General features: G+C 67.6%; 57 protein-coding genes and 3 pseudogenes (2 of these 60 cut by a window edge). 24 read left to right on the top strand and 36 right to left on the bottom strand.

The genetic code is table 11. The annotated features are described in order from the left end of the window. Both MMF98_RS10045 and MMF98_RS10040 read right to left on the bottom strand, forming a co-directional pair. Positions 1 to 492: the 5' portion of a VOC family protein gene (locus tag MMF98_RS10045; protein WP_243306137.1), read on the bottom strand. It extends 9 nt beyond the left edge of the window; only the first 492 of its 501 coding nucleotides appear in the window; it begins with the start codon at positions 490 to 492; the stop codon falls past the left edge of the window. 36 nt (positions 493 to 528) lie between these two features. Continuing rightward, on the bottom strand, positions 529 to 1,398 hold the full coding sequence (locus MMF98_RS10040) for a helix-turn-helix domain-containing protein (protein WP_243306136.1): 870 nt from the start codon (positions 1,396 to 1,398) through the stop codon (positions 529 to 531). 45 nt (positions 1,399 to 1,443) lie between these two features. Here MMF98_RS10040 and MMF98_RS10035 point away from each other — a divergent pair, with 45 nt between their 5' ends. Together MMF98_RS10035 and MMF98_RS10030 are read left to right on the top strand one after the other, a co-directional pair. Further along, on the top strand, positions 1,444 to 2,634 hold the full coding sequence (locus MMF98_RS10035; RefSeq protein ID WP_243306135.1) for a PLP-dependent transferase: 1,191 nt from the start codon (positions 1,444 to 1,446) through the stop codon (positions 2,632 to 2,634). 85 nt (positions 2,635 to 2,719) lie between these two features. Beyond that, positions 2,720 to 2,914 (top strand): hypothetical protein, encoded by a 195-nt coding sequence (locus tag MMF98_RS10030; protein WP_243306134.1) that lies wholly within the window; start codon positions 2,720 to 2,722, stop codon positions 2,912 to 2,914. Between the two features lie 15 nt (positions 2,915 to 2,929). Here MMF98_RS10030 and MMF98_RS10025 read toward each other — a convergent pair whose 3' ends face one another. The 3 genes from MMF98_RS10025 to MMF98_RS10015 are packed head-to-tail and all read right to left on the bottom strand — an operon-like array spanning position 2,930 to position 5,747. Further along, positions 2,930 to 4,030 (bottom strand): SMP-30/gluconolactonase/LRE family protein, encoded by a 1,101-nt coding sequence (locus MMF98_RS10025; protein WP_243306133.1) that lies wholly within the window; start codon positions 4,028 to 4,030, stop codon positions 2,930 to 2,932. Continuing rightward, entirely contained in the window at positions 4,027 to 5,100 is a 1,074-nt protein-coding gene (gene mnmH / locus MMF98_RS10020) for a tRNA 2-selenouridine(34) synthase MnmH (protein WP_243306132.1), read from the bottom strand. The genes MMF98_RS10025 and mnmH overlap by 4 nt, the downstream gene beginning before the upstream one ends. Further along, positions 5,097 to 5,747: an arylesterase gene (locus MMF98_RS10015; RefSeq protein ID WP_423837587.1), complete on the bottom strand. Its 651-nt coding sequence runs from the start codon at positions 5,745 to 5,747 to the stop codon at positions 5,097 to 5,099. The genes mnmH and MMF98_RS10015 overlap by 4 nt, the downstream gene beginning before the upstream one ends. Between MMF98_RS10015 and MMF98_RS10010 the strand changes: the two genes are divergently transcribed. Further along, entirely contained in the window at positions 5,746 to 6,492 is a 747-nt protein-coding gene (locus tag MMF98_RS10010; protein WP_243306130.1) for an ABC transporter ATP-binding protein, read from the top strand. The genes MMF98_RS10015 and MMF98_RS10010 overlap by 2 nt on opposite strands. Before the next feature lie 60 nt (positions 6,493 to 6,552). On the opposite strand, the gene MMF98_RS10005 is transcribed toward MMF98_RS10010, so the two are convergent. Next, on the bottom strand, positions 6,553 to 7,398 hold the full coding sequence (locus tag MMF98_RS10005; protein WP_243306129.1) for a DUF8082 domain-containing protein: 846 nt from the start codon (positions 7,396 to 7,398) through the stop codon (positions 6,553 to 6,555). A gap of 256 nt (positions 7,399 to 7,654) precedes the next feature. Here MMF98_RS10005 and rlmB point away from each other — a divergent pair, with 256 nt between their 5' ends. After that, positions 7,655 to 8,389 carry a 23S rRNA (guanosine(2251)-2'-O)-methyltransferase RlmB gene (gene rlmB, locus MMF98_RS10000; RefSeq protein WP_243306128.1) on the top strand — a complete coding sequence of 245 codons (735 nt, stop codon included), beginning with the start codon at positions 7,655 to 7,657 and terminating at the stop codon, positions 8,387 to 8,389. Between the two features lie 196 nt (positions 8,390 to 8,585). Here the strand turns inward: rlmB and MMF98_RS09995 are convergent, their stop codons facing one another. Next, a complete protein-coding gene (locus tag MMF98_RS09995; protein ID WP_243306127.1) occupies positions 8,586 to 8,747 on the bottom strand; it encodes a hypothetical protein in 162 nt (53 codons plus the stop codon). Between the two features lie 155 nt (positions 8,748 to 8,902). On the opposite strand from MMF98_RS09995, the gene MMF98_RS09990 reads away from it, so the two are divergent. The 5 genes from MMF98_RS09990 to MMF98_RS09970 all read left to right on the top strand — a co-directional run bounded on the left by MMF98_RS09990 (position 8,903) and on the right by MMF98_RS09970 (position 11,003). After that, a complete protein-coding gene (locus MMF98_RS09990; protein WP_243306126.1) occupies positions 8,903 to 9,235 on the top strand; it encodes a hypothetical protein in 333 nt (110 codons plus the stop codon). A gap of 6 nt (positions 9,236 to 9,241) precedes the next feature. Then, complete coding sequence (locus MMF98_RS09985) at positions 9,242 to 9,478, top strand: hypothetical protein (RefSeq protein WP_243306125.1); 237 nt, start codon at positions 9,242 to 9,244, stop codon at positions 9,476 to 9,478. Between the two features lie 241 nt (positions 9,479 to 9,719). Continuing rightward, positions 9,720 to 9,920: a hypothetical protein gene (locus tag MMF98_RS09980; protein ID WP_243306124.1), complete on the top strand. Its 201-nt coding sequence runs from the start codon at positions 9,720 to 9,722 to the stop codon at positions 9,918 to 9,920. Between the two features lie 31 nt (positions 9,921 to 9,951). Further along, complete coding sequence (locus MMF98_RS09975) at positions 9,952 to 10,458, top strand: hypothetical protein (RefSeq protein WP_243306123.1); 507 nt, start codon at positions 9,952 to 9,954, stop codon at positions 10,456 to 10,458. Between the two features lie 227 nt (positions 10,459 to 10,685). Then, positions 10,686 to 11,003: a hypothetical protein gene (locus MMF98_RS09970; protein WP_243306122.1), complete on the top strand. Its 318-nt coding sequence runs from the start codon at positions 10,686 to 10,688 to the stop codon at positions 11,001 to 11,003. A 420-nt stretch (positions 11,004 to 11,423) separates the two neighbouring features. Here MMF98_RS09970 and MMF98_RS09965 read toward each other — a convergent pair. Next, positions 11,424 to 11,870: pseudogene (locus tag MMF98_RS09965) on the bottom strand (transposase); the annotation flags it as partial. A gap of 97 nt (positions 11,871 to 11,967) precedes the next feature. Here MMF98_RS09965 and MMF98_RS09960 point away from each other — a divergent pair. After that, positions 11,968 to 12,171 (top strand): annotated as a pseudogene (locus MMF98_RS09960) (NAD-dependent deacylase); the annotation flags it as partial. Positions 12,172 to 12,192: 21 nt separating this feature from the next. Here the strand turns inward: MMF98_RS09960 and MMF98_RS09955 are convergent. From MMF98_RS09955 to MMF98_RS09915, 9 genes are all read right to left on the bottom strand, one after another. Continuing rightward, entirely contained in the window at positions 12,193 to 13,143 is a 951-nt protein-coding gene (locus MMF98_RS09955; protein ID WP_243306121.1) for an aldo/keto reductase, read from the bottom strand. 92 nt (positions 13,144 to 13,235) lie between these two features. Beyond that, entirely contained in the window at positions 13,236 to 13,703 is a 468-nt protein-coding gene (locus MMF98_RS09950) for a DUF3237 domain-containing protein (RefSeq protein WP_243306120.1), read from the bottom strand. Positions 13,704 to 13,752: 49 nt separating this feature from the next. Then, positions 13,753 to 14,325 carry a chromate transporter gene (locus MMF98_RS09945; protein WP_243306119.1) on the bottom strand — a complete coding sequence of 191 codons (573 nt, stop codon included), beginning with the start codon at positions 14,323 to 14,325 and terminating at the stop codon, positions 13,753 to 13,755. A 61-nt stretch (positions 14,326 to 14,386) separates the two neighbouring features. Next, a complete protein-coding gene (locus MMF98_RS09940) occupies positions 14,387 to 14,983 on the bottom strand; it encodes a chromate transporter (RefSeq protein ID WP_243306118.1) in 597 nt (198 codons plus the stop codon). Positions 14,984 to 15,037: 54 nt separating this feature from the next. After that, positions 15,038 to 15,892 (bottom strand): AraC family transcriptional regulator, encoded by an 855-nt coding sequence (locus MMF98_RS09935; RefSeq protein WP_243306117.1) that lies wholly within the window; start codon positions 15,890 to 15,892, stop codon positions 15,038 to 15,040. After that, positions 15,889 to 16,353 carry a GyrI-like domain-containing protein gene (locus tag MMF98_RS09930; RefSeq protein WP_243306116.1) on the bottom strand — a complete coding sequence of 155 codons (465 nt, stop codon included), beginning with the start codon at positions 16,351 to 16,353 and terminating at the stop codon, positions 15,889 to 15,891. The genes MMF98_RS09935 and MMF98_RS09930 overlap by 4 nt, the downstream gene beginning before the upstream one ends. A 35-nt stretch (positions 16,354 to 16,388) precedes the next feature. Continuing rightward, positions 16,389 to 17,312 (bottom strand): DMT family transporter, encoded by a 924-nt coding sequence (locus tag MMF98_RS09925; RefSeq protein WP_243306115.1) that lies wholly within the window; start codon positions 17,310 to 17,312, stop codon positions 16,389 to 16,391. Between the two features lie 25 nt (positions 17,313 to 17,337). Beyond that, complete coding sequence (locus MMF98_RS09920; protein ID WP_423837586.1) at positions 17,338 to 18,270, bottom strand: bifunctional helix-turn-helix transcriptional regulator/GNAT family N-acetyltransferase; 933 nt, start codon at positions 18,268 to 18,270, stop codon at positions 17,338 to 17,340. 76 nt (positions 18,271 to 18,346) lie between these two features. Next, positions 18,347 to 18,901, bottom strand: coding sequence for a GNAT family N-acetyltransferase (locus tag MMF98_RS09915; protein WP_243306113.1), 555 nt, complete (start codon positions 18,899 to 18,901; stop codon positions 18,347 to 18,349). Between the two features lie 52 nt (positions 18,902 to 18,953). Between MMF98_RS09915 and MMF98_RS09910 the strand changes: the two genes are divergently transcribed. Beyond that, positions 18,954 to 19,790, top strand: a complete 837-nt coding sequence (locus tag MMF98_RS09910) for an AraC family transcriptional regulator (protein ID WP_243306112.1) — start codon at positions 18,954 to 18,956, stop codon at positions 19,788 to 19,790. 147 nt (positions 19,791 to 19,937) lie between these two features. Beyond that, on the top strand, positions 19,938 to 20,426 hold the full coding sequence (locus MMF98_RS09905; RefSeq protein WP_243306111.1) for a Spy/CpxP family protein refolding chaperone: 489 nt from the start codon (positions 19,938 to 19,940) through the stop codon (positions 20,424 to 20,426). 40 nt (positions 20,427 to 20,466) lie between these two features. Here MMF98_RS09905 and MMF98_RS09900 read toward each other — a convergent pair whose 3' ends face one another. The 3 genes from MMF98_RS09900 to MMF98_RS09890 all read right to left on the bottom strand — a co-directional run bounded on the left by MMF98_RS09900 (position 20,467) and on the right by MMF98_RS09890 (position 25,218). After that, complete coding sequence (locus MMF98_RS09900) at positions 20,467 to 22,614, bottom strand: 3-hydroxyacyl-CoA dehydrogenase NAD-binding domain-containing protein (RefSeq protein ID WP_243306110.1); 2,148 nt, start codon at positions 22,612 to 22,614, stop codon at positions 20,467 to 20,469. Between the two features lie 70 nt (positions 22,615 to 22,684). Further along, positions 22,685 to 23,890 carry an acetyl-CoA C-acetyltransferase gene (locus MMF98_RS09895; protein WP_243306109.1) on the bottom strand — a complete coding sequence of 402 codons (1,206 nt, stop codon included), beginning with the start codon at positions 23,888 to 23,890 and terminating at the stop codon, positions 22,685 to 22,687. A gap of 92 nt (positions 23,891 to 23,982) precedes the next feature. Then, positions 23,983 to 25,218, bottom strand: a complete 1,236-nt coding sequence (locus MMF98_RS09890; RefSeq protein ID WP_243306108.1) for an aromatic ring-hydroxylating oxygenase subunit alpha — start codon at positions 25,216 to 25,218, stop codon at positions 23,983 to 23,985. A gap of 81 nt (positions 25,219 to 25,299) precedes the next feature. On the opposite strand from MMF98_RS09890, the gene MMF98_RS09885 reads away from it, so the two are divergent. The 3 genes from MMF98_RS09885 to MMF98_RS09875 are packed head-to-tail and all read left to right on the top strand — an operon-like array spanning position 25,300 to position 28,197. Continuing rightward, on the top strand, positions 25,300 to 26,073 hold the full coding sequence (locus tag MMF98_RS09885) for a metallophosphoesterase family protein (protein WP_243306107.1): 774 nt from the start codon (positions 25,300 to 25,302) through the stop codon (positions 26,071 to 26,073). A 23-nt stretch (positions 26,074 to 26,096) separates the two neighbouring features. Beyond that, positions 26,097 to 27,257, top strand: a complete 1,161-nt coding sequence (locus MMF98_RS09880; protein WP_243306106.1) for an acyl-CoA dehydrogenase family protein — start codon at positions 26,097 to 26,099, stop codon at positions 27,255 to 27,257. A 19-nt stretch (positions 27,258 to 27,276) separates the two neighbouring features. Beyond that, positions 27,277 to 28,197 carry an amino acid ABC transporter substrate-binding protein gene (locus MMF98_RS09875; RefSeq protein WP_243306105.1) on the top strand — a complete coding sequence of 307 codons (921 nt, stop codon included), beginning with the start codon at positions 27,277 to 27,279 and terminating at the stop codon, positions 28,195 to 28,197. On the opposite strand, the gene MMF98_RS09870 is transcribed toward MMF98_RS09875, so the two are convergent. Beyond that, the gene (locus MMF98_RS09870; protein WP_243306104.1) at positions 28,163 to 29,539 is read right to left on the bottom strand and encodes a sigma-54-dependent transcriptional regulator; all 1,377 of its coding nucleotides are present in this window, start codon (positions 29,537 to 29,539) and stop codon (positions 28,163 to 28,165) included. The two genes, MMF98_RS09875 and MMF98_RS09870, sit on opposite strands and share 35 nt — an antisense overlap. Next, positions 29,524 to 31,305, bottom strand: a complete 1,782-nt coding sequence (locus MMF98_RS09865) for a sensor histidine kinase (RefSeq protein ID WP_243306103.1) — start codon at positions 31,303 to 31,305, stop codon at positions 29,524 to 29,526. The genes MMF98_RS09870 and MMF98_RS09865 overlap by 16 nt, the downstream gene beginning before the upstream one ends. A gap of 277 nt (positions 31,306 to 31,582) precedes the next feature. On the opposite strand from MMF98_RS09865, the gene ggt reads away from it, so the two are divergent. Then, positions 31,583 to 33,481: a gamma-glutamyltransferase gene (ggt, locus tag MMF98_RS09860; RefSeq protein ID WP_243306102.1), complete on the top strand. Its 1,899-nt coding sequence runs from the start codon at positions 31,583 to 31,585 to the stop codon at positions 33,479 to 33,481. 249 nt (positions 33,482 to 33,730) lie between these two features. Here the strand turns inward: ggt and MMF98_RS09855 are convergent, their stop codons facing one another. From MMF98_RS09855 to MMF98_RS09830, 6 genes are all read right to left on the bottom strand, one after another. Then, positions 33,731 to 34,198 (bottom strand): hypothetical protein, encoded by a 468-nt coding sequence (locus tag MMF98_RS09855; protein WP_243306101.1) that lies wholly within the window; start codon positions 34,196 to 34,198, stop codon positions 33,731 to 33,733. Positions 34,199 to 34,828: 630 nt separating this feature from the next. Beyond that, the gene (locus tag MMF98_RS09850; RefSeq protein WP_243306100.1) at positions 34,829 to 35,158 is read right to left on the bottom strand and encodes a hypothetical protein; all 330 of its coding nucleotides are present in this window, start codon (positions 35,156 to 35,158) and stop codon (positions 34,829 to 34,831) included. 814 nt (positions 35,159 to 35,972) lie between these two features. Further along, the gene (locus MMF98_RS09845) at positions 35,973 to 36,452 is read right to left on the bottom strand and encodes an ASCH domain-containing protein (RefSeq protein ID WP_243306099.1); all 480 of its coding nucleotides are present in this window, start codon (positions 36,450 to 36,452) and stop codon (positions 35,973 to 35,975) included. Positions 36,453 to 36,521: 69 nt separating this feature from the next. Continuing rightward, positions 36,522 to 37,082, bottom strand: coding sequence for a GNAT family N-acetyltransferase (locus tag MMF98_RS09840; RefSeq protein WP_243306098.1), 561 nt, complete (start codon positions 37,080 to 37,082; stop codon positions 36,522 to 36,524). Between the two features lie 111 nt (positions 37,083 to 37,193). Further along, on the bottom strand, positions 37,194 to 37,709 hold the full coding sequence (locus tag MMF98_RS09835; RefSeq protein WP_243306097.1) for an OsmC family protein: 516 nt from the start codon (positions 37,707 to 37,709) through the stop codon (positions 37,194 to 37,196). Between the two features lie 119 nt (positions 37,710 to 37,828). Then, positions 37,829 to 38,158: a hypothetical protein gene (locus MMF98_RS09830; RefSeq protein WP_243306096.1), complete on the bottom strand. Its 330-nt coding sequence runs from the start codon at positions 38,156 to 38,158 to the stop codon at positions 37,829 to 37,831. 156 nt (positions 38,159 to 38,314) lie between these two features. Here MMF98_RS09830 and MMF98_RS09825 point away from each other — a divergent pair, with 156 nt between their 5' ends. After that, positions 38,315 to 38,488 (top strand): phage integrase N-terminal SAM-like domain-containing protein, encoded by a 174-nt coding sequence (locus MMF98_RS09825; RefSeq protein WP_279343555.1) that lies wholly within the window; start codon positions 38,315 to 38,317, stop codon positions 38,486 to 38,488. A gap of 68 nt (positions 38,489 to 38,556) precedes the next feature. Then, a pseudogene (locus tag MMF98_RS09820) lies at positions 38,557 to 38,931 on the top strand (transposase); the annotation flags it as partial. A gap of 165 nt (positions 38,932 to 39,096) precedes the next feature. Here the strand turns inward: MMF98_RS09820 and MMF98_RS09815 are convergent. Continuing rightward, positions 39,097 to 39,675 (bottom strand): YajG family lipoprotein, encoded by a 579-nt coding sequence (locus MMF98_RS09815; protein WP_243307413.1) that lies wholly within the window; start codon positions 39,673 to 39,675, stop codon positions 39,097 to 39,099. A 26-nt stretch (positions 39,676 to 39,701) separates the two neighbouring features. Continuing rightward, positions 39,702 to 40,325, bottom strand: coding sequence for a hypothetical protein (locus tag MMF98_RS09810; protein WP_243306095.1), 624 nt, complete (start codon positions 40,323 to 40,325; stop codon positions 39,702 to 39,704). Between the two features lie 413 nt (positions 40,326 to 40,738). On the opposite strand from MMF98_RS09810, the gene MMF98_RS09805 reads away from it, so the two are divergent. The 3 genes from MMF98_RS09805 (at position 40,739) to MMF98_RS09795 (ending at position 42,304) form a co-directional block, all read left to right on the top strand. Then, entirely contained in the window at positions 40,739 to 41,248 is a 510-nt protein-coding gene (locus MMF98_RS09805) for a GNAT family N-acetyltransferase (protein WP_243306094.1), read from the top strand. A 115-nt stretch (positions 41,249 to 41,363) separates the two neighbouring features. Continuing rightward, positions 41,364 to 41,714, top strand: coding sequence for a DUF2845 domain-containing protein (locus MMF98_RS09800; protein ID WP_243306093.1), 351 nt, complete (start codon positions 41,364 to 41,366; stop codon positions 41,712 to 41,714). A 113-nt stretch (positions 41,715 to 41,827) separates the two neighbouring features. Then, positions 41,828 to 42,304, top strand: coding sequence for an EVE domain-containing protein (locus MMF98_RS09795; protein ID WP_243306092.1), 477 nt, complete (start codon positions 41,828 to 41,830; stop codon positions 42,302 to 42,304). Between the two features lie 100 nt (positions 42,305 to 42,404). Here MMF98_RS09795 and MMF98_RS09790 read toward each other — a convergent pair whose 3' ends face one another. From MMF98_RS09790 to imuA, 4 genes are read right to left on the bottom strand one after another with little or no spacing between them, the layout of a single operon-like run. Then, complete coding sequence (locus MMF98_RS09790; RefSeq protein ID WP_243306091.1) at positions 42,405 to 42,956, bottom strand: 2'-5' RNA ligase family protein; 552 nt, start codon at positions 42,954 to 42,956, stop codon at positions 42,405 to 42,407. Between the two features lie 22 nt (positions 42,957 to 42,978). After that, entirely contained in the window at positions 42,979 to 46,371 is a 3,393-nt protein-coding gene (locus MMF98_RS09785; protein WP_243306090.1) for an error-prone DNA polymerase, read from the bottom strand. Continuing rightward, positions 46,364 to 47,722, bottom strand: a complete 1,359-nt coding sequence (locus MMF98_RS09780) for a DNA polymerase Y subunit UmuC family protein (RefSeq protein WP_243306089.1) — start codon at positions 47,720 to 47,722, stop codon at positions 46,364 to 46,366. The genes MMF98_RS09785 and MMF98_RS09780 overlap by 8 nt, the downstream gene beginning before the upstream one ends. Beyond that, positions 47,691 to 48,449 (bottom strand): translesion DNA synthesis-associated protein ImuA, encoded by a 759-nt coding sequence (gene imuA, locus MMF98_RS09775; RefSeq protein ID WP_243306088.1) that lies wholly within the window; start codon positions 48,447 to 48,449, stop codon positions 47,691 to 47,693. Before imuA ends, MMF98_RS09780 begins: the two co-directional genes overlap by 32 nt. A gap of 192 nt (positions 48,450 to 48,641) precedes the next feature. Here imuA and MMF98_RS09770 point away from each other — a divergent pair, with 192 nt between their 5' ends. After that, positions 48,642 to 49,106 carry a hypothetical protein gene (locus MMF98_RS09770; RefSeq protein WP_243306087.1) on the top strand — a complete coding sequence of 155 codons (465 nt, stop codon included), beginning with the start codon at positions 48,642 to 48,644 and terminating at the stop codon, positions 49,104 to 49,106. 38 nt (positions 49,107 to 49,144) lie between these two features. On the opposite strand, the gene MMF98_RS09765 is transcribed toward MMF98_RS09770, so the two are convergent. Both MMF98_RS09765 and MMF98_RS09760 read right to left on the bottom strand, forming a co-directional pair. Then, complete coding sequence (locus tag MMF98_RS09765; RefSeq protein ID WP_243306086.1) at positions 49,145 to 49,867, bottom strand: general secretion pathway protein GspB; 723 nt, start codon at positions 49,865 to 49,867, stop codon at positions 49,145 to 49,147. Positions 49,868 to 49,880: 13 nt separating this feature from the next. Next, positions 49,881 to 51,545, bottom strand: a complete 1,665-nt coding sequence (locus tag MMF98_RS09760; protein WP_243306085.1) for an ExeA family protein — start codon at positions 51,543 to 51,545, stop codon at positions 49,881 to 49,883. A 275-nt stretch (positions 51,546 to 51,820) separates the two neighbouring features. Here MMF98_RS09760 and MMF98_RS09755 point away from each other — a divergent pair, with 275 nt between their 5' ends. Beyond that, positions 51,821 to 53,029, top strand: a complete 1,209-nt coding sequence (locus MMF98_RS09755; RefSeq protein WP_243306084.1) for an adenylate/guanylate cyclase domain-containing protein — start codon at positions 51,821 to 51,823, stop codon at positions 53,027 to 53,029. Continuing rightward, positions 53,026 to 53,732, top strand: the 5' portion of a protein-coding gene (locus MMF98_RS09750; protein ID WP_243306083.1) for a response regulator. 2,503 nt of this gene lie beyond the right edge of the window; 707 of the gene's 3,210 nt are visible here — the first part of the coding sequence; the start codon lies at positions 53,026 to 53,028; its stop codon lies off the right edge, out of view. Before MMF98_RS09755 ends, MMF98_RS09750 begins: the two co-directional genes overlap by 4 nt.

Raw genomic sequence — 53,732 nt, 5'->3', positions numbered from 1 at the left:
GGACGTGTTCCCGGGAGCCGAAGCCGGGCTGCTCCCAGCGTTGCAGCCATCGCCCTGGAGCAGCAGCTCGGTGTAGCGGCGCTGCATCTCTTCGGGCGCCACCTTCTCGATGCTGTGGCCGATGTTCCAGCGGTGGCCGAACGGGTCGCGGATGCTGCCCGAACGCTCGCCATAGAAGTGGTCCTGCGGCGCGATGTCCAGGCTGGCGCCCGCCGCCACGGCCTGCGCGATCAGCGCGTCCGCGTCGTCCACATGCAGGTGCAGGGTGACCGAGGTGGCGCCGAGGGTGGCAGCGCTGCGGATGCCGTACTCGGGGAATTCGTCGCACAGCATCAGGACGGCGCCGTTGAAGTCCAGCTCCGCATGGCCGATGCGCCCGCTGGGCTCGGTCAGGCGGAACAGCTCCTTCACGCCGAAGGCCCGGGTGTAGAACTCGATCGCCCGGCCGGCGTTGTCGACATGCAGGTAGGGAAACAATTCGTGGATCGCCATGGGGAACTCCTGTGATGGGGGGGATGGCCGCTGCGGTCACTGTAAGCGCGGCCCAGGGCGCCGGTCTTGAACAGAATTGACCTCCACCGGTACATGGTTGGCCTGCTCCGGCGCGGCCCGGCGGTAGGCCTGCGGCACGAGGCCCGTGAATTCGCGGAAGTCGCGGTTGAAATGCGCCTGGTCGCTGTAGCCGGCGGCCAGGGCCAGCCCGGCCCAGCCGGCCGCCGGGTCCTGCGCGAGGCGGTGCAGCACGCCCTGGAACCGCAGCACGCGGCCGTACAGCTTGGGCGGCAGGCCCGTGGCCTCGCGAAACAGCGCGATGAAGCGGCGATGGCTGTAGCCGCTGTGCCGCACGGCCTCCTGGATGCCCAGGCCGCCGCCGAGGCCGTGCAGCGCCTGCGCCACGGCGGGATGCAGGCCGCGCGGGCCGGGAAGGGCGGACAGCCGCGCCGTCAGCAGCGCCTCGAGCAGGGCGAGTTGCCGCTCGGGCGGGCCGGCGTCGTGCAGCCGCTCCAGCGCCAGCGCGGCGGCCGGGCCCCACAGCGCGTCCAGCGGCGTGTGGCAGCCGGCCAGCGCATCGGCCGGCGCCCCCAGCAGCAGCCGGCTGGCGCCCGGGCGCAACTGGGCGCCGACGGAGCTGACCGGCTCCGAGACATCCTTGGCGTAGTAGGTGGCGCGCGCCCCGCCCACCACGGCGTGGCCCAGGGTGGTTTCCCGCAGGCCGCCGCTGCCGTCGAACAGGCGCAGCGGCGGGCCCGAGAGGCGGAACACGAGGTGCATGCTGCCGGTGGGCAGCACATGCTCGCGCGCCGCGGCCGGCCCGGGCGCGGCGGCCCTGGGGCTGGTGGCCCACAGCGTCTGGACGAAGGGGCGCAGTGCCGGCCCCGGGATGCGCGTGTGGAGCATGGGCGCAATGTAACCGGGAACCGCGCGCCCGGCTAATATGGCGTGATGAGCAACCCCTCCACAGGCCTGATCCATCACCCCTATGCCCCGCCCGCGGGCTTCGTCGCGCCCCAGCCGGGCGTGTTCAAGGCGTCCACCGTGATCTTTCCCAATGTCGCGGCGATGCGCTCGCGCGAGTGGAAAGACAAATCGGGCTACACCTACGGCCTGCACGGCACGCCCACCACCTTCATCCTCGAAGAGCGGCTGTGCGCGCTCGAAGGCGGACTGCAATGCCTGCTGGTGCCCAGCGGCCTGGCGGCCATCGCCAATGTGGCGCTGGCCTTGCTCAAGACCGGCGACGAGGTGCTGATTCCCGACAACGCCTACGGCCCCAACAAGGCGCTGGCCGAGGGCGAGCTGCAGGCCTGGGGCATCCGCCACCGGCTCTACGATGCGATGAACCCGGCCGATCTGGCGGCCAAGATCACGCCGCAGACCCGGCTGGTCTGGCTCGAGGCCGCCGGCTCGGTGACGCTGGAGTTTCCCGACCTGCCCGCGCTGGCGCGCCTGTGCCGCGAGCGCGGCGTGACCACCGTGCTCGACAACACCTGGGGCGCCGGCCTGGCTTTCAATCCGTTCGACTTCGGCGACGGCACGGGCGCCGACATCTCGGTCCATGCCCTGACCAAGTACCCGAGCGGCGGCGGCGATGTGCTGATGGGCAGCGTCATCACGCGCGATCCGGCCCTGCACATGCGCCTGAAGCTGACCCACATGCGCCTGGGCCTGGGCGTGGCCGGCAACGATGCCGAGCTGCTGCTGCGCTCGCTGCCGAGCCTGGCGCTGCGCTACCAGGCGCACGACCGCGCGGCGCGCGAGCTGGCGCGCTGGATGCAGGGGCGGCCCGAGATCGCGCAGGTGCTGCACCCGGCGCTCGAAGGCTCGCCGGGCCATGCGCACTGGCGCGCGCTGTGCGGCGCGCGCGACGGCGCGGCCGGGCTGTTCTCGGTGGTGTTCCACGAGCGCTACGGCACGCCGCAGGTGGACCGCTTCTGCGACGGCCTGCGGCTGTTCAAGCTCGGTTACTCGTGGGGCGGGCCGATCAGCCTGGTGGTGCCGTACGACATGGCCGCCATGCGCGACGCCAGCCTCGGCACCTGGCCGCACCGGGGCGTGCTGGTGCGCTTCTCGGTCGGGCTGGAGGTGCCGCAGGACTTGCAGGCCGATCTGGCGCAGGCGCTGGCCTGTATGTAAATTTCGGGGCCCGCGCTGGCGCGGGCATGTTTATCGCTTACATTGGGCGCTTCAATACAGCGGATACAAAGAAACGGATCGAACAGTGGCCACACCCAACTACGGTTACGAAAAACGCCAGAAAGAACTCGCCAAGAAGCGCAAGAAGGAAGAAAAGCTCAAGCGCAAGGCCGAGTTGAAGACTGGCGGAGCCGTCGAGGGTGAGGAAGCGCCGGAAGACGCCGCGCCCGCTGATCCCGCCGCACCGGGCACGCCGCCCGACACCCCCGCGCAATCCTGATCTGCCTTACCCGCCTTATCGAGGCAGCCAGCCCAGCCCATGGGCATGCAGGCTCTGGATATAGAGCCGGTCGGCCGTTTCCGTGACGCCCGTGGTTTCGGGGTAGGCCCCTGACGGGTCCTGCAGATCCGCCACCACCCGGCCCGCTTCCGTGAATGCCATCACGTGGCCATAGGCCGGCGGGATCGGCCACATCGCGCGCGGCAGGCGCAGCGTGAGCCGGCGCATGAAGGGCTGCGAGGCCAGCCGGTCGACCGTGGCGTTGCGCGGCTTGACCAGCCCGACCCAGATCTTTCCGTCCCGCCCGCGCATCAGGTTGTCGGGGTAGCCCGGCAGGTTGTCGAACAGCAGCTGCGCCAGCGGGCTGGCCTGGGTGATGTCCAGGTCGCGCGCCTCGAGCGCGATCTTCCAGATGCGGTAGCGGCCGGTCTCGCTCACGAACAGGGTCTGCTCGTCCTGCCCCAGCGCCACGCCGTTGGCGAAGCTCAGCCCGCGCGCCACCACGCGCACCGCGCGGGTGGCCGGGTCGTATTCGAGGATGCGGCCGGTGGCCGACTGCTCCAGGATGTCGAGCACGCTGGCCTCGAAGGTGCCGCCCCATTCGCGAGCGCCGAAGCGCGTCGAGGCATCGCTGAAATACATCCGGCCGCTTCGCGCCACCACCACGGCGTCGGCATAGCGGATCGGCTCGCCGTTGACGCGGTCGGCCAGCATCGTGATCTTCCGGTCGGGCGCGATGGAGAGCAGGCCGCGGTAGGCGTCGGCGGCGATCAGGTTGCCGGCGGCGTCGAAGTCGAACCCCAGCACGCGCCCGCCGGTGTTCACGAACACCTCCTGCGCGCTGCCGTCGGGCGCCATGCGCAGGATGTTGCCGCTGGCCACCGTGGTGTATAGCCGGCCGTCGCGGCCGATCGCGACATGCTCGGGGCCGCTTTCCTGGCCCAGGGAGATGGTGCGCAGCCCGGCCAGCCGCTGATTGACGGCATACGGCCCCGTGTAGCCCGGCGGCACGGGGGCGTTCCAGCTCACGGGCTCGATCGGCACCGGCCACAGGCACAGGTAGGCGGCCAGCAGCGCGAGCAGGGCGCCCAGCACCAGGAACAGCTTGCGCATCATGGTGTCTCCTCGATGATTTTCTGGGCCAAAGCGGCCAGGGTCCGCGCCGAGCGGTCAACGGCTGCTATGGTTTTTGCAGCATCGTAGTGGCTGAAGTTGTTCTGCATCGAGCGCTCGTAGCCCGGGTCGTAGTGCCGGGCCAGCAGCTCGCGCACCACGGTGTCGATGCGCCCGGCGTGCAGGTGGTCTTTCCAGCCCTGCACCACGGCCTTGCCGCGCAGCTCCACCAGCGCATCGAGCCGCTCGCAGAACAGCGCGGTGTCGCGCGCGAAGAAATCGTAGTCTTCCAGCAGCAGCGCCACGCGCTCGTCGTCGGGCAGCTCCAGGCTCAGGCAGGGGCTGGCGCGCATGGCCGCGATCAGGTCGCCGGGCACGGCGAGGTTGCCGACCTTCTTGCTCTCGCTTTCCACGAACACCGGGCGTGCCGGGTCGAAGTGCCGCAGCGCGTCCCACACCAGCGTGTCGAAGCGCTTCTGGCTAGGCTGCGGCTGGCCCGGAATGCTGCCCAGCACCGAGCTGCGGTGGCTGGCCAGCGCCTCCAGGTCGAGCACCTGGGCGCCGGCCTCGGCCAGCGCGGCCAGCAGCCGGGTCTTGCCCGAGCCGGTGGGGCCGCAGATCACCTGGTAGCGCAGCCGAGCGGCCGCACCGGGCAGGGCTTCGAGCAGGGCGCCGCGAAAGGCCTTGTAGCCGCCTTCGATCAGCGTCACGCGAAAGCCGATCTGGCCCAGCACCAGCGCCAGCGAGCCGCTGCGCTTGCCGCCGCGCCAGCAGTAGACCAGCGGGCGCCAGTGCTTGGGCTTGTCCAGCACCTCGCGCTCGATGTGGCGCGCGATGTTGGCCGCCACCAGCGCGGCGCCGCGCTTTTGCGCCTCGAACGGGCTGACCTGCTTGTACAGGGTGCCAATGAGCTTGCGCTGCTCGTCGTCGAGCGAGGGCCAGTTCAGCGCGCCGGGCAGGTGGTCGAGCGCGAATTCGCCTTCGCTGCGCGCGTCGATCACGGCGCTGAAGCCGTCCGGCCCGTCGCCCAGGCGCCGCAGGGCTTCGGCGGCGGGAATGGTGTGCACGCTCACCGCAGCAGCTTTTTCAGCTCAGGCCACACGTTGTCCAGCATCGCGGGATGCGCCTCTTCGCGCGGGTGGATGCGGTCGGCCTGGAACAGCCGGGTGGGATCGGGGCCGTCGGCGATGCCCTTGAGGAAGAACGGCACCACGGCCGCCTTGCGCGCCTGGGCCACCTTGCCGAACAGCGCTGCGAAGCGGTTGCCGTAGTCGGCGCCGTAGTTGGGCGGCACCTGCATGCCCACCAGCAGCACCTTGGCGCCGGCCTGCTGCGCGGCCTCGGTCATCTGGTTCAGGTTGTCCTCGGTCATGGACAGCGGCAGGCCGCGCAGCGCGTCGTTGCCGCCAAGCTCGATCACCACCACCGCCGGCTTGTGCTGCGCCAGCAGCGCGCCCAGCCGCGAGCGCCCGCCCGAGGTGGTGTCGCCGCTGATGCTGGCGTTGACCACCTGGGCCGGGATTTTCTGCGCCGCCAGGCGCTGCGCCAGCAGGGCCGCCCAACCGCTGCCGCGTTTCAGGCCATACTCGGCGCTGAGCGAGTCGCCCAGGATCAGGATGGTCTTGCCCGTCGGCGGGGCCGGCGCGGCGAATGCCCACAGAGCCGGGCCGCAGGCGGCGGCCGCGATAAAGTGTCGTCGATTCAAAACTGAGCCTTTCATGCCCGAAACCCTGTTCGAAACCGGTGTTCCCTCCGCGTCGCGGCCTTCCCTGGAGGCCGCCGGCGCGGCCGGGCCGATCATCGCCGTGGAGCATGTCCACAAGTCCGTGACCGATTCCACCGGCACGCTCGACATTTTGCGCGATATTGATTTCCGGCTGGCGCCGCGGGAGACCGCCGCCATCGTGGGCGCCTCGGGCTCGGGCAAGAGCACGCTGCTGTCCATCATCGCGGGGCTGGACACGCCCACGCGCGGCACGGTGCGGCTGGCCGGGCAGGACCTGTTCGCCATCGACGAGGACGAGCGCGCCGCGCTGCGCGCGCAGAAGGTCGGCTTCGTGTTCCAGAGCTTCCAGCTCATGGGCAACCTCACGGCGCTGGAGAACGTGATGCTGCCGCTGGAGCTGGCGGACCGTCGCGACTCGCGCCGCGCCGCCACCGAGATGCTGGCGCGCGTGGGCCTGGGCGAGCGCCTGGGCCACTACCCCAAGGTGCTGTCGGGCGGCGAGCAGCAGCGCGTGGCGCTGGCCCGCGCCTTCGTGGTGCAGCCGGCCGTGCTGCTGGCCGACGAGCCCACCGGCAGCCTCGACTTCGCCACCGGCGAGAAGGTGATGGAGCTGATGTTCGACCTCAACCGCGAGCTGGGCACGACGCTGGTGCTGGTCACGCACGACCGCGGCATCGCGGCGCGCTGCGAGCACCGCATCACCATCGAGGCCGGGCGGATTTCCAGAAATCAGGACTGAATCGGGGCGATGTCCTTGTCCCGCGGTTCTCGGCAGCTATGGTTTTGATAGCGTCCGGGCTCAGGCCGGGCGCCCGCCCGCCGCCCGCAGGTTGGCAAAATTGTCGCGCGCGGCGGCGTCCGGGATGGCGCAGGCCAGCAGCTCGCGCAATGCCTGGGTGCTGACGACGCGCGGCAGCGCCTTGTGCACGAGCACGCGCGCCAGCGGGCCGATGAGCCGTTCCAGCTCGCTTTCGATGGCGGCCACCACGTCGGGGGCCGGCACCGCCAGGCCGCGCTGCGGCGAGGTGTGCTCGAGCTGGGACTGGTCCGGCGCGGGTGCGGGCGGCCGGGGCTGCGGCGGCAGCACGGCGTAGATCTCGTGCGCCCGCAGGTGCTTGTCCAGATGCGGCCCCAGCGGGTCGAACTGGTGGCCGGCCTCCTGCTCGCACAGCCGCGCCAGCAGGTCATGGTAGGCGCGCGACACCACGATCTGGTTGGGCTGGGCGAAATCCATGACGCGCTGCGCCACGTTGATGCCGTCGCCCAGCACGTTGGTGCGCTCGGCGGCGCCGCTCACCAGGCGCACCGGCCCCAGGTGCAGCCCGATGCGCGCCGACAGCATGCGGCTGTAGCGCTGCACCAGCAGGTCGCGCAGCAGCCGCGCCGACAACAGCGCCTCTTCCGGGTCGCCGAGGAAGCAGACGGAGGTGCCGTCGGCGCTGTCCATCACGATGCGGGGCGAGTTGTCCAGGCCCAGCAGGGCCTTGCGCACGAGCTCGCCAAAGCGCGCCCGCAGCCCCTCCTGCTGCGCGGCCGTGTAGCGCGAGAGGCCCGCCAGGCTGGCATACAGCAGCGTGACCACCACGTTGCGGCTCAGGGCCCCGGGCCGCTCCGTCGGCGGGGGGGAGGCGGGTTCCGGGTTCATTGAAACGGGGATCCCGCGGATGTCATGGAGCAGGCGAAGGCGGCAAGGCCGGGGCGGCTCAGGCGCCCGGCCCGGGCACGGAGCCGGCCGGCAGCAGGGTGGCCGGCACCCGGTTGAACTGGAAACTCAAGCTCACGCACGATCCTTCGCTCTCATCAAGAGCTGCCCATTCTAGAGAGCCCATTGCCGCCGTGCAGGGCATTTTTAACGCCGGAGCTGTGCGGTTTGACCCTGGGCCAGCGCGGATAATCATGGCATGTCCTCCCCCAAAGTCCTGTTCGGCTTCCATGCCGTGGGCGTGCGCCTGAAGACCGCGCCGCAATCCATCATCGAGATCTACTACGAGCCGACGCGCCGCGACGCGCGCATGCGGCAGTTCATCGAGCGCGCCAAGGAGGCCGGCGCGCGCCTGATCGAGGCCGACGGCCTGCGCCTGTCCAAGCTGGCCGGCAGCCATGGCCACCAGGGCGTGGCCGCGCGGGTGGAGGCGGTGGCGCAGGTGAAGTCGCTGGACGACCTGCTGGACCAGCTCGCCGGGCCGCCGCTGCTGCTGGTGCTCGACGGCGTGACCGACCCCCACAACCTGGGCGCCTGCCTGCGCGTGGCCGACGGCGCCGGCGCGCATGCCGTGATCGCGCCCAAGGACCACGCGGTGGGCATCAACGCCACCGTGGCCAAAGTGGCCAGCGGCGCGGCCGAGACGGTGCCGTACTTCATGGTGACCAACCTCGCGCGCACGCTGGGCGAGCTCAAGGAGCGCAACATCTGGTGCATCGGCACCAGCGACGACGCGCCCAGGACGCTCTACCAGGTGGACCTGAAAGGCCCGGTCGCGCTGGTGCTCGGCGCCGAGGGCGACGGCATGCGCCAGCTCACGCGCAAGACCTGCGACGAACTGGTGAGCATTCCGATGGCCGGCGCGGTGGAGAGCCTCAACGTGTCGGTGGCCAGCGGCGTCTGCCTGTACGAAGCCCTGCGCCAGCGCACATGAGCGGCGAGGTTCGCGGCTGGCTGCAGGCGGGTGCGGAAGCCTACAACGAACTGGTGCGCATTGCAGCCCCTGCGCTCATCGGGCAGTGCGGTGCCGTACGAGTCTTCACCTGCTTCAGATCGGACGCACGCGGCCAGGTGAGCTACGGCGCAGGGGGGCAAGTCGGCTAGCTGCTGCGCACGACTTATCCGGTGGGTTACTTCTTGAGCTCGCCGCTTGGCTCGGAGGCGGGGCGCGCCCTCAGTCGCAGCGAGGTGATGCACACGCTGCAACGCGCCAGCCATTCCGGAAAGATTCCGGCCGAGCTGTCCAAGTGCAGTGAATCGATGGCAGCGGTTTCTTCGGCGTTCATCTTCATGAGCAAGGCAGTGGAGGCAGGAGCGCTAGCCACATGCAGCAGGCGCTCGACCGCATCCGTGAGGCCCGGTGGCGATCCGCAGCCCTAGCACCTGCACCGGATTGCGCAGACCGGTATCAAAGATACTAGCCTGGGCGGCTAACAATTCGAATATTGTGACTGCTAGCCTGTCGGCGCACAGCGAAGCAACCAAAAATCGAGTCCAACGGGCGTTAGACGTCGGCTACGAAGTAACAATCCATGAAGCTCTAATTACACAAGATGAGTGGGCAGGAGCAGGGTTCACGCTCATTGATCCTGCTATTGGGGCGGGCGGCTACCTGATTGAGGGCGGCGCAAACGGGAGGTGGCTCGTATTGAATGGCTTTGTGGTCCTCGCTTTGATTGCTGCGATACTGTTGACCTCGGTCTTAGCAATATCTGGACTGATTGGACTGGCGGCCTATTCAATCGGTGCTGCGATAGTCACTTCCGCTTTCATCGATTGAGATAATGTGAATCTCCCGCAATATTTTGGCCTCTTTTCGACGTTTAGATATCTGGCGGCGCTTTTTTCCTTAAGCGGTGCCGTCCTATTTGCATCTATGTTTATCTTGATAGCGTTCCATGCCTTTGTTGCGGCGGCAGCGGTGCTTGCGCTGACACTGCTTTTCTCGCAACGACTGAGGAACTTTACAGATTCGAAATTTACTAAGGCGTACTCAAATGGTCAATCTGGTGGAGGCGAATGAAATGGAAAAAGCGCTGTTTTTTCGGAGGGCTAATAGTTATTATTTTGATTGATGCTCTTTTTTGGGGGGTAATTTTTAGAAAAAAATGACCACAAGAAAGGAGAAACGAAGAGGATGAGTAGTTTGAAAAATCACCCTTTTGTCCAGGAAGTTCTTCTTTTTCGAGGCACTGAAGTAGTAACAATAGCTCGTCGAAGCTTCAGCGGGATTGGGATGGGCCGGGTTGGGTATTCAAGTGGGGATGATTGCCACCGACGATGGGCTTACTTTTGACCAAAGACTCGGATGGATTTCTATTAATGTTTTGGTAAGCGTGCTAACCACCTACTTGATTGGGCAGATGGTTGCATCTGGCTTAATTGGAGGACTACCTATTTTGCTTATGGCGTTGATCATCGGATTTGCTTTGCCAATTGCAGCCTCCGTCATCTCGCTTATTTAATTTTTCCAGTATCGACAGCAGCGGAGATACTATGCCTGAATTCATTCTTGTCGGCTTCGTTGTGTTGGTATGCGGACCTCTTTCGGTCGTTGCGCTTAGTCCATTCTGGTCATTTGTGGTCTTGATGCTGGGAGAGAGGCAAGAGGTAAATCTTCAGAGTGTTGAGATTTCCGGCCTGACTCACCCTACTAAGTCTCGTGATCTAGAAAGAGTCGGAATTTATCGAGTTCGGACAAGACTCGGCAGCGGAGGCCACGATGCAGGATATGAAGTGGTGCGTGCTCTCTCCGCGTCACAGATCAAGAAATTGCTTGTTCTTCAGGGCAATTTCTTGACTATCCATTGCTTCCCTGTCCTTACGCGACGCTTTGGTTTCAACCGATTTACAGCGCGCATTGATTCCGGTTTGTTGAGGCCAGGTGTTTTGATAGTTCTGCCTTTCTGGCTGCTTGGCGTGCTTCCGTTAGCGTCCGTCTTGTTTTCGACACTAACCGAAAAGAACATTTTTTTTGAGTTTCTTAGGTTTTTGTCGAATTGAATGTATTTGCCAAGGATGCCATGCAAATTCCTTCTGTTTGCTTTGCATGCTAAGAGCTGTATTGTGTCATTCAGGCGAGCAGTGCACCCTCGGAAGATCGCCTACAAGTTCACTTTAAATCAAGGTTCTGTGCTCGTCTCTGGGACACTGAGCAAGAGAAGACATGCGACGCCAATAGGGATGCAGTGATGCATAGGTAACGTCTGCGTTATTAAGTAGGAGTAGTCATGGAATTCTTTTACTTCTGTTCGACCTGTCTGCATGTGCGTCACAATGTTCCACCGGAACTCCCAATGTCGGCACGCTGGAAAGAGTGGTGTGTCAATTTCAATAGGGAATTACCGAAAGAAGTCGGAAAAGAAAGTCTGATTTGCCGCGAGTTCAAGCCCGCTGATCCCCGTGCCACTGAGTGGCAATCCGTCATAGCAAAATTTCCAGAAGGTGAACTCTGGACCTTTGAGCTATACCGCCCATCGAGAAAATTCGCCGTTATTGCCGAGCTGCCGAAGGTTGATCCCAAGACCGGAGAAGTGGTTGAAGTGTAGGGATAAATGGAAACATGGAGTTCTTTTATCTATGCATTACCTGCTCGTACTATCGGCGCAATGAGCCTCCCGGAGCACCTTCTTCACCCGATCAAATTCGGTGGTGTGTTAGACATGAAAGGAGGCTTCCTCCGGAAGTTGGCAAGGAGTGTCTGATTTGTCGCGATTTCAAACCGGAAGACCCTCGTGCGACGGAATGGCAAAACGGTATTCGCATGTTTCCCGAGGGAGAGTTGTGGTCATTTGAAATGTACCGCCCATCGCGAAAATTTGTAGCGATAGCAGACCTACCGAAGATCGATCCCCTGACAGGTGAGCTTGTCAAGCCCTAAAGAGCCACCACCGGAATCACTGAATCCAACACTCGTCACAAGGCTACATCGAGATTACAGAATTCTTGAAAGGTTGGCTCTTTCCGTAGCCGTAGTGCACACGCGTGTTGGTGATCTCCTTGATCCGCATCTTCAGCGCAGACTCGTCCTTCCTGACCGGTTTGTACAAGTAGGTTGAAGCCGGCATCTTCACCAAGCGCAAGGCATTGCGCTGGCTGCATCCGAAACGTCGCATCAATTCGGGCACCAACGCGCGACGCTGTGAAGGCCTCAAGGTTTTTTTGCGACGACCGCCTGCAGCATGGCCTTTATCCAGGCTCAGATCGGCCGCGATCTGCTTGAGCTTGCGGTTCTCCTCTTCGAGCTGGCGCAACCGACGCAGCTCCGAGGGGCTCACGCCACCGTACTTCTTGCGCCACACATAGAAGGTGGCATCGCTGATGCCCATCTTGCGACAAACCTCCTCAACGCTCGTGCCCAGCTTCGCTTGCTTCAACGCAAAGGCGATCTGATCCTCAGTGAACTTACCTCTTCTTCACGACAGGCTCCTGGCCCAAAACGGGCCTTTATCATGCCGGTCGTTCTGTTACCGAACGGTTCGAAATCCTGGGACAGGGTCAGACGTGATGTAGGCGGCCGAGGCCTGCGAGCTGATGCTGGTGGTCGGCACGGCGGGGCAGGTGTACCCGGCGGCGGGGCTGGCGCAGACCGCGCGCGCGGCCGGCGCCCGGGTGGTGGTCCTCAACCCCGAAGCCACCGAACTCGACGAACTGGCACATGCCGTGCTGCGCGGCAAGGCGGCCGAGCTGCTGCCGGCGCTGCTGCGCGAAGGCTGAGGCCGGCCCGGCGGCCGCTGCTCAGTCGCTGGCCAGGTTGAGCTGGTCGATGTCGAGCGGGTCGAGCTGGAGCTGCGCGCCGCGCACCAGTTCGGCCAGCTGGGCCAGCGAGGTGGCGCTGGCGATCGGCGCCGTGATGCCGGGCCGCGCGATCTGCCAGGCCAGCGCCACCTGGCCGGGGCTGACTTCGTAGCGCTCCGCCACCTCGTCCAGCTCCGCCAGGATGCGCAGGCCGCGCTCATTGAGGTACTTGGCCACGGTGCCCTTGCCGCGCGGGCTCTTGGCGGCATCGGCCGCGCTGCGGTACTTGCCGGTGAGGAAGCCGGAGGCCAGCGCGTAGAAGTTGATCACGCCGACCTCGTGCTTGAGGCACAGCGGCGCCAGCTCGCTCTCGAAGCCGGTACGGTCGTACAGGTTGTACAGCGGCTGCAGGCTCTCGTAGCGCGGCAGGCCGAGCTTCTGGCTGGTTTCGAGCGCCAGCGCCAGCCGCGGCGCGGTGAAGTTGGAGGCGCCGATGGCGCGCACCTTGCCGGCCTTGATGAGCCCGGCGTAGGCCTCCAGCGTTTCCTCCATCGGCGTTTCGGCATCGTCGTCATGCGACTGGTAGAGGTCGATGTGGTCGGTCTGCAGGCGGCGCAGCGAAGCCTCCACGGCCTGGCGGATGTAGGCCGGTTTCAGGCCCTGCTGGCCCGGCCCCATGGGCTTGCCGACCTTGGTGGCCAGCACCACGCGGTCGCGCCGGCCGCCGGCCGCGAGCCATTTCCCGATGATGGTTTCGGACTCGCCGCCGGTGTGGCCGGGCACCCAGACCGAGTACACGTCGGCCGTGTCGATGAAGTTGAAGCCGGCGTCCAGCCAGGCATCGAGCAGCGAGAACGAGGTGGCTTCATCGATGGTCCAGCCGAACACATTGCCGCCGAAGGCCAGCGGGGAGACTTGGAGGCCGGAGCGGCCGAGCGGGCGCAGGTTCATGCTGTGTTCCTCAGGGGCCAGGGGTGGCGGGATGGCCCCATTGTTGCCGCGCTGCAAAACATCTGCCGCGATCGGGTTTTCCCGGCGCGGGTTCAGGCCAGCTCGTGAAAGCGCATCACCACCTTGTCGGGATGGCGCGCGCCGGCCCCCACGAACAGGCGCTCGTTGATCCAGCCCAGGGCCGCGGAGGCGGTTTCGAAGCTCGGGCTGCAGCGGAAGTAGATCTGCGCCGGGTCCACCGGCTCGCCGCGCGCCAGTCGGGCCATCAGCTCGGGCGGGCCGCTGCGCACGGCGTGGTTGCGCACGTAGATCAGGTCGCCGGCATCGGTTTCGAGCACGTAGCGCGCATCCAGCTCGGCCAAGCGCTCGGTCACGATGAGCTGGAAATCGGCGCCGCCGGGCAGCACGCGGGCCTGCCAGCCGTGGCCCCGGGCCTCGCCGCCGGTGATCGGGATCAGGCGGCGCAGCCCGTGCGGGGTGCGGCCGACTTCCTGCGGCCGGTCCACCTGCACCGACAGGTCGGCGAAATACTTGAGCTGCGGGTCCAGGGAAGCGTCCATGGGGCGTGTCTCCGTCTTCAACAAGGGAAAGGGCAGTGGCGCGGCCGGCTCAGAGCCAGCCCAGCGCCCCCAGCAGGGCGCCCGCGCCCAGCAGCCACAGCAGGTGGATGCGCGTGCGCCACACCAGCAGGGCGCTTGCGGCGGTGAGCAGCCATAGCGGCCAGTCCTGCAGCCGGGCCTGGTTGCCGGTGGCGAGGATCCAGCTCGTGGCCACCAGCAGCGCGACCACGATCGGCGCCATGCCCTGCTTGAAGGCGCGCACCGCGCGCAGCTCGCGGTTGCGCTGGCCCCAGCGCGCGGCCAGCCAGGTGAGGGTGGTGCTGGGCAGCAGGATGCCGACCAGGCTCATGGCCATGCCCAGCAGCCCGGTGCCCAGGCCGCCGGCATTCAGGCCCACATGCCAGCCGAACAGCGCGATGAACAGCACATTGGGCCCCGGCGCCGCCTGGGCGATGGCGATCGAGGCGCTGAACTGCGCATCGGTCAGCCAGTGCTGCTGGTCGACCAGGTAGCGGTGCATGTCGGGCGCGGTGGTGATGGCGCCGCCCACGGCCAGCAGCGACAGCGAGACGTAATGCAGGAACAGGTGCAGCCAGTCGGCGCCGCTCAGCGTGATGCTCATGGGGCGACCTCCGTGCTGCGCACTGCGGTGCGAGCCCCCTTCGGAGCGGCCGGGCGGGGGCTCATGGAGCCAGCCTGCGGTAGGTGAGCACGCAGCACAGGCCGCCGAGCACCAGCAGCACATACACCAGCGGCAGGCGCAGCAGTGCCACAGCCACGAAGCACAAGGCGCCGAAGAACAGGCACACGGGCACGCCCAGCGGGTGCTTGCGCAGGGCGCCGAACAGCTTGAAGCCGGTGGCCGCGATCAGCCCCGCCGCCACCGCGCCCATGCCGCGCAGCGCGCCGGCCACCATGGGGCTGCCGGCGTACTGCGAGTAGAGCAGCACCAGCCCGAACACCACGAAGGTGGGCGCTGCCATGATGCCGGCCAGCGCCGCCAGCGCGCCGCGCAGGCCGAAGTAGCGGTCGCCGATCATCAGCGCGAGATTCACCACGTTGGGGCCGGGCATGATCTGGGCCACGGCCCATTCCTCGACGAACTCCTCGCGCGTCATCCAGCGCTTCTTCTCCACCAGCTCGCGCTGCACCACGGCCAGCACGCCGCCGAAGCCCTGCAGGGCCAGCAGGGTGAACGAGACGAACAGGTCGGTGAGGGACTGGGGCTGTGCGCGGGGCTCGGCGGGGGTGGCAGCGGCCCCCTGAGGCAATGAACTCATGCGCGGGATTATCGCGCCCGGCCCGCCGGCGCGCTGGCCGCCGCGCGGTGCCCGTCAGCCGGCCAGGGGCAGGTAGATGTCGCTGAGCAGGTCGGCCGGCGCCGTGTCGCGCGGGTTGTTCAGGTACTCCTCGAACACCGGCCGGTCCGCCAGCTGGTGGCCCGAGTGCAGCAGCCATTCGCCATACAGCCACTGGTAGGCGGCGCGCATGGTGGCATAGGGGCCGCGGTGGCGCAGCACGGCGCAGCGGCCGCCGCCCAGCTCGAACGGCACCAGCGGTGGCTGCGCCAAGGCGCCGGGCGGCAGCGTCAGGCCGGCGCGCGAACTCAACTGCGCCTCGGGCACGGCGAACGGGTCGTCGTCGTAGACCGCCAGCCAGCGCGTTTCCTTGCGCAACAGGCCCTGGGCCGCCAGCCGCGTGAAGGCGGTCTCGAAGGCCCGGCCGATGAGCATGTAGGAGCCTCGGTGGCCGACGCCCGCCAGTGGCAGTACCGGCACCTCGCGGATGGCGACCTCATAACCGGCCGCCGCCGGCTGCGCCTGCCCGACGCGGAACACCGTGTGGCTGCCCTGCGTGCGGTACTGGCTGGGGCTCATGCCGTAGGCCGTGCGGAAGGCCCGCGTGAACGACTGTGCGTTGGGGTAGCCGCACTGGCGCGCCACCTGCTCCACCGGCAGGGCCGTGTTGGCGAGATAGCCCGAGCCGCGGTGCAGGCGCAGCCGCCGCACCGTGGCTGCGATGGTCTCGCCGTGCAGCGCGTGGTAGATGCGGTGCCAGTGGTAGGGCGAGAGGTGCGCCACCTCGGCCAGGCGGGGCAGGTCGAGCTCTTCGGCCAGGTGGTCGTGGATGTAGGCCGTCACGCGGCCCAGCCGCTCCTGGTAGTCGGTCCAGCCATGGCGGGGGTTCATGCGGGCAGGGGCTCCCTGGCGATGCCGATGAAGATGTCGATGGTGCCGTCGGCGCCATAGCGCTCGTAGTCGGCGAGGTAGGTCTTCTTCAGATCATGGCGCGCCCAGATGGCCTGCCAGGCCGCGCCGACGAGATCGACGCGGCCTTTCTCGACCGGGAACACCGCGCGCGGCCCGGCCGGCGCCACGGCCGGGGCCAGGCCCTTGGGCAAGGGCGAGCCGGGTGGCACGCGCGCACCGATGATGAGGGAGTACAGGCCCTCGTTGTTGCGGCCGGCGTTCTCGAAATTCGTGTACACGGCATAGACCTCGTCCGACAGCTTGCCCGGAATGCGCGCGAGCACGCCTTCCTCGCCGAAGCGCTGCCAGTGGCGCGGGATGGTCTCGAACGCCTCCTGGTTGGTGGTGCGCAACTCGATGCCGACGATGTGGATGGCTTGTTCCTGGTGGACGATCTTCATGAGGGCTCCTGTGGGGGTGAATGACAGGAGCGAATCTACGGCGCCCGGCCTGACAATTCTTGCGCACTTGGCGGCCGCGTGGCCAGCCGCAGGCCGGCGGCCGTCAGTGCCAGCGCGGTGATGCTGCTGGCCTGTAGCGGCTCGCCGAGCCAGGCCCAGCCCAATAGCGCCGCCGTAATCGGACTGAGCGCGAGGAACACGGTCACCCGCGTCGGCGCCTCGTGCTTGAGCGCATACAGCCAGGCGGCGTAGCCCACGCCGCTGGACAGGCCGATGAAGGCCACGGCGCCCCAGGTGCCGGCGCGCAGCGCCACGACGCGCGCCGGCCAGCCCTCGGGCAGGGCCAGCAGCGCGAGGAACAGCACCGAAGCCAGCATCGCGAAGGCCGACACCGGCAAGGTCGGGTAGCGCCGCAGGTACGGGCGGTAGAGCACGCTGCAGACCGCGCCCACGCCGGCGCTGGCCAGCACCGCGAGCTCGCCCCACCAGTGGCCGGTGCGGGCCGCGCCGAGCTTGGGCGACAGGGTCAGCGCCACGCCCGCAATGGACAGCAGCACCCCGCCCAGCAGCGCCGGCGAGAGGCGCTCACGCCCGAGCGCGGCCGACAGCAGCAGCGTGAGCAGCGGGAACAGGCTGAACACCAGCGCCGCCTGGGCCGCGCCGATGTGCAGCAGGCCCCAGTTGAGCAGCGCGATCAGCAACGCGAACTGGCCGATGCCCAGCGCCGCCATCGCGGCCAGGTCGCTTGCTATGGTTTTGGAAGCATGTTGTGACCGCAGCGCCTGGACCTGCGCCGCAAAAGGCTTGAAAACAAAGGGCAGCAGGCAGAGCAGGCCGATGGCGTAGCGCAGCAGCGCCAGCGTGAGCGGCGGCACCTCGGCCACCACGAAGCGCGAGGCCACGATGGCCGCGCCGGCCTGCACGCCGGCCACGGCCGCCGCCAGCAGCGGCAGCCTCATGCGAGGGCCTGGCGCGGGGGGCGGATCACAGCTTGAGCTCCCAGGTCTCGCTCACGAGCTGCTGGCCGTAGCCCTGGTAGGGCTCGCTTTTCGTGAGCCGGAAGCCGCGCTTGGCGTAGATGCCGCGGGCGGCCACCAGGCAGCTGTTGGTCCACAGCACCATCTTGCGGTAGCCCTTGCCGCGGGCGAAGGCCAGGCATTCGTCGGTCAGGCGCGCGCCCAGGCCCAGGCCGCGCGCGGCTGGCGTGAGGATGAGCATGCGCAGCCGGGCCACGGTGGCCGAATCGCGCACCACGAACACCGCGCCCACGCGCTCGCCGTCGAGCTCGGCGATCCAGCCCTTTTCCCACTCGGGCTGGAAGTTCTTGAGGAATTTGCCGGCGATGTCGGCCACCAGCGCCTCGAATTCGCTGTTCCAGCCGTATTCGCGCGCATAGATCTCGCCATGCTGCTGCACCACCCAGCCGATGTCGCCGGGCTGCGGCTCGCGCAGGATCACGGTGCGCGTGGCGGCGGTGGGTGGGGCCGGGTCGAGCAGGCGCTGCATCGTGGCCATGGCCTCGACCAGCTCGCGCTGCTGCCGGCCAGACAGCGGCGCCAGCAGCGCGGCGGCTTCGTCGCGCGACTTCTGCTGCAGCGGCTCGAAGGTCCGGCGCCCGGCGTCGGTGAACTGCAGCAGGCTTTGCCGCGCGTCGGCGGGCGAGGGCGCGCGCGCCAGCCAGCCGCGCGACTCGAAGCGCCGCAGGATGCGGCTCAGGTAGCCGGCATCCAGCGCCAGGTCGCGGCCCAGCTCGCTGGCCGTGGGCTGGTCGCGGTGGGCCAGCTCGTACAGCACGCGCACCTCGGTCAGCGAGAACTCGCTGCCGAGGTAGGGGTCCAGCACGCCGATGCGCTGGGTATAGAAGCGGTTGAAATCGCGGATGGCCTCGGCCTGGGCGGGAGTGGGAGATACCTTCATCAATGACATTGTCAGTCAATTGATTGCCTTGGTCAATAAATTGCCAGAAGTCTGCCGCGCCGCCATTGGCAGGCGCTCATAGATCCAGCTCCATGAAAACCGCGCTGGCACGGTAGGTGGCGGCGGCACTCCCGGCCTGGTAGTCCTGCATGCTGTTGCCGGCATAAGGCTGGACTTCGGTGAAGCCGGCGGACCGGTAGAGCCCGTGCGCGGCCGAGAGGCATTTCAGGCTTTCCAGCTTGGCCTGGCGGCAGCCCATGGCGCGGGCATCGGCCAGCAGCCGCTGCACCAGCAGACGGCCGGCGCCGAGGCCGCGCGCCGCCGGTTCGACGTACATGCGCTGCAGTTCCGCCGTCGCGCCCGTCGATGGATCCGGCAGCCGCTTCAGGCAGCCGACGCCGACGTACCGGCCGGCATGGCGCACCAGGTAGAAACGGCCGTTGGGCGGGTAGAACTTGGTGGGGTCGCCGAGGTCGGAGGCGAGCATGGCCTCGGTGTCGAAGCTCAGGCCGTAATGCGTGCGAGCCTCGGCGGCGACCCAGGCCAGGTAGTCGGCGATCAGCCGGCGGGCGGCATCGCGGGTGGCGGCGTCGCCGACGGGAACGAGTTCGGGCGGGGAAGCGGTGTTCATGCCTGCCAGTCTCGTTGTGCGGCGGCCGGCCGTCTTGTACGATTGTTTCATCATGCGCAGCGCTGTCTCCACCCCACAGGACTGGGCCCGTTTCCGGCCCGGGGCGCTGGACGGCATAACCCTGATGAATGCGCATTTCACCGAGCACGCGTTCGAGCGCCACAGCCACGAAACCTATTCGGTCGGCCTCACCCTCTCGGGCGTGCAGACCTTTCATTGCGGCGGCAGCCAGCATGCCAGCCTGCGCGGCGACATCATTCTGTTCAACCCCGATGAGGCGCACGACGGCCGGCGCGGCACGCGCGAGGGGTTCGGCTACGCCATGCTCTACGTGCCACAGCAGGTGATGGACGAGTGCCGCGACCGCGAGGCCGGCATCGACGCCGCCGTGCATTTCGCCACGCCGCTGGTGCGCGATGCGGAGATGGGCCGCGCGCTGTACCGGGCCATCGGCGCCATGGGGCAGGCCCAGGAGTCGCTGCGGGCGCAGGAGCTCACGCGCACGGCGCTGACGCGCCTGCTGCAGCGCCATGGCGAACGGCCAGCGCCGCCGGGCGGGCGAGCGGCCGGCAGCGCCCGCATGAACCGCGTCCGCGACTACCTGTGCGCGCATTTCGACGAGGACCTCACGGTGGACGCCCTGGCGCGGGAGGCCGGGCTGTCGCGCGTTCACCTCACGCGGGCGTTCGCGCGCCAGTTCGGCGTGCCTCCGCACCTGTACCTGAACGCGGTGCGCATCCGCCGCGCGCAGGAGGCGATGCGCTCGGGCCGGCCGCTGGCCGAGGTGGCGCTGGCCTGCGGCTTTGCCGACCAGAGCCATTTCAGCCGGCGCTTCAAGGGCAGCGTGGGCCTGTCGCCCGGCGCCTGGCTGCGGCAGATGCAGGCCTGAGTGCGGCCGGCGCCTTCACACAAGTGTGGTGGAGGCGGCTCCGCACCACACGCCGTGTGAAGCGATGTAAGCGCAGGCAAAGTTGCCGCGGTCCGGGTGTTTCGGTGCCAGACTTCCGCTCCAGTTTCCAACTCTGACCGACCGCCCATGACCACGCCTCGTTCCACCCGCCCCCTGTTCGTCGCCGCCACGCTGGCTCTGTGCGCCAGCCAGGTGCTGGCCCAGTTCAGCAGTGGTATGGGAGGGATGGGCGGGCGGCGCGGGCGCTCCGCCGACACGAGCAGCTCGGCGCGCCCGTCCGATGCCTCAGCCGCACCGGGCTCGCGCGCGCAGCAGACGGTGGACAAGCTCTACGACCTGCGCATGCGCCTGCTGATCACGCCCGAGCAGGCGCCGGCCTGGGAGTCGTTCTATGCACGCACCCTGGCCTGGGCGAACGAAGCCGCGAACGGGCGCCGCACCTCGGCCGTGGCCGAACAGTCGGCGCTGCAGGCTGTGCAACTGCGCCTGAGCGAGACGCAGAACCGCTATGCGCTGATGGAAGACCTGGCCGACGCCGCGAAGAAGCTCTATGCCCAGCTCACGCCCGAGCAGCAGCGCACGGCCGACCAGTACCTGCCGCCCGTGATCCCCTGATCTCCCGTGAAGCGGGCGAAGCAAGGGCAGCTGCTAGGGCTCAGTACACCGGCTGGTGCTGGCGGATCGCGTCCTTCACCGGCGGCATCAGCGCGAAGCCCGGGCCGTACTGGGCGGCCAGCACCTCGGCGCGGTGGAAGAAGGCGTCGATGCCCGTGCCGTAGATGAACTGCAGGGCGCCGCCGGTCCAGGCCGGGAAGCCGATGCCGAAGATCGAACCGATGTTGGCGTCGTGCACCGTGGTCAGAACGCCTTCGGCTAGGCAGCGCGCGGTTTCGATGGCCTGGCGGTACAGCAGGCGGTCCTTCAGCTCCTGCATGTCCCAGGCGGCGCCGGGCTTCTCGAACAGCGGCTTGAGCTGCGGCCACAGGCTTTTCTTCGCGCCCTTCTCGGCAGGGTAGTCGTAGAAGCCGCCGCCGGCGGCGCGGCCGTTGCGGTCGAACTCCTTGACCATGCGTTCCACCAGGAGCTCGCCGGGCGTGGCAATGTAGGTATTGCCCTCGGCGCGGTAGTCGGCGCGGGTCTGGTCGAGCACGTGCACGCTGAGGGAGAGCGCGGTCTCGTCCAGCACCGCCAGCGGCCCCACGGGCATGCCGGCCTGCAGGCCCGCGTTCTCGATCACGCTGGCCGGGATGCCTTCACCCAGCATGGCCGCGCCCTCCATCACGAAGGTGCCGAAAGTGCGGCTGGTGTAGAAGCCGCGTGAGTCGTTCACCACGATCGGGATCTTGCCCAGCGCCTGCACGTAGTCGAAGGCGCGCGCCACGGTCTCGTCATCGGTGGCCTTGCCGCGGATGATCTCCACCAGCTTCATCTTGTCCACCGGGCTGAAGAAGTGGATGCCGATGAACTTGTCCGCATGCGCGCTGGCCTGGGCCAGGCCGCTGATGGGCAGGGTGGAGGTGTTGCTGGCGAAGAAGCCGCCCGGCGCGAGCTGCGGCTCGGCCTCCTTTGTCACGCGCGCCTTGAGCTCGCGCTGCTCGAACACGGCTTCGATGATGAGGTCGCAGCCTTTCAGGTCGTCGGCCCGCTCGGTGGGGGTGATGCGGTCCAGCAGCGCCTGCTGGTCGTGCGGGCTCAGGCGGCCTTTCTCGACGCGCGGCTGCGTGAGCTTGGCGCTGTAGGCCTTGCCGTGCTCGGCCTTGTCCAGGCTCACGTCCTTGAGCACGGTGGCGATGCCGCGGCTGGCCTGGGCATAGGCGATGCCCGCGCCCATCATGCCGGCGCCGAGGATGCCGACCTTCGCCGGCTTGTAGCGCGGCACGTCCTTCGGCCGGCTCTGGCCGCTCTTGATCGCGTTCATGTTGAAGAAGAACGTGTTGATCATGTTCTTCGCCACCGGGCTCACGATCAGCTTGGCCAGATAGCGGCTCTCGATGCGAAGCGCGGTGTCGAAGTCCACCTGCGCGCCTTCCACCATGGCGGCCAGCGCGTACTCGGGCGCGGGGTAGAGGCCGCGCGTTTTCTGCTTGAGCATGGCCGGCGCCACGCTCAGGGCCGCGGCGATCTTGGGGTTGCTGGGCGTGCCGCCGGGCATCTTGTAGTTCTTGTCGTCCCAGGGGTGGTGGGCCGTGGGGTGGGCGGCGATGAAGGCCAGCGCCGCCTCGCGCAGCTTGGCGGGGTCGCCCACCAGCTCGTGCACGAGCTGCAGCTCCAGCGCCTCGCGCGGGCCGAACAGCTTGCTCTCGAGGATGTAGGGCTGCGCGCCCATCAGGCCCAGCAGCCGCGTCATCTTGGTGATGCCGCTGGCGCCGGGGATCAGGCCCAGCGTCAGCTCGGGCAGGCCGAGCTGGATCCTGGGGTTGTCCAGCGCGATGCGGTAGTGGCCCACCAGCGCCACCTCCCAGCCGCCGCCCAGGGCCGCGCCGTTGATGCAGCTCACCACCGGTTGGCCCAGCGTCTCCAGCGTGCGGAAGTTCTTCTTGGTCTGCTCGATCTCGGCGAACACGCGCGGCGCGTCCTCGGGCTTGAGGCGCATCGTGCCCTTGAGGTCGGCGCCCGCGAAGAAGGTGCTCTTGGCCGAGGCCAGGATGATGCCCTTGATGGCGGCCTTGTCCTTCACCACCTGGGCGGTGGCCTCGGTCAGGTCGTGTTGCCATTGTTCGCACATGGTGTTGACCGGCGAGCCGGGCTCGTCGAAGGTGAGGGTGGCGATGCCGTCGGCGAGTTCGTATCGAATGGTTTTCATGAGACTCCGTCTGCTACGAAATTGATAGCTACCAACGTCCGCGCGACGCGGACATGAGGCCGAAATGGCTTTAAATCCGCTCCACGATCGTGGCAATGCCCATGCCGCCGCCCACACAGAGCGTGGCCAGGCCATAGCGCAGCTTGCGGCGGTGCAGCTCGTCGATCAGGGTGTTGAGAATCATCGCGCCGGTGGCCCCCAGCGGGTGCCCCATGGCGATGGCGCCGCCGTTGACGTTGACCTTCTCGTGTGGCACGCCCAGCTCCTTCATGAACTTCATGGGCACGGCGGCGAAAGCCTCGTTCACCTCGAACAGGTCGATCTGGTCGATCGTGAGGCCCGCCTTGGCCAGCGCCTTGCGCGCAGCGGGCATCGGGCCGGTGAGCATGATGGTGGGGTCGGCGCCACTGAGTGCTGCGGCCAGGATGCGTGCACGCGGCGTGAAGCCATGCGCCTTGCCGGCGGCCTCGGAGCCGATCAGCACCGCCGCCGCACCGTCCACGATGCCTGAGGCATTGCCCGCGTGGTGCACATGGTGGATGCGCTCCACCTGCGGGTAGCGCGCGATGGCCACGGCGTCGAAGCCCATGGCGCCCATCTGCTCGAACGAGGGCTTGAGCGCGCCCAGGCCCTCCAGCGTGGTGTGCGGCTTGATGAATTCGTCGTAGTCCAGGATGGTCTGGTCCAGGAAGTCCTTGACCGGCACCACCGAGCCGGCGAAGAAGCCGCCCTCGCGCGCCCTGGCCGCGCGCTTTTGCGATTCCAGCGCGAAGGCATCCACGTCCTCGCGCGTGAAGCCCTCCAGCGTGGCGATGAGGTCGGCGCCGATGCCCTGGGGCACGAAGGCGGTGGCGGAGTTGGTCTCCGGGTCCTGCGCCCAGGCGCCGCCGTCGGAGCCGATGGGCACGCGGCTCATGCTCTCCACGCCGCCGGCCACCACCAGGTCTTCCCAGCCCGAGCGCACCTTCTGCGCGGCCATGTTCACCGCCTCCAGGCCCGAGGCGCAGAAGCGGTTGAGCTGCACACCCGAGCAGCGGAAATCCCAGCCGGCCTTGAGCGCCGCCACCTTGGCGATGACCGAGCCCTGTTCGCTGATGGGCGAGACCACGCCCATCACCACGTCGTCCACCTGGGCGGTGTCGAAATCGTTGCGCCGCTGCAGCTCGGTCAGCACGCCGGCCAGCAGGTTCACGGGCTTGACCTCGTGCAGGCTGCCATCCTTCTTGCCCTTGCCGCGCGGCGTGCGGATGGCGTCGTATACGAAGGCTTCAGTCATGGTGCGTCTCCAAAGAAAAAGGTCGAGAGAGGAAAGGGCGGTGGGAACATTCTATTTTTCGCCAGGCGAATGCTTTGCGGAAGTGAGCGGGATCAAGTCAAGCCCGCGACAGGCCCGAGGCGGCGCGCCACCTCGTCGTGGAACCAGCTCAGCGCCTGCTCCACGCGGCCCACGGCCAGGTGCGTGTTGGCGCCGCTCTTGAGCCCGCGCTGGATGCCCACGGCGCAGTGGATGTCTTCCTTCTGGAACACGCCCTGCTCGATCAGGCGGAAGGTCTTTTCCCAATGCGGCGTCCAGTCCGGCGTGGCCTTGTCGGCCGGAATCAGCATGCGGTGGGTCCAGCGCAGCGTCTCGGGGCCGGTGGGGTAGAGCGTGATGAGGCTCAGGTAGTCGGGGTGGAAGATCGTCACCGTGTTCGGAAAGATCACCTGGCTGGGTGTGGCCAGCAGGCGCAACGCTTCCTGCGTGGCGGGCGGCTCGCCGCCCGCGGCGGCCCAGTCCTGCGCGGCACGGCGCGCCACCAGCGAGTAGATGTGCGGGCCGAAGCGCTCGCCGGCCGTGATGCCGTCGGTGAAGTAGGGGTAGATCGTGTCCTTGTGCAGCACGCGGATGTGGTACGGCTCCAGGAAGGCGTCGATGATGAGCTTCCAGTTGGCCGGGTACTCGGCCTCGATGGTGCGGAAATGGCAGAGCCGGTCGATGCCCAGGTAGGGCAGCTCGGCGTCCAGCCCGTCCAGGTAGGCGGGCAGGTCCAGGCTGCCCTGTGGATCGGGCACGACCCAGACCAGGCCGTGGCGCTCGGCGCAGGGCAGGAGCACCAGATCGCGCGCTCCGGCGGGGCAGGCGGCGCCGTCGTCGAAGGCCTCGGCGTGCAGCCGGTGGCGCAGCGGGCCGTCCAGCTTGTAAGACCAGCCGTGGTAGGGGCAGACCACGCTGGCACGTGTCTGCGCCGCGCCGGAGTCCTCCACCAGCCGCATGCCGCGGTGCCGGCACACGTTGAGAAAGCAGCGCATCGTGCCCTGCGCATCGCGCGCCAGCAGCAGCGGCACGCCGTAACCGTCATGCGCCAGCACCTGGCCGGACGCGATCTCGCTGCTGTGCGCCGCGATCAGCGGCAGCGGGCGGAACAGCGCCTGCAATTCGGCCTGCCAGACCTCGGGCGCGCAATAGCGCTGCGCCGCGATGCGGCCCTCGGCCACGGTGCTGTCCTGCCATTCGGCGCGGTGGCTGGCGATCTGCGTGCGCACCCGCTCCAGCATGGCGGCCGTGGCGGCGGGCGGGGCGGTGGCGACGGGGGCCGCAGCAGCGGCAGAGGCAGCAGGGCGCATGCGTGTCTCCGGTGGTTCTGTGGTTTCCGGGAAAGAGTGTATTCTTTTCACCAAGCAAATGCTCTGTGAAAATACCCGGCCATGCGCATCGCCGCCATTTCCGACATCCACGGCAACCTGCCCGCGTTGCGGGCCGTGCTGGACGACATTGCGCGCCGCGGCGCCGATGTGACGGTGAATTGCGGCGACATCCTCTCGGGCCCGCTGTGGCCCGCCGAGACGGCCGAGCACCTGATGGCGCTTGGCCTGCCCACCATCGCCGGCAACCACGAGCGCCAGCTGCTGCAGTGCGTGCAGCGGCGGGGCGGCACTTCAGACCAGTATGGCTACGAACACACCACGCCCGCGCAGCGCCAGTGGCTGGCCGCCTTGCCCGCCACGCTGGCACCGGCGCCCGGCGTCTACGTGTGCCACGGCCAGCCCGCCACGGATCTGGAATACCTGCTCGAAACCGTGGAGCCCGCCACCGGCTCGCGCCCCGCGCGCAGCGACGAGGTGGCTGCGCGGCTGGCCGGCAGCCCCGGCGCGCTGGCCGGGCTGGTGCTGTGCGGCCACAGCCATCTGCCGCGCACCGCCTGGATCGCCGGCAACGAGCCCGGTGCCGGCACCCTGTGCGTGAACGCCGGCAGCGTGGGCCTGCCCGCCTATGACGACGACCACGGCGGCTTTCACATCCACGAAACCGGCTCACCCCATGCGCGCTACGCGCTGTGCGAGCACGGCGCGCAGGGCTGGACGGTGGCGCTCATCGCCGTGGCCTACGACTGGGCCGCCGCCAGCGCCCAGGCCGCGCGCGCTGGCGCCGATGACTGGGCGCGCTGGCTCGCCACAGGCCGCGCCACCTCGCCCCATTGATTTCATTGACCGGAGAAACACCGATGATCGAACGCACCTTGTTCAACGCCGACCACGAGGCCTTTCGCGACGGCTTTCGCCGCTTCATGGAAAAGGAGATCGCTCCGCACCATGAGGCCTGGGAAGAGCAGGGCTATGTGGACCGCGAGGTCTGGCGCAAGGCCGGCCGCCACGGCTACCTGTGCATGACCATGCCGGGCGAGTATGGCGGCAGCGGGGCCGAGAAGCTGTATTCGGTGGTGCAGATGGAAGAGCTGGCGCGCGCCGGCTTCAGCGGCATCGGCTACGGGCTGCACAGCGAGATAGTGGCGCCCTATATCCTGCACTACGGCACCGAGGCGCAGAAGAAGAAATACCTGCCCGCGCTGGCCAGCGGCGAGATGGTGGGCGCCATCGCCATGACCGAGCCCGCCGCGGGCAGCGACCTGCAGGGCGTGAAGTCCACGGCCGTCCGGCAGCCCGACGGCAGCTACCTGCTCAACGGCAGCAAGACCTTCATCACCAACGGCTGGCACGCGGACCTGGTGATCGTGGTGGCCAAGACCAACCCCGCCGCCGGCGCCAAGGGCACCAGCCTGCTCTTGGTGGAGCGCGGCATGAAGGGCTTCGAGAAAGGCAAGCGCCTCAAGAAGCTGGGCCTGAAGGCGCAGGACACGAGCGAGCTGTTCTTCGACAACGTGCAGGTGCCGGCCGACCATCTGCTGGGCGGCGAAGCCTTCGAGAACAAGGGCTTCATCTGCCTGATGGAGCAACTGCCCTGGGAGCGCCTGCAGATCGCCATCGGCGCCGTGGCCGCGGCCCAGGCCGCCATCGACTGGACCGTGGCCTACGTGAAGGAGCGCAAGGTGTTCGGCCAGCCCGTGGCCAGCTACCAGAACACGCGCTACACCCTGGCCGAGCTGCAGACCGAGGTGCAGGTGGCGCGCGTGTTCGTGGACAAATGCTGCGAACTCATCGCCCATGACAAGCTCGATACCGCCACCGCGAGCATGGCCAAGTACTGGTGCTCCGACCTGCAATGCAAGGTGATGGACGAGTGCGTGCAGCTGCACGGCGGCTACGGCTACATGTGGGAATACCCGATCACGCGCGCCTATGCGGATGCGCGGGTGCAGCGCATCTACGGCGGCACCAACGAGATCATGAAGGAGGTGATTGCACGGGGGATCGGGCTGGGCAAGTAGAGCTATAGTCGCTCCTACTTTGCCACGCCCATCCATCCGCAACCGCCTCGTCCCGCTTGCCCTGCTGCTGGCCATCGTCGCCGGTGGCGCCCAGGCGCAATCCTCATCGCCGACGCTGCGCCGTATCCAGGAGGCCCGCGTCATCTCCATCGGCTACCGCGATGCGTCGGTTCCCTTCTCGTTCCTGGACGGGCAGCAGCGGCCCGTGGGCTACTCGATCGACCTGTGCGACAAGGTGGTCGAGGCCGTGCGCCGCAAGCTGGGCCTGCGCGACATCGAGCGACGCTGGGTGGTGGTCAACGCCGCCACGCGCATGCCGCTGGTGGCCAACGGCATGGTGGATCTGGAGTGCGGTGCCACCACCAACACCTTGGAGCGGCAGCGCCAGGTGACCTTCAGCGTCACCACCTTCGTGTCGTCGACCCGCATGCTGTCGCGCAAGTCGGCCCCGGTGGACCGCTTGGAGGACTTGCGCGGCGGGGCGGTCGTCTCCACCGTGGGCACCACCAATCTGAAGATCGTCCAGGACTTGAAGGAGCGCGGCGACATCGACTTCAACGTGCTGGCCGCGCGCGACGACAACGAGGCCTTCCGCATGGTCGAGACCGAGCGGGCCCGCGCCTACGCGATGGACGATGCGCTGCTGTATGGGCTGATGGCCGTGTCGCCTGCGCCGCAGGAGTTCATGGTGTCCACCGCGGCGCTCTCTGTGGAGCCCTACGGCATCATGCTGCGCAAGGGCGACCCGGTGTTCAAGGCGCTGGTGGACGACAGCCTGATCGCGCTCTACCGCAGTGGCGAGATCGAAGCGATCTACCGCCGCTGGTTCCTCTCGCCCATTCCGCCCAAGGGCGTCAATCTCAGGCTGCCGATGCCGGAGGCCCTCAGGAGCGTTATCGCGCGGCCTACGGACTCGGGTGACCCGGCGGCGTATCGCTAGGCGAAAGGCGGAAGCCATCGATGGTGATGCCCAGGCGTGCCATCTTCTCGTAGAACGCGGTGCGCGACACACCCAGCGCCTCGCAGGCCGCGCTGGCCCGCCCGCGGTGCTGCCGCAGGGCCTGCTCGATCAGGGCCTTTTCGATCTGGTTGATCTGCTGCGCGAGCGAAGCGGCCGGCCTGGCCGTCTCCAGGCCCAGCACGTCGCCGCCCAGGCCGAGCACGTGCCGCTCGGCCACATTGCGCAGCTCCCGCACGTTGCCGGGCCAGTCGTGCGCGGCGAGCCGCTGCAGCAGGGCGGCGGGCGTCGGGCCGGGCTCACGGCCGTGGCGCGCGGCAGCCTGCATCGAGAAATGCTCGAACAGCAGCGGGATGTCTTCGCGCCGCTCGCGCAGGGGCGGCAGGTGCAGCACGGCGACATTGAGGCGGTAATACAGGTCTGGCCGGAAGCGCCGCAGCTCCGCCTCGGCCTTCAGGTCAGACTTGGCGGCGGCGACGACGCGCACGTCCACCGGCACCTGCTCGTTGGAGCCCAGGCGTTCCAGTCGCCGCTCCTGCAGCACGCGCAGCAGCTTGACCTGCACGGCCATGGGCATGCTCTCGATCTCGTCCAGCAGCAGCGTGCCGCCGTGTGCGTGCTCGATCTTGCCCACGCGGCGGCGCGCCGCGCTGGTGAAGGCGCCGGCCTCGTGGCCGAACAGCTCGCTTTCCACCAGCGTGTCGGGCAGGCCGCCGCAGTTGAGTGCGACGAAATGCCGGGCGCGTCGCGGGCTGTGCTCGTGCAGGCAGCGGGCCACCAGCTCCTTGCCGGTGCCGGTTTCTCCGATCAGCATGACGTCGGCCGAGGTCGCGGCCAGGCTGCGCACCTGGCGGCGCAGCGCCTCCATCACGGAGGAGGGGCCCAGCAGCGTCGAGTCGATGCCGCGCCGGTCGGCCACCTGTTCGCGCAGCCTCGACACTTCGAGGCTCAAGGCCCGCTTTTCCAGGGCGCGCGTCGCGGCTTCGACGATGCGCTCCGGCGTGAACGGCTTCTCGACGAAATCGTAGGCGCCGCCCCGCATGGCATGCACGGCCATCGCGATGTCGCCGTGGGCAGTGATCAGCACCACGGGGATGGCCGCATCGACGGCCTGCACGCGCCGCAGGAGCTGGACGCCGTCCATGCCCGGCAGCCGCACGTCGCTCAGCACGATGCCGCGAAAGCCCACCGCGATGTGGGGCAATGCCTCCTCGGCTGTCGTGAAGACGTCCACCGCCAGGCCCGCGAGCTCCAGCGTCTGCGCCACGGCGCGCCGCACGGCGGGGTCGTCATCCACCAGCAATATCTTCAGTCCGTCGAACAAGTTGGCTCCTTGACAGGTTCCTCTGCCAGTGGCAGATCGAATTCAAATGTGGCGCCCACTTCCGAGTGCGCGGCACGCAGCGCGCCGCCCACCTCGTGCACGATGTGCTGCGAGATGACCAGGCCCAGGCCGATGCCTTCTCCCGCCGGCTTGGTGGTGAGGAAAGGCTCGAACAGGCGCTCGCGCACGCGCGGGTCCAGGCCCGGGCCGCTGTCGGCCACCTGCACCACCGCACGCCCGTCCACGGCATGGGCGCTCACGGTGATGCGCCGCACGGGGGCGCCGCGCAGTGCGTCCAGGGCGTTGACCAGCAGGTTCACCAGCACCTGCTCCAGCCGGGCGCCGTCGCAAACCACGCTCAGGTCCGCGGGGACGAGATCGAGCAGCGCCACCTGCTCCTCGGCCAGCCGCGCTGCGACGAGCTGCCGCGCATTCTCCACCGCGCGCGCCAGCACCACCGGCCCGAACGGCGTAGGCGACTTGCGGACAAAGGCCTTGAGCTGCGCGGTGATGCGCCCCATGCGCTCCACCAACTGCGTGATGTCTTCCAGGTTGACGGCGACGTCGCCATGGCGATGGCGCTCGAGCAGCACCCTGGCATTGCCGGCCAGCCCACGCAGCGCGGTGAGAGGCTGCCCCAGCTCGTGCGAGATGCCGGCGGACAGCTGGCCGAGCAGCGCCAGCTTGCCGGCCTGCACCAGGTCTTGCTGCGTGCGCTCCAGCTCGGCCGTGCGCTGGCGCACCTTCTGCTCGAGCTGGTCGTTGGCGCGCTGCAGGGCCTCGCGCGCGGCCAATTTTTGCGCCAGCACGCGCCGGCGCTGCGCCACCACGACGAGCAGCAGCCCCACGCTGGCCGCTGCCGCACCGCCGCCCCAGGCGGCCGTGCGCGCATCGCGCCAGACCTGGCGCGTGCTGGCCAGCACGTGCAGCCGCCAGCCCAGGCGCGTCAGCGGGCGCTGGTGGAGCAGGAACAGATCGGCCGTATGGGATGGCGCGCCCGACAGCCGCACCAGCAGCGCGCCATGCGGCAGCCTTCGCTCCAGCTGCGTCACCTGCGCCAGCGTGCGGCCTTTCCACGGCGGGGCGGCCGACAGGATGATCTGGTCGTGCTCATCGGTGACGAAGGGCCGCTCGCTGTCGTCGCGAAAGGCCGCGTCGACCCAGGTGGCCTCGGTGGGCGCCAGGCTCATGCGGATCAGCACGGCGCCCAGCTTGCGCCCGGCGCGCTCGACCACGCGGCCCAGGCACACCTCGGGGGCGCCTGTGATGCCGGCGGCGAAGTGCCGCGTCTCGCCGCCCGACAGGGTGTCGCGCACGCAGGGCGACGCCAGCGCCGTCGCGCCCAGGCGCGTGGCCGGCTCATACCAGTCGCTGGCGGCGAGGATGTGGCCCGCCATGTCCACCACCTCGGTGCTCACCATGCCCGAGCGCACCGTGAAGCGCGTCAGCCGCCGGCTCGCGGCCATGCCCAGGGACCGGGAGGCAGGCTGGAGCAGCAGGGCTTCGATGTCGCCGTCCACGTCCAGCAGGCCGGGCAGATCGTCCTGCTTGGCCAGCTCGTGTTCGAGCACCGAGGCGTACAGCTCCAACTGGCGCAAGGCGGTGTCGTCGAGCCGGTCGAAGGCCTGGCGCAGCGACCACTCGCGCGCGGCGAAGGCGGCCAGCGCGATGCCGCACAGCAGGCTCAGCGCGATGCCCCAGTAGGCCAGCGCGCGCCAGCGCCGCCGCCGGCTGGAGGCGGTGCGCGCGGGGACGGCGTGAGGCAACGGAGGCGAAAGCACGCGCCATGGTGCTAGCAAGTTGCCGCGCGGGCAAGCGCCAAGGGGCGCGGGGCGTGCAGCCTGTCCGTCCGGGCGTACAGGCGAAGGCCGGGTTTGTACGGAAAAGCGAACACGCGCCATCGGCCGCGCATGCCGCCGCGCGCTGATTTTCTCTCTGGCGACAAGGACTTGCGTGCGTCCGGGCCATGCGGCAGGGCGCTGGCACGCGCCCTGCAAAGCCATAGCGGCGGGATGAAGCTTTCTCGCCACAAACCTAGGAGACATGATGCAGATGATCAGACGAGCGGCGCCGATGCGCTGGAAGAAAACGATGTGCGCGGGCCTGGCCCTGACCTGGATGCTGGCGGCCTGTGGCGGCAGCGGCGGTGGCAGCGGCCTTGCCATAACGCCCGGCGTGCCATTGGCCACCGCGGGCCACGCCGGGGTGGTGGCCGTGTCGCACCCCTTGGCCGCGCAGGTTGGCCGCGACGTGCTGGCGGCCGGCGGCAACGCGGTGGACGCCGCGGCCGCCATCCAGTTCGCGCTGAACGTGGTGGAGCCGCAAAGCTCGGGCATCGGCGGCGGCGCCTTCATCATGGTGTGGTCGGCCAAGGACAAGAAGTCCTACGTCATCGATTCGCGCGAGCGAGCGCCGGCCGCGGCCACGCCCGGCATGTTCGGTACCCTGAGCTTCGAGGATGCCTCCACCAGCGGCATCTCGGTGGGCGTGCCCGGCACGCTGGCGGGCTGGAACACGGCCTTGGGCAAGTGGGGCACGCGCAGCCTGTCCGCGTCGCTGCAGCCGGCCATTGCGCTGGCGGACAACGGCTTCCCGGTGGGCAAGCTGCTGGCCGGCGACATCGTGAACACCAGCGATCGCGGTTTCCAGATGACCAACCTGCAGCCCGAAACCGCGGCGCTGTTCCGCCCGGGCGGCACGCCGCTCAAGGAAGGCCAGACGCTGAAGCAGCCGGACCTGGCCAAGACGCTGCGGCTGATCGCCGCGCAGGGCATCGACGTGTTCTACAAGGGCGAGATCGCCACCGCCATCGTGCAGGCGCAAAGCCGCGCCGCGACCACCGGCGCCGCGGGGGCGGCCCTCACCACGGGCAAGGCCGGGCTGATGACCCTGGCGGACCTCGCCGCCTATGCGACGGCGCAGCGCGAGCCGGTCACGGGGAGCTACCGCGGCTACGGCATCGCCACCATGCCGCCACCCTCGGGCGGCGGCATCACGGTGCTGCAGCAGCTCAAGATGCTGGAGCGCTTCCCGCTGGGCGACAAGAGCCAGGGCTTCGGCTTCGGCGACAAGAACGCGCTGCACGTGCTGATCGAAGGCATGCGCCTGTCGTTCGCCGACCGCAACTACTGGGAGGGCGATGCCGACTTCGTCAAGGTGCCCGTGGCGGGCCTGCTCGACGCCAAGTACCTCGCGCAGCGCGGCGGCCTCGTCAAGCTCGATGCGGCCCTGGCGCCCTCGGCCATCGTGCCGGGCAACCCGGTGGCCTTCCAGCCGCTGGCGGCCGTGGCCGACCCCAAGGAGGGCAACCACACGACCCATTTCGTGGTGGCCGACAAGGACGGCAACATCGTCACGGCCACCACCACGGTGGAATCGCTGTTCGGCTCCGGCATCATGGTGCCCGGCTACGGCTTCATGCTGAACAACGAGCTGACCGACTTCGACTGGCCGCCCGCACTCAACGCCGCCACCGGCAACCCCGGCGCCAACGACGTGGCCCCCTTCAAGCGCCCGCGCAGCAGCATGTCGCCCACGCTGCTGTTCAAGGGCGGCGTGCCCTTTGCGGCCCTGGGCTCGGCCGGCGGCTCCAAGATCATTAACGCGGTGGTGCAGATCACCTCCAACATGATCGACCACGGCATGAGCGTGCAGCAGGCGCTGGACGCGCCGCGCATCTCGGCGCGCAACAACGACAAGGTGTTCTGCGAGACCGGCCCCTTCACGCCCACCGGCTTCACGCCCACCCCCGCGTTCTCGGCCAGCGTCATGCAGCAACTGGACGCGATGCGCCAGCCCGCGATCGGCGTGCCGCCGTGCAGTGGCAACGAGGCCAACGGCGCCAACCTGGCGGCGCAGGCCTTGGTCATCGACCTGGCCACCGGCCTGAAGTATGGCGCGGCGGACAAGCGCCGTGAAGGGACGGTGCTGACGGTCGATTGAGGCGAGGCGCGGGCCGTGCCCCTGCGCGGCCTGCGCTTGGTGCGCTCGAAGACTAGTGCGGAGAGCTTCCTGTTTAGTTCCGTTTACCTATAGTTAAACCGCAGATACCGATAGTGAGCGAGCGACTGTTGTCGGCCAGAAGCAGTCACTATCAAAACGTCAATGCGGGCGATCAACGTTTGACTTAAGCGGACCGCGACAGGCGGCGAAGCCGGCTGGCGTGGGTCCGCTTGAAGGAAGGGTTAGACGTCACGCTTGCAGCCGTGCGAGGGCAACTGACAACTGTTCAAACTGCGCGATGGGGAACGGATACTCCGACCACTTTTCGTAGTAGCCAGACTCGCCGTGCTCTGCGAGTACGGCTGCCGCCGCAGTATGCACTGCCGTGGCGAACGTTTCCGGAGTGCAAACCGTTCGGAATAGCCGCCGGCCCTCTGAGTCGGGCCTATCGCCCCATAGTTCGCCTAGGCTAAGAATCTGAAGCTCAATCTCGTTCAATCGAGGGCTTGTTATGACCCATTGGTACTCACCAGGCTCTTCGTCGAAGCTGAAAGACAACTTGGTAAATCTCGACAGAAGAGCATGCGCGGCGAGAACCAAGTTGTGAAGTGCATCGGATAGGTACGAGGCTGTGACGGTACATGTGCTTTGGTCATCACTGAGCGTGCACTCGGCCCAGCCCACGCCGGTGAGCCTGTAGTTGATGTTCAGGGACATTGATGACGTCTAACGTTAGAGCTGAGCCGCGTGCGGAGGCAGTCGGCCCTGGCCGCGCGGAGCATCATGGACCACAGTGTAGCGCGGCCAGGGCTGGCTGCCATAGCATGTCGGCTCGAGCGAAGGGTTAGGCTGCACTGGGGGAAGAGCCAATAGGATGGCCAGAGGCCGCAGGGAGGCTACCGCAACCGGCCGAGCGCAACGACAAGTGCCCATAGGATGAGAAGGAAGACGGGCAACGCAAACCCCAGCAGTGCTTCATAGCGACGTAGCCCTTGAAGTTGATCTCGCCACCAGAGAGAGCCGGCGTAGCCTACAACTGTTGGGACGCCCACGAAGACCGCGAACCAAATGCCCAGCGTAGCTGCCCCGAACCATGTGTCGGTTAGCCAGTGAACGCAGGCGGCCAAGAGAGCAGCGTACGACACCAAGCCAATGGGCCACACCACGAGACGCGAAAGGAGGTGCATTGGGTTCATGCGAGGCTGGCGTCTTGGTCTTGGGCGCGTTGCAGGGCTCGATGGCTGCTTTGTGCCGCCTAACGTCGGACTTGACCGGCACACACGAGGTGGGCGCTGCGGCGCTGACACACTTGTGTGTCCGTGTCGAAGGACCTGCTAGACCGCATGTTCATGGTGAAACCCAATGGCTCTTGTGAATTGCGCGGCCGTTAGCGAACTCAACTGACCAAGCCTCCACCCCTTTCATGATTGGGTGCTCCCACCACAAACGGACTTGGCACGGAGCAGTGCAGGCACGCGTTGCATAGAGGGTGAATGGCACCGCACCAGTTTCGCGGACGTTTGGTTCACCAAACCGTTCGACAACCGCTTGCAATGTGTCCCCATCCAATGTGGCTTCGAACGAGCGTTCATACCGCGACGCCCAATACGAACAGCCGCTGACCAATAACACCGGAACGAGCACTGCAGCAGCGGCGACGATGACGCGGGTTTTCATGCGGTCTAACGCCGAAGCTCAGTGGGCGGCGAAGCCGTCCGCTGAAGCGCCCTGTTAGATTGCTCTGCGCCGAATACTCTGGCATGCCAGTACATATGCGGAGCCCGAAACCATGCACTGTTTTTCGGGTTCTCAAATTGCGCCAGTTGCTTCATTGGAATTTCGTACCGACTGAACAACGATAGAAGATCTCGAAGAGACGCTTCGGAGAGACGAGAACGAACGACAAGCGTGTCCTGATCCCATCGTAAGAATCCTGGAATTTCTGCCGCCCAATGGAACAAGTGCTTTTCATCAAGCTGCGACCCAAACCAAACACCGGAACAGTCAAGACGAACCATTGCAATCTAACGTAAAAATGACCAGACCACCAACACATGCGGCGAAGCCGCCTCCTGCTGTTGTGGGTCCGTGTCGATTGACTTGTTAACCATCGACCTAGCCTGGCACTAGCTAAGCGTTTACCGCGACCCGATTCTTAATGCTCCAGTCGCGAATGAGTGCAATCGCAACTGCGATACCGAGCCCTTCGGGGACGCCAAACTCACCCCGAGAAAAGGCACCAATGATCGAAAGCACCATGAAAATGTAGTTCGATAGCCACGCGTCAGCAGGTACACAACGTCTTCCTTGCACTGCGGGCACGCCAGCTTTTGGAACCCGAGGAAGGTTCTTTTCGGAAGCGCATTGAAGCGCGCTTTGCAGTGTGGACAAACCGCGTCAATTGGTGTGAGTGCCATGAAAACCCCCTCTTTGAGATGGTTAACGTTCGACGTAAGGGACTGGCCGCAGGCCAGTCCCCTTGACGGAGGGGTTAGGCCGCATTTTCGCCGAACGGGTAATAGACGATCCTGAACCGTTCGCAAGCGACCGGCATGGACGGGCTCGGGGTGCGACCAATGCGGGAGCACTCTCTTGCAGAGTAGGCCGTGTGTGCTTTACGCCAATATTGGAGCGACCCGTCTCCCTCGCCCTCTATGGCCGCGAACTCCACCGTGACCTCCGAAAATGGCGTGATGTCGACTTGAATCGTTTCAATCACGCACTTCGGCTGCCCGTCCCAGGTTGTGACCACGCTGAGATCCCCCGGCTTTGGAACCGGCATGTTCGCCGCTTCGAACGACCAAACCAGACCGGCAGTGGCCCGCTTGACTCCGCGCACAACCAGTTCTGCTAGGTGATTGGCGCTTGACTCGTTGTCGTCGAAGACGCACACTTCGTAGAACCTAGCGTCGACGTCCTCAGATTGCGTGGCCTTGAACGCGCTCCAGAACGCGCGAACGACCGGGCTCATTGGCACTGACATGTTGCAGCCTAACGTTCACGCTCAGCGGTGGGCAAAGCCATCCGCTGCAGCAAAAGGTTAGACCGCATTCGCTGTACTCCACTGCGCATTGAGCAGAGCGTACTGCAGGAGGTCGTGGTGCCGGCCCGCCCAGTACCCAGCTTCCCGCTGCCGCCCCTCTTGCAGAAACCCGAGCACCTCGAGTAAGGCCAGGGATGCCGTGTTGTCAGGGTGTACCTGCGCCTCGATTCGATTCAACTGCACCTCTCGGAAACCCCAGGTGATGATTGCCTTTAGAGCTTCTTTCACGTATCCGTGGCCCTGATGCGCCGGAGCGATTTCGTAACCGATGATGCAGGATCTCCAGTTTCGATTCCAGCGAAACAATCCGCATGTGCCGATCAGTCCTGGCTGGTCTCTCAACTCCACGGCCCAGCGTGCACCGGAAACCGGCTCTTTCCGCCAACTGGCAAACGTAGCGACCAACTTCGCGGCGCCGTCAAGATCGCGAATCGGATCCGATCCGAACCATCTCATGTACTCGGCGTCGCCATGAATTCGAAAAATATTCTCCGCATCCGATTCCACAATCTCACGCAGCGTGAGTCGGGATGTCTCCAGCGCTGGAAAATCAACCATAAGCTACCTGCGGCCTAACGTTCGACATGAGCGGCCACCAACAGATGGCGAAGCCAGCTGTTGGTGGTTCGTTCGATGGAGGGGTTAGGACGCCCTCCGCAGGGGCAACTGTCAGGCAACTTCGACCTCTGTGCTGCACGGTATGGCTCTCCGCAGAGCATCGCCAACCGGTGAGTGCGACTCCGCCCAGGCGACTATCTGACGAAGCTGCTCGGGCGAGGCGCCGTCAGCGGCGACAAGTACATGAACGCGCATATTGAGCGGACCTGCAGGAACGCTATCTCCGACTCCAAGGATCCCTCGACTGTCTGAGTCGCTGTCTACGGTGACCTCCAACTTCGTAAGGACGATGCCAAGCTGCGCAGCACGCATCGCAATGACCGTTGCGTCGCAGTTTGCGAGTGCGGCGCGCAAGAACCAACCTGGCGTTGGCGCCGTGCCGCCACCGCCTATGCCTTTGGGCATGTCGCTGACCAGGACTGCGCCGTTTGGGCCTTCAGCTTTGCATCGAAGTCCTTCCTGGATGACAGCGACAGCTGCCTTGTCTGTAGATAGTGCCTTCTCCGGATGCTCCGAGTAAAGCTTGATGACGCCTTCAATCGACTGCTGAATCTGAACGATGGTCATGGGGATCCTCCGCGACAAGGTGATAGTTGTGCACAAGCGCCCTAACGTAGAAGTGTGCAGCGGGTGCGCACATTATTGAAAAGCGCGCGGCGCTTCCGCCCGTCCGCACCAATGCCAAGTTATAGCGCATTGGCACGACAGAGTTCCGTCTTCTTGATATGCGGTGCTAAGGTTCGGATTTCTTCGCGATCATTGCGTGTGCGAGAAGAAAAATATGCTCGTTGCCATTCCGAGCGAGACATCTCCGCTTTTAGCACTTTGAGTATGCAATCGCATACGGCGTCTACTTTTTCTGAAGCGTCACCTTTTCCAAGACCTTGACTCTTGCACCCGGATTCCATGCCGCGCTGATAGCTATCGATTTGCGAATCTGTGACGTCGTTGACGGTATCTTGCGCCAAGACGTTGAACGAAATCACTAAGATAAGAAGCAGGGTGGCAATTTTCATACGCTATAACGTAATGTATCCCGCAGAACCTGCGAGATAAAACGGACGTTGCGGGATATTCTGGTCACGGGTTCCTCCTGAAAGTGGCTTCTAGCCTGGGCTTTTAGGCCATTTACTGACTAAAAACACAAATGTAAGTCGGCCATAAAACCCGGCATGCCTGTTTTGCGCTCCATACGGCTACTGGACCAAGTCCGTGAACGCGTTCGCTACCTCCACTATAGCCTCAGCACTGAGAAGGCTTACCTGTACTGGGTGCGCTTTTTTATCCGCTGGAACGGTCATGCAAAAGGTATGCGGCATCCGCGTGAGATGGGTGCGCCAGAGTGACCTGCCCCCTCTCAGCCGTACCAACCTAAAGTTCACGAAGTCCGTCAACCACCCGGAGAATGACGGATATGAAGAAGAGCAGATTCAGCGAGGAACAGATCATTGGGTTCCTGCGGCAGGCCGAGGCGGGTATGCCCATCAAGGAGCTTTGCCGCAACGTGACGCCACGTTCTACAAGTGGCGCGCCAAGTCGGCGGCATGCAGGTCTCCGAGGCCCAGCGCCTGCGTGAGCTGGAGTCAGAGAACGCCAAGCTCAAGCGGTTGCTGGCCGAGGCGCACCTGGACATGCATGCGCTCAAGAGTGTTCTGGGGGTAAAGCGCTAGCCCCACAGGCCAGACGCGAGGCGGTTGGTCGCATGGTGAGCGAACACCATTTGTCCGAACGTCGTGCGTGCCGGCTTGTGGGGCTCTCCCGCGACTGCTACCGCCACCCACCCCAGCTCGATCAGGCCACACTGGATCTGCACGAGAAGATCGTGGAGATCGCACATTTGCGTCGCCGCTTTGGCGACCGCCGTATCCACGATCTGTTGCGCCCGCAGTTTCCCGGTTTCACTCGTTGCCGGGCGATGGATGCGGGGCGACGAAAGCCGCCGCCCCTGAGCGCATCAGGGCGAGGCCCGCTTGGTGGCCTGGATGAACTCAGAATCCTTGAGCAATTGATTGACGAGCTTGCGATACAGGCTCGTATAGCGATTGACGGCCTCAGGAATCGCAACAGCACCAATAAAGGACGATGGCCAGTTGTCGCTGGCGGTCAAGGTCTTGTCATAGACCGTCTGCCCCTCGCGAACGAGCTTGAAGCGAGCCCCCAGCGTTGCGTTGCCGCGATCGGCTCCGGCCTCCACGGTGTTCTGCATCAACTGCCCGCTGACCATCGTGGCCGAGGCGGGGTCCAGGAGACCGGCGCCCGTGAGTTCCGCGCGCAAGGTTTCCTGCAGGTACTTCGCCAGGGAATCCTGGTAGGGCGAGTAGAGCGTGCTGCCCCGGATACTGACGGACAGGTCCAGGCTCTTCGGCAGGCCGGCGGCCAGCGAAAACTCGCCCACTGACAGCGGGGGCAGATTCGCGGTTCTTGCCGCCTGGATGTTGTCGGCGCTCGCGCTGGGCGGGGAGAGCTTCAGGCGTGCACAGCCTGTCAGCAGCGCCATGCTCAGCGTCATCGCGTACAGCGTGAAACGGCTCATGTTTTTCATCACAGCCAGACCTCGCATCACTGAAAGGCGGGGTCTTTGGACAAATCGTTGAGTGCCGTGCTCAGGATCTGTCGGGTCATGGTCAGCACGCCTTCCTTCAGACTATTGATTTTCACGGCGTTCCCGGGGGATGCAGCGTTGCCGACCGTCGTGTGGATTGCGTGGCGGGCTGTCTTGATGATGGTTTTGTCGCCATTCAAGTAGCGTACGGTACAGACGTAGCCGTCGGAGACTTGCGCCCCGGCCAGGCCGAAAGTGAAGCCGGCGGCCAAGCCTTTGCTGAACGCGTCGTCGGTCAGGGGGATGTTGTTGATCTTGACTTCCAGCAACGCACCGCCGGTGGCCGGCTTGTCGTCCACCGAGGCAAACAGGCCGCTCTTCTGCACCTCGCTTTTCACGGCTTCCTTCAGGAAATCCGTGGCCCTGGCATTCACCACGCCCTTGCTTTCAAAGTCGAATACGAGTTGGACCGGCGCCGGCTGCGCAGGCTTGGTGAACTCAGCGGGTTCAACGCCTTTGGTGGAGGCGTCGAGATAGTGCGAGGCGCAGCCGGTCATCAGGCTGAGTGCTGCCGCAGCGGCAGCCAATGTGATCCTGCGGGCAAAAAAGCTGCGCCCTGGGGCCTTGGTGAACGTCATCATGGTTGTTCCTGTGGGTCGGATTGACATAGAAAATCGCCGGTGAACGCCCTCCGCGCCACCGGCATTCCAAGCGTAACAGAAGGTTTTTTGGGCAAACGGGCTTGGCGTCATGCCGGACTGTCAGCGAAGAGGGTGAATGAAGGCGTTCCTCGGCATGGCGGCTGCGGCACCATGCGGAGACCTGAGACGAGCGAGTCCAGCGGACGGACGGCGTCGCCTGCTGACGCTGGGACGGCTGGAAGGGCGCAGGTTAGTCAGAGGTAGAGAACCTCGACATCGCGACTGCGAGCATGATCAAATACGGCTGCTCAGATTTGCAATGCAAGGTGTGATGAACGAGTGCGTGCAGTTGCACGGCTGCTACCGCTATTGTTCCAACTGGTTGTTGTATCGAACAGCAGGAGAGCCGCAGTTTGAATAAGACAAGCATTCGCTCCGAGCAGCCTGCGGATACCGAGGCCATCACCCGCGTGACCGAGCTGGCGTTCCAATCCGCGCCTCACAGCAGCCAGACGGAGCACTTCATCGTGCTGGCTCTGCGCCGCGCTGGGGCGCTTTCTGTCTCTCTGGTGGCGGAGAAGGGCGGCCAGGTGGTGGGGCACGCGGCGTTTTCGCCCGTGCAGATTTCCGATGGCTCGCCGGACTGGTATGGCCTGGGGCCGGTGTCGGTTCTCCCCGAACATCAGCACCAGGGCATCGGCCGGGCGCTCATCCATGAGGGACTCGCAGCGCTGCGTGCTTTGGGCGTTGCCGGGTGCGTGGTGCTGGGGGAGCCGGGCTATTACGGCCGCTTCGGGTTCAAACACCGGCCCGACTGCGTGCTGGAGGGCGTTCCGCCCGAGTATTTCCAGGTGCTGGCCTTTGGGCCGCACGTGGCGGCGGGCCGCGTGAGCTACCACGAGGCGTTCAACGCCAAGGGGTGAGGCGGCGAAGGGCAGGGCGTGGCCATCGGCGCCGCCCTGGGCGATCGCCCCTTGGTGGGTTTATTCTCTGCAGAACCAGCACATCCGTTGAAGGTTCACCATCATGCGTTCCTCCATGTCCCGCTTCATCGTCGTCGTGGCCTGCGCGGCCTCCTCCGTGGCCATTGCCGACACCCGTTCCTTTCGCTGCAAGAACGATCTGATCAAGCTGGGGGATTCCAAGGCGGCAGCCCTGTCCAAATGCGGCGAGCCGGTTTTCAAGGATTCGTTCTGCAAAAAAACGGATCCTCAAACCTTCACGCCTTCGTCATCGCCGTCGTCAAGTGGCCCCACGATCGTCGTCAACACGGCCTGCGAATCGGTCGATGAATGGACCTACAACCCGGGAACGGGCCAGTTCATGACAACGCTGAGGTTTGAATCCAGCGCTCTCACCGCCATCCGATACGGCGACCGCGTTCAGTGAGCCTGGCCGATCAGGGCCGCTCAACTTGGAGGGGCGCCCGGGTGGGGCTATAGTCCGGCCCATTGTCCCGTCCCTGCTGGGTTCATTCGTTCACGACCACCCCTCGCCCCGCCATGGCCTCCACCACCCCCCGCTACTGGCTCATGAAATCCGAGCCCGAAGAATGCTCGATTGACGACGCCCTGGCGGCGCCGAAGGCCACGGTGCCCTGGGTGGGCGTGCGCAACTACCAGGCGCGCAACTTCATGCGCGATGGCATGCGGGTGGGCGATGGCGTGCTGTTCTACCACTCCAGTTGCGCCGAGCCGGGCATCGTGGGCATTGCGCGCGTGGCCTCGGGCGTGCGGGCGGACCCGACGCAGTTCGACGCGAAGTCTCCGTACTACGACGCGGCCTCCAAGCTCGATGCGCCGCGCTGGCTGCTGGTGGACGTGCAGGCGCTGCGCAAGACGCGCGTGCTGGGCCTGCCCGAGCTGCGCGGCGTGCCGGCGCTGGCCGACATGATGGTGCTGCGCAAGGGCAACCGGCTGTCGATCACACCGGTGGATGCGGCGCACTGGCGGCTGATTGCCGACGGGCTGCTGGCCTGAAGGGCTGACGCCGGGCGAATCGGTTTGCTATGAATTCGATAGCTGCCAATGACAGCGGGACGCGGACATCGGGGCGATTCTTCTTTGAATTCCTGCCCAATCACGCCGCCGGGCTCGCTTCGGCCGCGCCGTAGCGCTGCAGCACCTCGTGGTGCGCGCGCGGGTAGGCGGGCGGCAGCTGCGACCAGATCAGCAGGAACTCGCGGGCGCACCAGGGGATGCCGGGGCCGGCATCGGCCGGCGGCGGCTCGGGGGCGCGGTAGGACAGCGTGACGTGGGGCTGCAGATGCGGCGCCATGAGAAGGCCGGCCTGGCCCAGAGCGGCGCGCATGCGCTCGTGCAGCGCCTGCAGCCCGGCGTTCGGCCGCGCGAGCAGCACCGCGGTCTGGCGATGCCAGAGCTGCGGCTTGTCCAGCACGAGGTCGAGCGGCGCCATGGGGACGCCGCGCAGGGCGGCGCGCAGCGGCTCCACCTCGCTGCCGGGAAAGCCGTCCCAGCATTGCAGCGTGAGATGCAGGCGGGGCGCGGTGGTCCAGCGGCGCCAGCTCGGCCAGCCGGTGTCCACGCGGAAGCGGTCGATCGCGGCCTGCACGCCGGGGTCGGGCTTGAGGCAGATCAGGATGCGCAGCGCGGGCGGGTAGGGCGGGGGCATGGCGGCTCCTTGGCTGGGGCACTCAATGGAAATCCCGGCTCTTGCCGCTCTGGCCTCCCAGGCGGCCGAGCAGCGGCGTCAAATCGAGCAGGCGGTGGGCGATCAGGTGGCAGACTTGGCCGCCGCGGTCTGCGCTGCGTGGCTGTCCGTCCAGCGGCTGTTCATCCCACTGCGAGCCATCGCGCTGCGGGTCATCCCGCTGCCAGATGCCGCGCACGGCCAGCAGGCGCGACTTGAGCAGGGCCTCGCGCTGCTGCTCGCGCACATGCCGCCAGACGATCACGTTGACGGGGCCGGTCTCGTCCTCCAGCGTGACGAAGATGGTGCCCTTCGCCGTCTGCGGCTGCTGGCGCACGGTGACGAGGCCGCAGGCGCTGGCCCAGCGTCCGTGCGGCAGGGCCTTGAGTTCGTCGGCATTGAGCAGGCCCCGGCGCGCGAGCTTCGGGCGCAGCAGGGCCAGCGGGTGGCGGCGCAGCGTGAGGCCGGTGGCGGCGTAGTCGAAGGTGATTTCCTCGGCCTCGGGCGCGGGCGCCAGCCACAGCGCCTCTTCGTTCACCGGCGCGCCGCGCAGCAGGGCCGGCGCGCGGTGCTGGGCCGCGGCGTCCCAGACCTGCTGGCGGCGGTGGCCCGAGAGCGATTGCAGCGCGTCGGCCGCGGCCAGCGCGTCGAGGTCACGTGCGTCGAGCTGGGCGCGCTGGCCCAGGTCTTCGGTGCTGGTGAACGGGGCCTGGGCGCGCGCGGCGGGCACGCGCTGGGCGGCTTCCTTGCCGAGGCGGCCCACCAGGCGCAGGCCCAGGCGCACGGCCACGCCGCGTGCGGTGGCGGTGGCGGCCGTGGGCGCGGTCTCCAGCGTGCAGTCCCAGTCGCTGTGCGAGACGTCGGCGGGCAGCACCTGAACGCCGTGGCGTTGGGCGTCCTGGATCAGTTGCGACGGGGTGTAGAAACCCATGGGCTGCGAGTTGAGCAGGGCGGCGAGAAAGCATTCGGGCTCGTGGCGCTTGAGCCAGCTGCTCTCGTAGGCCAGCAGGGCAAAGCTGTAGGCGTGGCTCTCGGGAAAGCCGTATTCGCCGAAGCCCTGGATCTGCTGGAAGATGCGCTGGGCGAATTCGAGCGTGTAGCCGCGCGCCAGCATGCCGTCGATGAGCCGGGGCCCGAAGCGCTTGACGTCGCCGGTGCGCTTCCAGGCCGCCATGCCGCGGCGCAGGGCGTCGGCCTCGGTGGCGCTGAAGCCGGCCGCGATCATGGCGATCTCCATCACCTGCTCCTGGAAGATGGGGATGCCCAGCGTGCGCTCCAGCGCCTTCTGCAGGCGCGGCGGCTCGGCGGCGCTTTCGAGCGAAGAGCGCTCGTACTCGATGGCCAGGTTCTGCTCCTTGCGCCTGCGCGCTTGCAGATAGGGATGGACCATGCCGCCCGAGATCGGGCCGGGCCGCACGATGGCCACTTCCACCACGAGGTCGTAGAAGATCCGGGGCTTCAGGCGCGGCAGCATGGACATCTGCGCGCGGCTTTCGATCTGGAACACGCCCACGGTGTCGGCGCGGCAGATCATGTCGTAAGTCTCTTCATCTTCCGCGCCGATGTCGTAGCGCGTGAACGATTGGCCCCGGCGCTGGCTCACGAAATCGAGGCAGCGGCGGATGGCGCTGAGCATGCCCAGCGCCAGCACGTCCACCTTCATGAGGCCCATGTCTTCGAGATCGTCCTTGTCCCACTGGATGACGGAGCGATCAACCATGGAGGCGTTCTCCACCGGCACCAGGCGCGTGAGCCGGGTCTGCGTGAGCACGAAGCCGCCCACATGCTGGCTCAGGTGGCGCGGAAAGCCGATGAGCTGGTGGGTCAGCTCGACCCAGAGCTGCGCCTGGCGCGCGTCGAGCGGCGTGCCGGCCTGCTGCGCGAGTGTGGCCAGGCGCTGCGAGGCCAGGGCGTCGTCGAACCACTGGTGGTCCTTGGTGCAGGCGTCGATCAGCGGCTCGTCCAGGCCCAGGGCCTTGCCCACATCGCGGATGGCGCTGCGCGTGCGGTAGCCGATCACCACGGCCGCGATGGCGGCGCGCTCGCGGCCGTACTTGGCGTAGATGTACTGGATCACCTCTTCGCGCCGCTCGTGCTCGAAGTCCACGTCGATGTCGGGCGGCTCGTTGCGCCGGTCTTCGCTGATGAAGCGCTCCAGCAGCGGGTTCGAATGCATCGGGTCGGCCGCCGTGACGCCCAGGCAGTAGCAGACCACCGAGTTGGCGGCCGAGCCGCGGCCCTGGCAGAGGATGTGCTTGCTGCGGGCGAAGCGCACGATGTCGTGCACGGTGAGAAAGAACATCTCGTATTGGCAGGTGGCGATGAGGGCCAGCTCTTTCTCCAGCCAGGCATTCACCTGGGCCGGCACGCCTCGCGGGTAGCGCTCGGCCGCGCCCTTGAACGCCAACTGGCGCAGCGCCTGCGCGGGCGTGAGGCCGGCGGGCACGGTCTCCAGCGGGTAGTCGTAGCGGATCGATTTCAGGTCGAAGCCGCCGCAGTGGCGCGCCACTTCCAGCGTGGCCTCCAGCAGCTCGGGCGGGTAGGTCTCGGCCAGCCGCAGGCGCGTGCGCAAATGGCGCTCGGCGTTGGGCTGCAGCGCGAAGCCGCAGTCGGCCACGGGGCGGCCCACGCGCACGGCGGTGATCACGTCCTGCAGCCGCTTGCGCGAGCGCTTGTGCATGTGCACGTCGCCGGCGGCCACCAGGGGCACGCCGCAGCGCGCGCCGGCCTCTTGCAGCGTGGCCAGCCAGAGGTCGTCGTCCAGGCCGTGCAGCAGTTCCGCGGCCAGCCACAGGTTTTGAGAGGGAAAAAGGCCCGATGTCCGCGTCAGGCGGTCGCAGAATGCTTCCAAATCGATAGCGCCGCCAGGCGGGCGCCCGGGCGCGAACAGGATCTCGCAGCCCGCCAGCAGGCTGAAATCGCTGTGCTCCCAGCCCACGCGGTACTCGCCCTTGGCCGCATCGCCGGTGCGCGCTGCGGTGATGAACTCGCACAGGCCGCCCCAGCCGCCCAGGTCGCGCGCCAGGGCGATGAGGCGGCCGCCTTCGAGCGCGAACTCGCTGCCGTAGAGCAGCGTGAAGGGGCGCAGCCGCCGCTGCGCGGGGTCTTGCGCTTCGAGCTGCCGGATGCGCTCCAGGTGCCGGTTCAGGCCCGACCAGGCCCGCACCACGCCGGCCACCGAGCATTCGTCGGTGAGGGCCAGCGCCTCGTAGCCGAGGTTGTAGGCGCGCTGCACCAGTTCCCACGGGTGTGAGGCGCCGCGCTGGAAGCTGAAGTTGCTCAAGGCATGCAGCTCGGCATAGCGCGGCAGGCGGTCCGGGCCGCTGGAGAGCACCGGCGGCAGCTCGTCCTCGTCGTCGCGCGTGTCGGGCTGCGGCTTGTCGTGCGCTTCAGGCATACAGGCCTTGCAGGTACCAGCGGAACGAGGCCGCCCGCTCCAGCCCCCCGGGCGGCGCGTGCTCGCGGTAGATCCAGACCAGGCCCGCCGTGTCGCTGCGCGCGATGAAGTAGTCGCGCCGCGCCGCGCGGCCGGCCTCCCACCAGCCGGTTTCCACGCGGTACAGCCGCGTCAGCCGGCGCAGCGGGGCACCGCCGTGGTGAGGGCGGTCCTGGTGCACCTCCAGCGGCAGCGGCTCGGGCAGCAGCCAGGCGGGGTACAGGGCATCGGCCGCGCCCGGCGGGGGCGGCCCGGCCGGGCGGCGCGGCGGCGGGCGGGCAGCGGGCGCCAGGCCCTGCACCGCGTCCGGCACGGCCACGCGGGGCAGCATCTCCTGCGCCGGCCGCCACTGCTGCATGCGCTCGGGCCGGTGGTCGGCCCGGGCCTGGGGCACCACCACGCTGTGGGCGCCCAGCCGTGCGCTCAGGCGCTCGACGAGCTGGTGCAGCTTGTCGCCCGGGGCGTTGTCTTCGGGCAGGAAGCCGTGGCTGGCGCCGGCCCAGGGCGCGGTCTCCAGCGAGCGCAGGCGCAGGTGGCTGGCCGGGGCCGAGAGGCGGGCGCGGGCCAGGTGCTCGCCCAGCAGGCGGCGCAGGTGGGCCATGTCCTGCGCCGGCTGGGTGGTGCGCACCAGCAGTTGCTCGTGCGGCGGCAGGGGCTGGCCGTTCAGGCGGCGCAGGTCGAGCGTCCATTCGAGTTCCAGCGCCAGCACGCCGCGCTGGCGCGCGCGCAGCCACGCCTGCAGCTGCGCCAGCAGGCGCTGGGCGGCCCACAGCAGCTCAGGCGTGCTGGTGGCCAGGGCCGGCAGCTCCAGCTTCAGGTCGAACACCTCGGGCAGGGTGAGCCAGGGGTAGCGCTCGGGCCGCTCGCCCCAGGCCGCGTCCAGCGCGTCGAGCAGGGCCGCGCCGAAGCGCCGCGCCACGCCGCCGCGCGGCAGCGCGCGCAGCTCGCCCCAGGTGCGGCAGCCGGTGCGCGCCAGCGTGTCCAGGTGCTCGCGCGCGGCGCTCAGCGTGTCCAGCGGCAGGGCGGCGGGCAGTGCTGGCGGCGCGGGCTCCTGCCGGCGCTTCAGGCGCAGCAAGGCCAGTGCTATCAAAGATGTAGCGCCCTGTGACCAGGTGGCGCGGACATCGGGCAGATTTGACTGCAAAAACCGGCGCAGCAGGCGTTGCTGGCCGCCGAACAGCCGCTCGCTGCCCGAGATGTCGAGCAGCAGGGCTTCGTCCACCTGCGCCACGCGCGGCGTGAACTGCAGCGCGCGCCAGCCCCAGGCGGCGCGCTCGTCCTCATGCGAGGGCTGCAGCGCGATCCAGGGCATGGGGCCTCCGGTTCAAGGGGGTGATGTGGGCGGGCGGCGGCGCAGGGCTGCGGCTCCTGCGCGCGGCCAGCAGGGCTGCCAAGCGTTCGGGGCCGGCCGGCAGCACCACCGGCGTCTCCAGCGGCGGCCCGCGCCGCTTGAGGATATGCACGTGCAGCGCCTCGGCGCCGTCGAGCAGCAGGCGCAGGCGCGCGGGCGACGATTCCTGGCAGGCGGCGGGCGTGCGGAACACGAACAGCAGCCGTCGGTGCTGCTGCGCCGCCAGCTGCAGGCGGCGCAATTCGCTGCTGCGGGCCTGCGGCAGCCAGGCCAGCACCGCCGCCACCTCGGCGCAGCGCAGCGCCTGCTCGGCGGCCCACAGGCGTGCCGCGGGCCTGTCGGTGCGCACGCACAGCAGCCGTTCGCCGGGCAGCCCCTGGGCGTGCAGGCTGGGGCCGAACGGGTCGTGAGGCGCGCCCACCAGCACCAGCGGCCCGGCCTGGCTGGCCAGGGCCTGGCTCAAGCCGGGCGACAGCAGCCGCCAGGCATGGGCCCCGGCCTGTTCCTGCAGCAGCTCGACCATGCCATCGAGCGGCCAGCCGCCGCCGGGCAACTGCCGGTCCAGCGCCTCGTGCCCGGTGGGCACGCAGGCATCGCCCGCCCGCGCCAGCGCCTCGCCCCGCCAGACATGGGCCGACAGGCCGCCCGGGAGGGCGGCCACGTGGCGTGGGGCGGAGGCGGCGGGCATGGGTGGCGTTGGGAAGATTTGAAAGACTGTTTGTTTATACAGTATTTGGGTGGACGCAGGAATGCCCATGGCGGTGGTGGCGCTTTTACTGTCCAAGGCCTTCACCGCGCAACCCGCCTGAGCCCGGCGGAAGCGGCCTACCATCGGGGTTGGGCGCAACCCGTGCCCGTCCCGGATGGAAAGGCCGATGCCATGAACCCCGAACTCAGCCGCCTGGCCGTGGCGCTTGGCCTGGACGCAGCCGACCAGGAACCCTTGCGCCTGGCCTTCGGACTGGCTTGCGCCGAGCGCGTGCAGCACCTGCTGGAAGCGCCCGAAGCCGTGGCCGGCGTGGCGGCGCTGCGTGCCTTCGTGGATGGGCGGCTGGCGCGGCCCGCGCTGGAGGAGGCCGCGCGGCGCGTGGCCGAGGTGGCGCGCAGCCACCCGGGCTCGCGCTCGCTGGACGGCGCGGCGCACGCGGCGGTCTCGGCCACCCATGCCGTTGCGCAGGCGCTTGCGGGCCGGGCGCTGGAGGCGGCCAGCTACGCGGCCTATGCCAGCGTCTACGCCTACGGCGGCTACGCGGTGCGCGATCCCGAGGCCTTCGCGGAAGAGTTCACCTGGCAGCTGCACTGCCTGCGCGGGCTGGCGCAACCGCCGGCGGTACCGGCGCCCTGACTGGGAAGGGCCGCCGGCCGGGTTCGCGCCTCTAGCCTCTAATACCCCAGCGAGTAGCGGTAGCCGCGAAAGCTCAGCACGGCGGCTTTGGGCCCGATCTGCTCCAGCACCAGGTCGGCCGCAGGCCGCTCTCCCTCATGCAGCACCTGCCCGTTGATGATGAGCATGCGGCTTTGCGGGTTCTCCGAATACACCGAGCCGCTGATGGCGAGGGCGGGCAACTGGCCCCGGATGTCGGGCGGCAGTTCGTCGGGCGCATAGATGCGGGGGGCCGGGGCCGCGGCGGGCTTGGCCTTGGCGGCGGCTGTGTCCGCGGCCTGGGCCGGCTCCCTGGCGGGTGCGGGGGAGGCCGCTGGCTTGGCCGAGGGGGACGCCACGGCGGGAACCGCCGGCGCCGGGGCAGGCACGGCGTTGGGGGAAGGGGTTGGGGCGGCCGGCGCCGCCACGACAGGCTCGGGCATCGGTGCGGGGGCCGGCCGCGGCGCCGCAGGAATCTGGAGCGGTGCAGCCGGCGCGGCGGCCACGCGGGGAGCAGTGGGGGCGGCGGGTGAGGGCGTGGGCGCAGGGGCCAGGACGAGGCGCCAGGCCAGCAGGCCCAGCATCAGCAGCGCTACGGCCAGGCCGACCCACAGCAGGGGCTGGCGCCTGCCTTGCGCCGGGTCATGGGCCGGCAGCGCGGCGGGCTGCGCGTGCAGGCCGGGCACCGTGCCGCGCTCGCGTTCGGCGTCGGCTCGCTTCAGTGCATCGAGGATGTAGGACATGCCTGCTGTTCTCTCAAGGTCGATTCGTGGAGGGGTTGCCGGTCTGCAGGCGCGGCTCTTCCACGCCCGCGGCGCGGTTGAGCTGCATGAAGGTGATCGGGCCTGCGCGGCCGTCGGGCACCAGCCCCTGGGCCAGCTGGAAGGCATAGACCCGAGCGCGCAGCGGCGTTTCCCGGGCTGCCGGCGTGCGGGCCGGCTGTTGCGCAGCCAACTGGGCGGCCAGCCATTGCGCCACCGGGCCGCTGGGGCTGTCGGCGGTCTTGCCGGAGTAGCCCGGGGGCGAGCGCCAGAAGGTGGCGTAGTCGCCGCGCCATATCTCGGCCAGGGCCGTGAGCGGCACGGTCTGCGCGGCGCCGCCGAGCACTAGCGTGGCGTCCTGCTCGGTCAGCCCGGTGAGCAGGGCGTAGCCGGGCTGGCGGCTCTCGTCGTACACGGTGAGCAGGCCGGGGCGGCCCAGTTGGCGGATCAGGGCCAGGCTGGTGCGGCTGCTCCGGAAGCACTGCACCTGCTGGCGCTGGGCGGCCTGGCAGGGATCGCCCTCGCCGAGCGCCAGGGGCCAGGAGGCAGCGAGCGCGCGCCAGGCCTCGCTCTCGTCGCGCACCAGGAAGGCCGGGCCAGCGGCCGCCGAGGCTGCCGGGGTTGCCGCCGCTGCTGCGGGGCTGGAGGCAGGCGTTGCGGCGGCCGAGGCCTTCGCCGCAGGCGCAGCCGCTCGCGCCGGGCTCGCCGTGGCGACGGCGGTGGCGGGCTGGAACAGGCTGCTGTTGAAGGCCAGCAGGCCCGCGCCGAACAGGGCCGCGCCGCTGATGAGGCCCAGCCCCCAGGCCGCGGCGCGGCCGCGCGCCGGCGCGGCCGTTTCGGCGGGGTCGAAGACTTCGGCAGCGGCCTTGTCCACCACGCGGCGGTCCACCGTGGCCTGGCCGTTGGCATAGGCGCCCAGCAGGGCGCGGCCGCACAGCAGGTTGATGCGGCGCGGCACGCCGCGCGAGAGCTGGTGGATGCGCTGCAGCGCCTTGCGGTCGAACGGCAGGGCGCCGCTCAGGCCGGCCACGGCCAGGCGGTGGCGGATGTACTGCGCGGTTTCGGCCTCGGTGAGCGCGTCGAGGTGAAAGCGCGCGATCACGCGCTGCGCGAGCTGCTCCAGCTCGGGGCGGGCCAGCATCTTGCGCAGCTCGGGCTGGCCGATCAGGATGATCTGCAGCAGCTTGCGCTCGTTGGTTTCGAGGTTGGTGAGCAGGCGCAGCTGCTCCAGCACGTCGGCGCTGAGGTTCTGCGCCTCGTCGATGATGAGCACGTTGTTCTGGCCGGCGGCATGGGTGCGCAGCAGGAAGGCGTTCAGCGGATCGGTGAAGTCCTTGGCCGTGGGCGCGCCCGGGCCCGCGTGCTGCACCGGGATGCGGAATTCATCGCACACCGACTGCAGCAGTTCGCCCGCGGTGAGCTTGGGGTTGAAGATGTAGGCCACGTTGCAGTTGGCCGGAATCTGCTCCAGGAAGCAGCGGCACACGGTGGTCTTGCCGGTGCCGATCTCGCCGCTGAGCAGCACGAAGCCGCCGCCACCGCCCAGCCCGTACAGCAGGTGCGCCAGCGCCTCGCGGTGCCGTTCGCTCATGAACAGGTAGTGCGGGTCGGGGGCAATCGAGAAAGGGTCCTGCTTCAGACCAAAGAATTGCGCGTACATGGGCTTGAGGATACTCGGGACTGCAGATGCCACCCTGATGACACAGGCGCCCCGCATCGGCCCGAACGGGTCCGGCGTCAGCGCCTCTCGCGGCCCGGCGGGAGGCCGGTGAATCGTTTGTTACAAGGCGGGAGGATAGCCGTTTTGCAGCGCAAGGCCGAGGACTTTGCCAATGCGGCGCGTGTTCGAGCCGGCCGCGGCCTGGGCACGGTGCGCCGGAGCGGGGCCGTTCGGCCTTGCCATGGAGGCTGGGTTGAGTGCAGAATCCGCCGCGTATGAACGATGCGCAGGGTGCGGGACAGCCGCACCGAATCCTGGTGGTCGATGACACGCCAGACAACCTCTACCTGATGACGGCGCTGCTCGAGGAGCACTACGAAGTCATGCTGGCGCCTTCGGGGGCCCGGGCGCTGGAGATGGTGCAGTCCGATGCGCCTCCGCAACTGATCCTGCTGGACATCATGATGCCCGACATGGACGGCTACGACGTGATGCGCCGCTTGCGGCAGGACCCCGCGACGGCGGCGATCCCGGTGATCTTCCTCACGGCGCTGACCAGCGTCGACGAAGAACAGTTCGGCCTGGACCTGGGCGCCACGGACTACATCACCAAGCCGATCAGCCCGCCCATCCTGCTGGCGCGGGTCAAGACCCATCTCGAGCACAACCTGAACGCACGGCGCCTGCAGTCGCTGTCCGAGAAGCTCTCGCGCTACCTGGCGCCGCAGGTCTGCCAGTCGCTACTGGACGGCTCGCGGCAGGCGGAGATCCGCACCCAGCGCAAGCGGTTGACGGTGTTCTTCTCGGACATCAAGGACTTCACGGCCTCCACCGCGAAGTGGCAGCCGGAGGACGTGACCCTGCTGCTCAACAGCTATTTCTCCGAGATGTCGAACATCGCCGCCGAGTATGGCGGCACGCTCGACAAGTTCATCGGCGATGCCATGGTCATCTTCTTCGGCGACCCCGTGTCGCTCGGCGTGAAGGAGGATGCCCTGCAATGCGTGCGCATGGCGCTGGCCATGCAGCTGCGCATGGCGGAGCTGCGCGTGCTCTGGCGCGAGGCCGGCATCAACAAGTCGTTCGAGATCCGGATCGGCATCAACACGGGGTTTTGCGACGTGGGCAACTTTGGCAGCGAACAGCGCATGGACTACACCATCATCGGCCCGGAGGTCAACCTGGCCGCGCGGCTGGAGCAGGCGGCCGAACCCGGCCAGATCATGATTTCCGGCGAGACCCAGGCGCTGGTCCAGGAGGCCATCGACACCGAGGCCATGTCCCCGGTGGTGGCCAAGGGCTTCGCCGAGCCGATCGCCGTCTTCCGGGTGCAAGGCGAGATCGCGGGCCAGGGCCGCCAGCACCGCGTGATCCAGCACAAGCGGCCGGGCATGCAGCTGACCATCGACCTCGATCGCCTGCCGATGGCCGAACGCGCCGCCGCGGCCCGGGAGCTGCGCGACGTGGCGGACCGGCTGTCATGAGCGAGCCCACTCCCTTCTCCCAGGGCAGCGGCCCCGCGCCCGGCCCCAATGGCCTGGCCACGCGCGTGAGCGAGCTGGAGCAGGAACTGGCGCGCGCGCGCCTGTCGCTGAAGCTGCTGCTCACCACGCTGAACTCGACCGACGACGGCATCATGGCCGTGCGCTTTGCCGACGGCAAGACCTACAGCAACACCAAGTTCCTGGAGATGTGGGGCACCTCCGCCGAGCCGCCGGGGCCGGCCCAGGCGGAGCAGCAGATGCAGCGGCATGCCGCGCTGACGCGGGACCCGGAACGCTTCATCGCGAAGATCCGCGAGCTGCAGGCCCACCCGGAGCTCGAGGACTTCGACGTGATCGAGCTCAACGACGGCCGCACCTTCGAGCGCCACGTCATTCCCCAGCGGGTGGACGGCAAGGTGGTCGGGGTGGTCATCAACTTCCGCGACATCACGCAGCAAAGGCGCTTCGAGGAAAAGATGGTGTTCAACCACCTCGTGGTGGAGAACGCGGGCCCGATGCTGTGGCTCGACGCCCGGGCCGGCAAGGTGGTCTATGCCAACAAGGCGGCCTGCCAGCACCTGGGCTACACGGCCGACGAGCTGCTCGGCATGGACATCTCGGTGTTCGACATGGATTTCTCGCGCGACCAGTCGCGTGCCGTCAGGACCGCGCTGCAGGAGACGGGCCGACCGGTCACGTTCGA

Source organism: Variovorax terrae (genome assembly GCF_022809125.1).
GTDB classification, from domain to species: domain Bacteria; phylum Pseudomonadota; class Gammaproteobacteria; order Burkholderiales; family Burkholderiaceae_C; genus Variovorax_A; species Variovorax_A terrae.
The sequence above is the reverse complement of the archived record's forward strand: the minus strand, read 5'-3'. Positions and strand labels throughout refer to the sequence as shown.

Coding starts and splice junctions, on each gene's coding strand:
- MMF98_RS09995 (WP_243306127.1), bottom strand. CDS start 8,747: ATGAAGATGAACGCCGAAGAAACCGCTGCCATCGATTCACTGCACTTG.
- MMF98_RS10005 (WP_243306129.1), bottom strand. CDS start 7,398: ATGAACCCGGAACCCGCCTCCCCCCCGCCGACGGAGCGGCCCGGGGCC.
- MMF98_RS09890 (WP_243306108.1), bottom strand. CDS start 25,218: ATGCGCCCTGCTGCCTCTGCCGCTGCTGCGGCCCCCGTCGCCACCGCC.
- MMF98_RS09920 (WP_423837586.1), bottom strand. CDS start 18,270: ATGAAGGTATCTCCCACTCCCGCCCAGGCCGAGGCCATCCGCGATTTC.
- MMF98_RS09880 (WP_243306106.1), top strand. CDS start 26,097: ATGATCGAACGCACCTTGTTCAACGCCGACCACGAGGCCTTTCGCGAC.
- MMF98_RS09825 (WP_279343555.1), top strand. CDS start 38,315: ATGCCTGTTTTGCGCTCCATACGGCTACTGGACCAAGTCCGTGAACGC.
- MMF98_RS09935 (WP_243306117.1), bottom strand. CDS start 15,892: ATGAACCCCCGCCATGGCTGGACCGACTACCAGGAGCGGCTGGGCCGC.
- rlmB (WP_243306128.1), top strand. CDS start 7,655: ATGTCCTCCCCCAAAGTCCTGTTCGGCTTCCATGCCGTGGGCGTGCGC.
- MMF98_RS10035 (WP_243306135.1), top strand. CDS start 1,444: ATGAGCAACCCCTCCACAGGCCTGATCCATCACCCCTATGCCCCGCCC.
- MMF98_RS09945 (WP_243306119.1), bottom strand. CDS start 14,325: ATGAGCATCACGCTGAGCGGCGCCGACTGGCTGCACCTGTTCCTGCAT.
- MMF98_RS09785 (WP_243306090.1), bottom strand. CDS start 46,371: ATGCCTGAAGCGCACGACAAGCCGCAGCCCGACACGCGCGACGACGAG.
- MMF98_RS09760 (WP_243306085.1), bottom strand. CDS start 51,545: ATGTACGCGCAATTCTTTGGTCTGAAGCAGGACCCTTTCTCGATTGCC.
- MMF98_RS09930 (WP_243306116.1), bottom strand. CDS start 16,353: ATGAAGATCGTCCACCAGGAACAAGCCATCCACATCGTCGGCATCGAG.
- MMF98_RS09815 (WP_243307413.1), bottom strand. CDS start 39,675: ATGAGCCGTTTCACGCTGTACGCGATGACGCTGAGCATGGCGCTGCTG.
- MMF98_RS09895 (WP_243306109.1), bottom strand. CDS start 23,890: ATGACTGAAGCCTTCGTATACGACGCCATCCGCACGCCGCGCGGCAAG.
- MMF98_RS09770 (WP_243306087.1), top strand. CDS start 48,642: ATGAACCCCGAACTCAGCCGCCTGGCCGTGGCGCTTGGCCTGGACGCA.
- MMF98_RS09765 (WP_243306086.1), bottom strand. CDS start 49,867: ATGTCCTACATCCTCGATGCACTGAAGCGAGCCGACGCCGAACGCGAG.
- MMF98_RS09900 (WP_243306110.1), bottom strand. CDS start 22,614: ATGAAAACCATTCGATACGAACTCGCCGACGGCATCGCCACCCTCACC.
- MMF98_RS10015 (WP_423837587.1), bottom strand. CDS start 5,747: ATGAAAGGCTCAGTTTTGAATCGACGACACTTTATCGCGGCCGCCGCC.
- MMF98_RS09780 (WP_243306089.1), bottom strand. CDS start 47,722: ATGCCCTGGATCGCGCTGCAGCCCTCGCATGAGGACGAGCGCGCCGCC.
- MMF98_RS09790 (WP_243306091.1), bottom strand. CDS start 42,956: ATGCCCCCGCCCTACCCGCCCGCGCTGCGCATCCTGATCTGCCTCAAG.
- MMF98_RS09955 (WP_243306121.1), bottom strand. CDS start 13,143: ATGAACCTGCGCCCGCTCGGCCGCTCCGGCCTCCAAGTCTCCCCGCTG.
- MMF98_RS09835 (WP_243306097.1), bottom strand. CDS start 37,709: ATGACCATCGTTCAGATTCAGCAGTCGATTGAAGGCGTCATCAAGCTT.
- MMF98_RS10040 (WP_243306136.1), bottom strand. CDS start 1,398: ATGCTCCACACGCGCATCCCGGGGCCGGCACTGCGCCCCTTCGTCCAG.
- MMF98_RS09905 (WP_243306111.1), top strand. CDS start 19,938: ATGACCACGCCTCGTTCCACCCGCCCCCTGTTCGTCGCCGCCACGCTG.
- MMF98_RS09800 (WP_243306093.1), top strand. CDS start 41,364: ATGTCCCGCTTCATCGTCGTCGTGGCCTGCGCGGCCTCCTCCGTGGCC.
- MMF98_RS09980 (WP_243306124.1), top strand. CDS start 9,720: ATGATTGCCACCGACGATGGGCTTACTTTTGACCAAAGACTCGGATGG.
- MMF98_RS09810 (WP_243306095.1), bottom strand. CDS start 40,325: ATGATGACGTTCACCAAGGCCCCAGGGCGCAGCTTTTTTGCCCGCAGG.
- MMF98_RS09845 (WP_243306099.1), bottom strand. CDS start 36,452: ATGAGCCCGGTCGTTCGCGCGTTCTGGAGCGCGTTCAAGGCCACGCAA.
- MMF98_RS09830 (WP_243306096.1), bottom strand. CDS start 38,158: ATGAAAATTGCCACCCTGCTTCTTATCTTAGTGATTTCGTTCAACGTC.
- MMF98_RS09840 (WP_243306098.1), bottom strand. CDS start 37,082: ATGGTTGATTTTCCAGCGCTGGAGACATCCCGACTCACGCTGCGTGAG.
- MMF98_RS09915 (WP_243306113.1), bottom strand. CDS start 18,901: ATGAACACCGCTTCCCCGCCCGAACTCGTTCCCGTCGGCGACGCCGCC.
- MMF98_RS09970 (WP_243306122.1), top strand. CDS start 10,686: ATGGAATTCTTTTACTTCTGTTCGACCTGTCTGCATGTGCGTCACAAT.
- MMF98_RS09975 (WP_243306123.1), top strand. CDS start 9,952: ATGCCTGAATTCATTCTTGTCGGCTTCGTTGTGTTGGTATGCGGACCT.
- MMF98_RS09795 (WP_243306092.1), top strand. CDS start 41,828: ATGGCCTCCACCACCCCCCGCTACTGGCTCATGAAATCCGAGCCCGAA.
- MMF98_RS09855 (WP_243306101.1), bottom strand. CDS start 34,198: ATGTCCCTGAACATCAACTACAGGCTCACCGGCGTGGGCTGGGCCGAG.
- ggt (WP_243306102.1), top strand. CDS start 31,583: ATGATGCAGATGATCAGACGAGCGGCGCCGATGCGCTGGAAGAAAACG.
- MMF98_RS09925 (WP_243306115.1), bottom strand. CDS start 17,312: ATGAGGCTGCCGCTGCTGGCGGCGGCCGTGGCCGGCGTGCAGGCCGGC.
- MMF98_RS10010 (WP_243306130.1), top strand. CDS start 5,746: ATGCCCGAAACCCTGTTCGAAACCGGTGTTCCCTCCGCGTCGCGGCCT.
- MMF98_RS09910 (WP_243306112.1), top strand. CDS start 18,954: ATGCGCAGCGCTGTCTCCACCCCACAGGACTGGGCCCGTTTCCGGCCC.
- MMF98_RS09850 (WP_243306100.1), bottom strand. CDS start 35,158: ATGAAAACCCGCGTCATCGTCGCCGCTGCTGCAGTGCTCGTTCCGGTG.
- MMF98_RS09940 (WP_243306118.1), bottom strand. CDS start 14,983: ATGAGTTCATTGCCTCAGGGGGCCGCTGCCACCCCCGCCGAGCCCCGC.
- MMF98_RS10025 (WP_243306133.1), bottom strand. CDS start 4,030: ATGATGCGCAAGCTGTTCCTGGTGCTGGGCGCCCTGCTCGCGCTGCTG.
- MMF98_RS09885 (WP_243306107.1), top strand. CDS start 25,300: ATGCGCATCGCCGCCATTTCCGACATCCACGGCAACCTGCCCGCGTTG.
- imuA (WP_243306088.1), bottom strand. CDS start 48,449: ATGCCCGCCGCCTCCGCCCCACGCCACGTGGCCGCCCTCCCGGGCGGC.
- MMF98_RS09950 (WP_243306120.1), bottom strand. CDS start 13,703: ATGGACGCTTCCCTGGACCCGCAGCTCAAGTATTTCGCCGACCTGTCG.
- MMF98_RS09755 (WP_243306084.1), top strand. CDS start 51,821: ATGAACGATGCGCAGGGTGCGGGACAGCCGCACCGAATCCTGGTGGTC.